This window comes from Rothia sp. HMSC065C03, from assembly GCF_001837295.1.
GTDB lineage: Bacteria > Actinomycetota > Actinomycetes > Actinomycetales > Micrococcaceae > Rothia.
In genome coordinates this window covers 308,993-366,663 of the sequence record NZ_KV832006.1, presented here as the reverse complement: position 1 = coordinate 366,663, position 57,671 = coordinate 308,993, and the positions used below count along the sequence as shown (strand labels likewise).

The window sequence follows — 57,671 nt, the reverse complement described above, 5'->3', positions numbered from 1 at the left end:
GCGCACGTATCCGCCGTCGATGAGGTAGTAGGTGAACTGCTGCGCGGCTGCCCAGTAGGCGCCTCCTTCAGCGTAGAAGCCCTGGTCTACCCAGTCGCGCAGGGTGAGGGTGACGGGGATTTCCGGTGAGGAGGTGCGGCTGTAGAGCTGGTCGAGGAATGCTTCTCGGCGGCTCTCGAAGTACTGGTATTCGGGCGAGGGTTCCTGGTATTCTGCGCCGCCTGCGTAGCCGATGTTGCCGCCGTCGTTGCCGGGTAGGCGCGGGGTACTCACTTTGCGGTTGCGCAGGTAGCTGTATAGGATCATGCCGACGAGAGCCGCGATGACCAGGGAAAAACCAAAGCTGAACATGCCGTTAAGTGTACGGGGCGAACCGCGGGGTCGGCGTATTCTGGGCGGGTTTTGCGGTTAGGGGCGAACGCGCCCGGCTCTTCTCCCCCGCCTCATGCACCCGCCTCGCACATCCACCGCTATCTCCGGTGGCGGTTAAATGGTTCAGCGCCCGGTCGGATGAGTACCCGCCGGGCGCTGTAACGCTATGAGACGCTGTGGTGCGTCGGGGTTTTATGCGTCGAAGCGTGCGATTGCTGCGAATTCGTCAGCCTGCAGGGATGCGCCGCCGACGAGCACGCCGTCCACGTCTTCCTTGCCCATGATGGAAGGTGCGGAGGAGGACTTGACGGAGCCGCCGTAGAGAACGCGGACCTTCTCTGCAACGTCTGCGGAGTAGAGCTTAGCGATTTCTGCGCGGATTGCTGCGGACATTTCCTGTGCGTCGTCTGCGGTTGCGACCTTGCCGGTGCCGATTGCCCAGACGGGCTCGTATGCGATGACGAGGGTTTCTGCCTGCTCTGCGGTCAGACCTGCGATGGAGCCGCGCAGCTGCTCGAGGGTGTACTCGACGTGGGTGCCTGCCTCGCGGACCTCGAGGGGCTCACCGACGCAGAGGACGGGGGTCAGGCCGTGCTTGTATGCTGCCTGGACCTTTGCTGCGCACAGCTCGTCGCTTTCGTGGTGGTAGGTGCGGCGCTCGGAGTGGCCGACGAGCACGAAGGTTGCGCCGAGCTTGGAGAGGAATGCGCCGGAGATTTCGCCGGTGTATGCGCCGGAGTCGTGGACGGAGAGGTCCTGGCCGCCGTAGAGGATGTCCAGCTTGTCGCCCTCGACGAGGGTCTGCACGGAGCGGATGTCGGTGAAGGGCGGGAAGACGGCTACTTCAGTTGCGGAGAAGTTGAAGTTTGCGTCGTCGAGGGTCCATGCGAGCTTCTGGACGAGGGTGACTGCCTCTGCGTGGTTGAGGTTCATCTTCCAGTTGCCTGCGATGAGGGGCTTACGCGACATAGTTCGCTCCTTAGCTTTCCCGCGCGGTATGCCGGGCGGGGTTGTTGTTCGGAATTTTCCTTTTCTATTTTAGAGGGTTGGCGGCATATTTTCACTGGTTCGGCGCGGTTTTATGCTGTGCCTTGACTATTCTCACCCCGCGTTCGCTGATTGCGCGGAACCCCGGATACGAAGTACCGGCAGGGTGGAGCTTAGGGGGCTCTACCCTGCCGGTATTCTGCCGGTGATGTTTGTCTACGGTGTGTTAGTAGCCGCCTCGGAGAAGGTACGAGGTGTAGCAGAAAAAGACAATCGTCAAAACAATCACAAGAAGCGCGGTAGCGCGCGCACTTATGGCGAGGGAACGACCCCAAGGCAGCTTTCGGGTAGCGATCTTCTCAACGATGAGCGCCGCAAGAGCACAGTAGGTGAAGCAGACACACAGCAAAACAACAAACGAAATGATGAGAGTAGCCGTTGCTACCGAGGAAGATTCCCAATAGGCGTAATACATCCAGAGGTAGGGACTATTTGCAATGAAGAAGGCCGTGAAGCCGCCGGTGGGGAGGCAGATAAGCGAGTACAGGCCCATGCGCTTAGGCTCTGCGGGCGCGGGTGCTACCGCCTCGGCAGGAGCCGCGGATGCGGCACCATCTACGGCGGGGTCTTGCGCGGGACTCTGGAGGGCGGTTGCGGTAGGTACTGCAGTAGCTTCTACCGTGGTGCTTTCTGCAGCGTTGTTCTGCACGGTGTTTTCCTGTACAGCATTGCTCTGCGCCGTATTCTCCGGCAAGGGGCTGCCCTGCACGGCGCTCCCCTGTGCGGGTGCTCCGGGGTTCTGGGGCGACTGTTCCATATGTCTCCTAGGGTGGTTGGTCTGGTGTGGTTATCGGTGATATCGTGCGACTACCGGGAAGGTGGGTTCTTACACCTCTAGCCCTTCGAGGGAGAATCCCGGAGGGTACAGCGGCGTGGCGTCCTTATCGTCTTCCACCAGCACCCAACGGCCGCGCAGGTGCTCCGCACAGAGGAAAGCGTATTCTTCCTCACCGGTCTTCAAGAACTTATCGATGGGTAGCTTCTCCCCCGTTTCGGATACGTAGAAGACAGCCTCATCGCGAATACGTCGCCTTGCTTGGTATTCGCTGATATTACGGCTGTTCTGTTGACGTCTACCGATACCGGGAATCGTGACCTGTACACGGTACACATCCTGATTAGCAATAAGCCAACCGCGGTTTTCCCGGTAGAGCCGAAGAAGCTCCGGAGAAATAATCTCTTCCGGATTGATCACTTCAGAGAGCGGTTTGGTATCTCCGGTGTAGTAGAAATAGTTCAGGGCGGCATAAAAGTACGCCTGAAAAATATAGAAACCACCGCGGTTATACTCATTCATTCCCGGCTGCAGAACGGGGTAGGGTACATTCTGGGCGGCGCGTTCTTCGGTGGCGGGCACGTACCTGCCGTTGCGCTCGTAGGCAGTGTAGACAAGCAGACCGGTTGAATCACCCTGTTTGACAAGCTCATCGAACTTCTCAGCCGGCTCAAGGGAAGCCAGTACCTTATCTCGTTTGAAAAGACGTGCTTCTTGCTTTTCCTCATTGGTGGCGAGGATACCGGTCTGTCGACCAACGAAGAGAGCACCGAGGGTGCCCACGCCTGCTATTGCGAGGGCACGACGAGAAAAACGGGGCTTTCGCGGCTCCGACTGATGAGCAAGTAGCTGACCAGAAGATACCGGATGAGCTTCCTGGGAGGAGTTCTGCTGGATGCTCGTCTCCTGTTCCTTACGTTGGGGTCCCATGGTTATACCTCCTTTTCAGGGATGAAGTGAATATCCCATCCGGGATCGAGGAAACGCGAGCGCAGGGTGCCGTGGATTGCTCCGTCGCGGAGGAGTCCACGCGTATCAAAGTCAGTGATGGGCTGTAGCTGCCCGGTGTCCTTGCGGAAGACTTTAGCTTCGGGGAGGATGTCGAATTTGACGTTCCAGTCGAAGATTTTTTGTTCTTCGTTATGGATGCGCGGCTGCGCCTCAAGGATATGCATGGTCAGGATTTGTTGGTTGGGGGTAATAACCCAGCCTTTCCCTTCTTCAAAAAGGTCTTGAATGGCGGGGAAGAATAGTTCTTCGGCGGTCATTGCATATTCGAGGCGGCGCGAATCGGATGCCAAAAGCATATAGTTTTGGCATGCGAAGTAATACTCGCAATGATATTTCAAATATTGCGATGTCATGTCTCGACTGAATGCGTTCTCATAGTCGGGTGGCGGCGCAGAATATGCAGGGTGCTGCTGGTTTGCCGGGGTATAGATTCCAATTAGATCAGTCTCACGTAATTTATATTCACGCCGATAATCCTTATCGTCGTAAAACGGCTTATTTATCTTCTCGGTCATATTTATCCCTCCTTAGATTACGGCAAACATTTCAAAATTCGTCTCTATTTCGTATATCCAGCAACAGAAGCACCCTTGGGCAATAAGAGATCACCTTGCAGATTTTCGTCAACGCTTACCCAGCGTCCATCCAAAAATTCACCGTAGAAAGAAATGCTTGGGTGGCGGTCAGTGTAGAACATATCCCGAAAATATTTCACTTCACCGGTATCGCGATACACAAAATAGGCGTCTCCATATATCGACAATTCCGTCTACATTTGTTGTGAGTTAAAATATCTAATGCACCAGCTTAAGAAGAACACTCATTGTTCAGATAACAAATGAGATCATTAAACGAATAAATACCTTTAGCGAGTAAACATCTGACTTGTCTGAGTTAGATGCTTGAGCAGCATCGTGAGAGCCCCGTCGTGAGAACCTCAGCGTACTCACCTTGAAAAGGTACAGGGACGGCATACGCCTGAAAAGTAACCATATATTTAGCTTCCGGAAGTTGAAGTTGATGTGACGGTGAACGAGCTTCCTCGCCCACACCTCAAGGTAACACACGCACACTCTGCACACGAACTCAGTAGGACGGATTCCACCTCCCTCTGCTTCCACCTCCCATAGTCAGCCGCGAAGAGCCCACCGGGAAAGCCCAGCAAGAAACCCCCGCCAGCACAGTACCGAAAGTACTGCCCGGCGGGGGTTTCTAGAAAAACTACAGCTGCCCGAATCCTTGCGGGTAGATCGGCTCGTAGGTGTTGCGGTTGCTGTAGCCGTCGCGGTCAACCACAATCACCCACTGCCCACGCAGATGCTCCACAGCCAGCGAGAAACGCCCCAGATACTTCAAATATTTGCGGATATCTTGCTTCTCCCCCGTCTCCTTAACATAAAACGCAAGGTCCTTAGCCTTAGTCGTGTACAGGGTGCTCACCAGGATTTTTCGGCTCGTATTTTTAGCCTTTTCACCGGCGATAAGATCATCAGCAACATTGGCGCTCAGCACATTCTTATCAGCCGAAATAACCCATCCGCGCTTCTCCCTGTACAGGCGAAGAATTTCGGGGTGCAGCACCTTTTCCGGGTCCGTGACCTTAGAAAGAGGCTCCGTATCGCCCGTGTGGTAGAAGTAATTCATCGACGCAAAGAAGTACGCCAAGAATGCGTACAAGCCAGCGCGGTCGTAGTTATCCATTCCGGGCTGCTGAATAGGGTACGGCACGTTCTGCGCAGCCTGCGCCTCGGTGGCAGGAATGAAGCGCCCCTTACGTTCGAATGCCGTATAAACCAGCGGCCCGGAGGAAGGCCCCAAGCTGTGGAGCTCATCGTACTTCTCCGTGGGTTCCAGGCGCACAAACTCCTGGTCACGCTTCTTATCGGCCTGGGACTCCGAGCCCGTCCCGTTGAGCAGTTTAGTGCCCCAGCCAAAACCTATCGCGACGAGGGCGGCACCGGCGAACACGCCAGCTCGTATAAACTTGGCGCGAGAAATCATAGACCTCATGAGCGCTCGTTGCTCGTTGTATCCGGGTCCGCCGTATCCGGGTCCACCAAAGTTATTCGTCATGTTGCTCTCCCCTCTCCTAGCTCAAACTATTTTCTGGGATGAATTGGACGGGCCTCCACTCATTCGTGAATTGTGTGCGTAGAGTCCCGTGTATTGCGCCGTCACGGATCAGGCCGCGCGTATCAAAATCAGTGATGGGGTACACCTGGTTTGTGTCTTTGCGGTACACCTTAACTTCGGGAAGAATATCGAACCGCACGTTCCATTCCACAATTTTTAGCGTCTCGTCGATGAGGCGCGGCTGCCCCTCCAGAAGGTTCATGGTCAGAACCTTAGAGGCAGGCGTGATGACCCAGCCTTTACCCTCTTCGTAGAGGTCCTGAATGGCGGGGAAGAACATTTCTTCGCTGATATTGTCGATCCGCAGAACTGCCGGTTCCGAGGCGAGAATCATGTAGTTTTGGCAGGCGTAGTAGTAGCCCAGGTAGGGGCGCAGGTTTGACACCTTGTAAGCATTCGGCGTGTACCTCACGCCCGGGGCGGGTGCCGAGTAGGCGGGGTGGTCCCGGTTTGCGGGTGTGTAGGGCCCGATTACGCAGTCGGCTACATACGGGTATGTTCCGGTGTAGTCTTTTTCGTCAAAGAGCGCTTGAGTGTCTATGGGCATTCTTTCCCTCCCTGGATTCAATGTTCACTAGCGACCATTTTCGCGAGCTGCCGAGGCGGTTCTGGGCTACTCGCGGGTAGCTGGGCTCCACGGCTGGGCACCTTCGCCCGCCTGTATTTGCTTGCCTGTATTTGCTTGTCGGTAGAGGTGCGTGCGTCCCCTGCTTCGCTCCCCCGCGGTAACCATATGGGTACCGTGGGGGAGCGCCGGGAACCTCTACATTTCCAGTCTATTAGAGGCACCTCTAACCCTCCCCAGCACAAGCCGCACACCCAGGGAATCCACAGCATATAGCCAGGAAACAGCCCCACCCCTGCCCGCGCAGGATTATCCGGGCATGAGCGGGCATGCAGAAACCCCCGCCGGAACGGTACCAAAATACCGCCCCAGCGGGGGTTCCTTACACTAAAACCGTGTACTAAATCTGTGCACCCAGATTAGGCGCCCAGTGCCTCCAGGCCGGGCAGGGTCTTACCCTCAATGTACTCGAGGGAAGCGCCACCACCGGTGGAGATGTGGCCGAACTGCTCATCCTTGAAGCCCAGGTTACGGACTGCAGATGCGGAGTCGCCACCACCAATGATGGAGAATGCGTCAGAGTCGACGATAGCCTGTGCAACCGCGCGGGTACCCTCAGCGAAGGGAGCAATCTCGAACACGCCAACGGGGCCGTTCCAGAAGATGGTCTTTGCGCCCTTGATCTTCTCAGCGAAAATCTCAGCGGTCTTGGGGCCAATGTCCAGACCCTCAGCCTCTGCACCAAGCTTACCGCCGGTCAGGTCCTCAATCGGGCGAATCTCGGTGTTAGCGTCAGCGGAGAATGCGTCAGCCCAGACAACATCCACTGCGGTGATGATCTCGGTGCCCTTCTCGGGAGCTTCCTTCAGGTAACGCAGAACGTTGTCGACCTGGTCCTTCTCCAGCAGCGACTGGCCAACCTCGTAGCCCTGTGCGTATGCGAAGGTGTAGCCCATGCCGCCACCAATGAGGATGGTGTCAGCCTTACCGATCAGGTTGTCAATCACGGCGAGCTTGTCGGAAACCTTAGCGCCACCCATGACCACAACGAAGGGACGCTCGGGGTCGTTCAGGGTCTTAGCCAGAACGTCAACTTCCTTCTTCACCAGGTCACCCAGGTATGCGGGCAGACGCTTAGCAACGTCGTAGACGGAAGCGTGCTTGCGGTGAACTGCACCGAATGCGTCGTTCACGTATGCGCCGTTCTCGCCGGTCAGTGCGACCAGCTCGTCAGCGAATTCGCCGCGCTCTGCGTCATCCTTGGAGGTCTCGCGTGCGTCGTAGCGGACGTTCTCAACAACCAGAACTTCGCCGTCAGCCAGGGCTGCTGCCTTAGCCTTTGCGTCCTCGCCTACCAGGTCGGTTGCAACCTTCACGGGCACGGATGCCAGCTCAGCCAGGCGTGCAGCTGCCGGTGCGATGGAGTACTGGGGGTCGACCTTGCCCTTGGGGCGGCCCAGGTGTGCGGTCACGATAACGCGTGCGCCAGCCTTGGCAAGCTTCTCAATGACGGGCAGGGATGCGCGGACGCGGCCGTCGTCGGTGACAACGCCGTCCTTCAGGGGTACGTTCAGGTCGGAACGGACGAGAACGTGGCGGCCTGCGACGCCTTCTTCGAGCAGTTCGGACAGTGCCTTAGCCATAGGATTTCCTCCTGGATAGGTGGGTTTATATACCGTTTCCATCATACCGAACATTAGGGTGTTTGACAGCCTAAAAAATAGCTTTTATAAGGTGTTTCTCCGCAGAATACCGCGGATATTCACTTTCTCTAAAACCTATTTTCTTACGGTATTTTTGACTCAAAAAGAGCCCCGGAAAATAGTATGTTTATACGTTTTTCAGTGATTTATTCAAGACCCACACACAAGAGTCTTGGTACAGCAAACCCCGACTCCCCCGCTTAATGCGGTGGTGCCGGGGTTCACTATGCGTTAGTTACGCGGGGTGACGCTTACACTCAGTGAGCGTCGTAAGCCTATTGGGGCTTAGAGGGATGCCACAACCTTGTTGGTGAACATCACGAGGCGTGCAACGTAGCCGTACTCGTTGTCGTACCAAGCGATAACCTTCACCTGGTCGCCGATGACCTTGGTCAGCGGTGCGTCGAAGACGGTGGAGATGGGCTCACCCTCGATGTCCTTGGACACGATGGGATCCTCGTTGTACTTGATGATGCCCTTCAGGGGGCCCTCAGCTGCTGCCTTGACTGCTGCGTTGACTTCCTCAACGGTGACCTCGCGCTCAGCGGTGAAGGTCAGGTCGGTGATGGAGCCGGTGATGGTGGGAACGCGGACTGCGAAGCCGTCCAGCTTACCCTTCAGCTCGGGCAGAACCAGGCCAACAGCTGCTGCTGCACCGGTGGAGGTGGGGACCATGTTCACAGCTGCTGCGCGTGCACGGCGCAGGTCGCGGTGGGGAGCATCCTGCAGACGCTGGTCAGCGGTGTATGCGTGGATGGTGGTCATCAGACCCTGCTTGATGCCGAATGCGTCGTTCAGGACCTTAGCCATCGGAGCGAGGCAGTTGGTGGTGCAGGATGCGTTGGAGACGATGTGGTGGTTAGCTGCATCGTACTGGTCGTCGTTCACACCCATGACGAAGGTGCCGTCGATGTTCTTACCGGGAGCGGAGAGGATAACCTTCTTAGCGCCAGCCTCGATGTGTGCCTTTGCCTTGCTGCCTTCGGTGAAGAAACCGGTGGACTCGAGGACTACGTCAACGCCCAGGTCCTTCCAGGGGAGGTTCTGGGGGTCACGCTCAGCGAGGATCTTGATTTCCTTGCCGTCAACAACCAGCGCGCCTTCCTTGACCTCAACCTCTGCGTTGAAGCGACCCATGATGGAGTCGTACTTGAGCAGGTGTGCCAGGGTCTCAACATCGGTGAGGTCGTTGATTGCGACGATCTCGAAGCCGACGCCCTCGGTCTGAGCTGCGCGGAAGAAGGTGCGGCCGATGCGGCCGAAGCCGTTGATTGCTACGCGTACAGTCACTGGAGTATCTCCTTGTCAGTGCGTTGGTGGCGGTGTACAAATCCGATGCCTTGTGGGCTCTGGTTTAGTCGGATTTGTCCGTGCTCTATGTTGCCCGGTGCGTTCCGCCGTTGTTGGTAATAATCCTACCCTAGTTTGTGTGTGTTTTGGTGTGTTATATCGAGAAATTTTTGTGAGTTGCGCCATAAAAACCAGCAAAAACCCGTTGTTTTCTGTTGGTTTGCGTTGTGTTCATGCTTAGAAAATGTTGCGATACGGTCACGGCAACATAAACACACATGAAACACACATTTACTAAAAACCGCGCCATATCAAGGCAAAATCTGAGGGTAAAAAATACCCTTTCACCTGCGAATGGGTTTCAATGACGCCCCATGAGCTCGCACGCAGTGCAATTTCTCACGCGAAAACAGACGAGCCCAACGTAAGACACACCACAGCCTCAAAACGGGTTAAATACGCTCCCGGCACACAGTTTTCGTGTCGTGTTTCGTGTCGCCCGCGGCGCATTATACGGGAACACCGCGCAGGAACACCGCATGAGCACATCCGCGGACACACGGCACAAGCACACAGCACAAGCACACAGCACAGGGGCAACACGGGCACGCCGGAAAGGCGGCTAGTACACAATCCTAATAAACGACCAGCGCCACAGCACCCAGCCCCGAATGAGCCGACAGCACCGGCGGCAGCGCACTCACCAAAAACTCCGGCGCCGAAGAAGCGGCGGCATCATGAACGAGGGAGCTCTCCCCCAGCATCTGCCGAACCTGCTCGTACAGCTGCACCGCCTGCGCCGCATTACCCACATGATGCACCGCAACCACCTCACCGCGCGGGGATGCGGCAAGCGAAGAACTGGCGGGGTCGGCGGTAGTAGAGCCCACTGAAGCCGAGCTGAGCGCCGCCGCATGCTGATGCTCACGGCAGGTCTGCACGGTCACCTCCACCAGGCGCTCTAGGGCGCGCGCCGCAGTGCGGGGGCGCTCCACATACGCCAGCTTACCTTCGGTAATCGTGCCAATCGGCTTAATCTGGAACATCTGACCCACCATCGCCAACGCCGGGGAAACACGGCCACCGCGGCGCAGAGCATCCAGGGTCGGGATATAAAAGTAGAGCGTGGACTGCTCGCAGACAGACTGAATGTAGTCCACCAGCTGCGCCGCAGTCGGATAGTGAGAGCTCGGGTAGTCAGGGTTCGGATCAAAATCAGAGGAGGCAGAGTTCAGCACCTCCAGGGCGCGCACCACCGCATGACCGTAGGCACCGGCGACCGTACGGCTATCCACCACGCTCACGCCCTTAGAACCCAGGCGGCTCAGGCGGGCACCGGTGCGTGCCGCCTCCACCGTTCCCGAGAGCTCACCGGACAGATGCACAGACACCACATGCGTAAAACCTCGCGACGCCAGCTCGTCATACACATCAGCAAAAACGCCCGGCGCGGGCCCGGAAGTGCTCACCGTCTGACCCATCACGTGCGCGAGCATAATCGCCTCGTCCACCTCGGCGGCGGTCAAGTCCTGCAGCTGACGATCCGGCTCACCGGGCGTGCGAATAGTCACCGGCATCGGAACCAGCACAAAATTACCGCGAGCGCTCAGGCGCTGCACGAGCTCCGGGTCGAGGGCGGCGGCGCTATCGGTTACCACGGCAATGCGGTTCTCTGCTTTGTTCTCTCGCTCCATATTCCGGCCCTTCTTCCGGTTCGTCAGTGCGTGATTCGATGACGAACCCTCTCCTAGCGTTCCCTGAACATTATGGCACTCATCACTACCGCAGTACAGCAAAGCCCCGCAGCGCCTCCGGCACGTTCCGTAGAACGAACCGAAGCCACAGCGGGGCTTGTACTTTATCTAAGAAACTTCCTTTATCTAAAAAGCTTAGATCACGATGTTCACGAGCTTAGGCGCACGCACAATCACCTTGCGGATCTCGGCGTCACCAATCGAACGCTGAACAGCGGCATCCGCCAGAGCCAGCTCCTGAAGCTCCTGCTCGGAAATATCCTTCGCAACCTCCAGGCGAGCCTTGACCTTGCCCTTAATCTGCACAATAGCGGTGACGGTGTCATCCACCAGCAGAGCCGGGTCAACCTCGGGGAAGCCCGCGGTCAGAACCGGGGTGTCGTGGCCGAGAGCGTGCCACATGTCCTCAGCGGTGTAGGGTGCGTACAGAGACAGCAGAATCGCGATGGTCTCAGCAGCCTTGCGGACAGCCGGGTCAGCCGCGCCAGCACCGGAGTCAATAGCCTTACGGGTAGCGTTCACAAGCTCCATGGTCTTAGCAACAACCACGTTGAACTTGCCGTTATCCAGCAGGCCCTGAACCTCGTGCACGGTGCGAGCAATCAGCTTCTGCAGCTCCAGGTCACCGGTGGTTGCGTCCACGCCGGGTTCGCTGGTGATGTCCTGAGCCACACGCCATGCGCGAGCCAGGAACTTCTGCGAACCAGCCGGGGAAACATCCGCCCAGTCCACGTCGTCCTCGGGCGGGGACGCGAAAATCATAGTGGTGCGGATAGCGTCCACACCGAACTTGTCGAGCTGCTCGCCCAGGTTTACGCCGTTACCCAGCGACTTGGACATTGCCTTGCCGCCGTTGAGCACCTGACCCTGGTTCATGAGCGCCTTGAACGGCTCATCGTGCTTAATCAGGCCGAGGTCGCGAACAACCTTGGTGAAGAAGCGTGCGTACAGCAGGTGCAGAATAGCGTGCTCCACACCGCCCACGTACATGTCGACGGCACCCCACTCGCTCATAGCCTGCGGGTCGAAAGGAGCCTTGTCGTAGTTCGGGGAAACGTAACGCAGGAAGTACCAGGAGGAATCCACGAAGGTGTCCATGGTGTCCGAGTCGCGACGAGCCTGCTTGCCACACTCGGGGCAAGGCACGATAGCCCAGTCATCGGCAGCGGCAAGAGGCGACTGGCCCTTAGGAGCCAGCTGCTCACCGCGCAGGTTATCGGGCAGCAGAACCGGCAGCTGATCCTCGGGGACCAGAACCTCGCCACAATCCTCACAGTGAATCACCGGAATCGGGGTACCCCAGAAGCGCTGACGGGACAGCAGCCAGTCACGCAGGCGGTAAATGACCTTGCCCTCACCGGTGCCGGCAGCCTCAACCAGCTCAATAGCCTTAGCAATTGCCTCAGCCTTCGGCAGGCCGGTCAGCTCACCCGAGTTGACGAGCACGCCGTCACCAGCTGCGGCAACACCGCTGGTTGCCGGGTCCTCAGCACCCTCAACGTCCAGAACCTTCACGATGGGCAGGTCGAACTTCAGAGCAAACTCGAGGTCGCGCTGGTCGTGCGCGGGCACAGCCATAATCGCGCCGGTACCGTAGTCAGCCAGCACGTAGTCAGAAGCCCACACGGGCAGCTTCGCGCCGGTCAGCGGGTTGATTGCGTAGCGGCCGGTGAACACGCCGGTCTTCTCACGGTCGGAGGACTGGCGGTCAATATCGCTCAGTGCCTTAATGTCTTCGCGGTACTGCTCCAGGGCAGCCTTGTGCTCGGGTGCCACAATCTGCTCGGCGAACGCCGCATCCGCAGCAACCACGATGAAGGTTGCACCGTACAGGGTGTCCGGGCGGGTGGTGAACACGGTGAAGGACTCAGCAGGCTGGTCCTCGGTCGCCTCAATCTCGAAGCGCACCTCAGCACCCTCAGAACGACCAATCCAGTTGCGCTGCATGAGCAGAACACGCTCAGGCCACTTGCCCTCCAGCTGCTCCATGTCATCCAGCAGCTGCTGTGCGTAATCAGTGATCTTGAAGTACCACTGGTTCAGGGACTTCTTAGTCACGGTAGTACCGCAACGCTCACACGCACCGTTCACAACCTGCTCGTTCGCGAGCACGGTCTGGTCCTTGGGACACCAGTTGACCATGGAGTCCTTACGGTACGCCAGGCCCTTCTTGTAGAACTGCTCGAACAGCCACTGAGTCCACTTGTAGTACTCGGGGTCCGAGGTGTGCAGGCGGCGGCTCCAGTCAGCGGCAATAGCGTAACGCTTGAAGGACTCAGCCTGAGTCTCAATGTTCTTGTACGTCCACTCCTTGGGGTGAGTGTCGTTCTTAATGGCTGCGTTCTCAGCGGGCAGGCCGAAGGAGTCCCAGCCAATCGGGTGCAGAACATCGTAGCCGCACTGCTTGAAGTAGCGGGCGTTCATATCACCAATAGCGAATGCCTCCGCGTGACCCATGTGAAGGTCACCGGAGGGGTACGGGAACATATCCAGCACATACTTGCGGCCCTTGGGGGCGTCACCGGTGGGCTGGAAAACCTTCGTTTCGTCCCAGTAGGGGCGCCACTTGGCTTCCATAGCGCGGAAGTCGTACGCATTTTCGTTGCGTTCGGTCTCTACCTGAGCAGACACAGCGATTCCTTAAATAAAGACAGGTTGATAAAAACTTAACCCTCCAAGTGTAACGCGAAACCCGCACCGAGCCAGAGTTGAGGCCGCCTCGACTACCAAATGGACGGCACCGCCCGCCCGACCACCCGCCCAGCTGACGATGCGGGGCGCAAGTTTCAGAGCCCTTTCAGGCTTCTCCCCTAGAATTAAGAACGGGACTTTGCCGTCCCAGTACCCAACCCGCGAAAGGTACCCATGACCTCCACCGTTACCCCGGACTCCCCCAACACCTCAGTTCTTGAGGGTGTGCCCGGCCCGCTCATTCCCGGCACCCGCCACGACGCCCTCATCGGTGACGGCGCGCAGGCGGTCATGACCCGCTACTGGCAGTACGGCAAAGGCATGAACGACGGAACCTTCCCCGGAGGCTCCTACCCCGTGCTGCTCGTGCACGGCTTCCGCGGCGACCACCACGGCCTGGAAATCATCGCGAACTACCTGCTGAAGCTTATCCCGAACGTCAGCATTATCAGCCCCGACCTGCCCGGCTTTGGCCGCTCCGCAGACCTGCCCGAAGGCACTCAGGGCAAAAACACTCGGGACGAAAACGCTCAGGGCGAAGACAACATCAACGCGTACGTGGCGTGGCTAAACGACTTTGTGAAGCACACCAACCCCGCCCGTGAGGATGCACAGCGCCTGCCGCTGCACGTGGTCGGCCACTCCTTCGGCTCCATCGTCACCAGCGCCTTCGCCGCCACACACCCGAACTCGCTCGCGCTCCTCTCGCTCATCAACCCCATTAGCGAGCCCGCCCTCGAAGGTAGCCAGCGCGTCGCCTCCCGCCTCGCCTCCCTCTACTACCGCGCCGGCGCGGCACTCCCCGAAAAAATCGGCTACCCGCTCCTGCGCTCGCAGCTGATTACCCGCGCCTCCAGCGAAGTCATGATGCGCACCAAAGACAAGGCAATGCGCCGATTCATCAACGGCCAGCACGCCGCCTACTTCGGCTCCTTCGGCTCCCGCCGCGGAGTGCTCAGCGCCTACGAAGCGTCCATTACGCACACCGCCGCCGAATACGCAGCCGCCATCCGGGTGCCCGTGCAGATGCTCGTCGCCGAAGACGACGACCTGGGCACCCCCGAAACCGCCCGCGCCATGTACGCGACGCTGAGCTCCCGTAACCTGCCCGCGTCTTCGTCCGGTGCCCGCGAGCGCCTGGACATGATCCCCGAAGTCGGGCACCTCATCCACTACGAAACCCCTCGCCGCGCCGCGGAACTCATCGCCGATTTCGCCGCCGGCCACTCAGGGAACGAGAAGTAAGGAACCAACATGAAACTCATGGTTGACGCCCGATACACCCGTATCGGCTTCCACGACGGCATCAGCCGCTACACCGCGTCCCTGCTGGGCGCGCTCAAAACCCTCATTGACACTGGTGATGAAGCCGCCGCCGACCTCGACCTGACCATGATTATTAGCGACGAGCGTCAGATGGACATGCTGCCCGATTTGCCGCACGTGAAGATCTGCTCGCCCACCGGCCCGCTCGAACCGACCGCCTCGCTGCAGCTGAACAAGTATGCGCCGGACGTGGTGTTCTCCCCCATGCAGACTATCGGCTCCACCGGACGCAAATTCAAGCTGATTCTCACCCTGCACGACCTGATCTACTACTCGCACCCGACCCCGCCCGGGTTCCTGCCCGCACCGGTGCGCGTGGGCTGGCGGCTCTTCCACAAGACCTACACCCCGCAGCGCTTCCTGCTCAACCACGGCGACGCGGTCGTGACGGTTTCTGAGTCGACCGCCTCGCTGATTCGTGAGCACGAGCTGACCACCAAGCCGCTGTTCGTGGTGCCCAACGCCCCGCAGCCCGGTAGCGTCGTCTCCCGCCAGACCGCGCTGGAACGCGCCACCACCCGCGAAGAGCAGCCCGTCAAGCACCTGGTGTACATGGGTTCGTTCATGCCGTACAAGAACGTAGAAACCCTGCTACTGGCGATGCGTTCCCTGCCGGATTACCGCCTGCACCTGCTGTCGAAGATGCCGCCGCAGCGCCTGGTGCAGCTCACCGACGAGCGCCTCATCGGTGAGAACGTGGAGGTGCACAACGGCGTGAGCGACGAGGAGTACCAGCAGCTGCTCCGCCAGGCGCACGCCCTGGTGACTGCCTCCCGCGAGGAGGGTTACGGCCTGCCCGTGGTCGAGGCTCAGGCTGCCGGTTGCCCCGCGGTGATTAGTGACATCCCGATTTTCCGTGAGATTGCGCCGCACGCCGTGTTCGCGCCGGTTGACGGTGCCCCGGAGGCGCACGCCGCCGACTGGGTGAAGGCTATCCGCTCGCTGGAGGACACCGCCGTTCGCGAGCGCGTGATTATTGACGGCCTGTCGGATGTGCGCCGCTACTCCTGGCGCGACTCGGCGCTCAAACTGCTAGAGGTCGTGCGCGGGCTCTAAAGCCTGCGTTGGGCAAAGAAATGCCGCCACGCTCCCCCGAAATTCGGGAGGGTGCGGCGGCATTCTCGTATTCAATTCGTGGTCGCCGGGTAGCATATGTGGCTTGCGGTAAGGGAGTGCAAGGATGGCTTGCGACAAAGGTCTACAAGCGGCGGTTCTCTACACACTTCCTCCGCGCCGACGCAGGGAACCCGCCCTCGCAGAGCTCGGGCACCCTGAGGGCGCATCCGGAAGGTGCAGCCTTACCGCATCACACCGGAGCAGAAATCCTTAGACCGTAGCAAAGCTACCGGTACGAGCCGCTTCCTTCGCAGCCAGCTCATCCGCGTGACCGTACGCGTAGAAAATCTTCGCGTCATCCAGCTCAGCAAAACGAGCCAGGTAGCGGCACACCGCGCCACGCTGAGCCTTCGTCATCGAGGACAGCAGAACGGGGTCCGGGTGAGTAATGCCGTTGTCGCGGCTCGGTGCCGAACTACCGAACTCGGGCTCGTAATCAGAGGTGATATTGGTGAAACTCATCGGTGAGTACCTTTCCTTAGGGCGTTTCTTAGGACAGCGCCGCAACAATGCAGACGCTACCGGAGGCAACACCGCGAAAAGAACCTACGGAGATCATCGGAAGTCTTTTCGCAGTAGTGGTTGTGATATCTCTAAACTACCCAAGAGCTAATCAATGTTCAAGAACCATCAGGGAACGCCCCCATAGTGGACACGTCCCCGGTTGTCAGGAAGAAATCAGGGGCATCATAGCGGCATGGGACCGCCGAGTTCCCAACCGAACTAAAACCCACCCGAAAGCCAGCGTGAAAAGCAGAAATGCTGCCGCACCCACAAAGAATGCAGCAGCATTTCTAAAAACTAATTGCGCAGGCTACGCCATAGTTGCGTAGAGACCGCGTTCAGCGTCCTTACGAGCCAGCTCGTAAGCGTGACCGTACGCGTAGAAAATCTGGGCGTCATCCAGGTCGGGGAAACGCGCCAGGTAACGGAACACTGCATTACGCTGAGCCACGGTCATGTCCGCGAGTAGTTCAACATTGGGGTGGCTAATGCGGTTAGCGCGTGCAACAGCAGAACCTCCGCCTGCTTTTTCGTAGGCGGGGGTGATCATAGTCTGAGTCACCAGTATTCATCTTTCGTTGGTGCGCACGGTTGTGAAGCGTGCGCGAAGTTGAGTGATAGATACTGCCAACACCACCTCGACAAGCGCCGAAATAGTATCCGCAGTGCTGAATATATTACCGCGGATACGGAGACTACGCTAATTAGGGGCGCCTAGCACTATCACCAACCACTAAATGCACAAAGGTGCATAAAATGGCGGATGTGCACCCACACCGAACGGGATAATCTACGCCCCGTTCGCCTGTGCCGCACTAGTCTGGGCTGCATAAGTTTGCGACGTGCCCTTCTCCCCTGCGCTCGCCAAGGCTTCATCTTCGTCACCATCAAGACCCAAAAGAGCCGTCACCATCGGCAAAGGATTGAACTCACTCAGCTGACCCGTGCGGTCTACCTTGCGCATCATGAACGCACGCTGCAAACGCCGCTGAGTCCACGGCGAAAGCACCATCATCAGCAGCGCCTCCACCACAAAAATGCCGACCAGAATCCATAGCAGCAGATCCGAAGAACCCGCCTGCTCACGCAGCTGCTGAGCATCCGCCACCAGACGGTCGAATCCCTCCGAATGCAGGCGCGACGTATCAAGCCCCGTCAACGCGGACAGGCTCACCGGCGACGCCACATTCAGCAGCACCGACAGCATCAGCAGAAGCACCGCATACAGCCCGTAATGCATGGTGCGCATCAGCTTCTTCACGCGCGCAAAACCGTGATTCAGTTCCGTGCCAATATCGGTGAAAGCCGCCGCCTTCTGCGCCTGCTCACCCTCCGGCATCATATGCGGCACCAGGCGGTGCGCAAGCATCAACGGCACCGGCGAACACGCATCAAAATACTGCATGTGACTATTCACCGACGGGCCCGGCAGGGTCACAAAGCTGACGTCTACATCGGCGGGCTGAGTAATATTCGACCTGCCAATGCTGTCACCACGAGCGGAAATCTCGCACCGGTCAGCCACATCAAGATCCTGCAACATCGGCGCGTAGGCGCGCACATACAGGTGGCAGGCGCTACGCACCGACATCATGAGCACCAGAATCAGCGCGCCCCAAAACGCCACGGAGGCGGCGGTCAGCTCAGGGACCGCGCCCTCAACACGCAGCTGAGCCAGCAACATCATGAACACCGCGTACAACATGAAAACACCGTGCACGAAAAGCAGCGGAATCAGCCACTTCACGTAGGCGCGCGTGCCGTACGGGTTGACCAGGCGCGCATCCGCCAGACGCACATCAGCCGGACTCTTTGCGGAGGGAGTTTCGGAGGCGCTGTCCCGGGCACTCTTGCGGCCAATACGCGCCCTACCCTTGAAGGTACCCGGCACACTCACAACCAGCGGCACCACGCTCAACGCTAGGGGCGCCAGCATCGTATAGTGCAGCAGTGAACGGTACGGACCAAACAGCAGGGATGCCTCCACCAGCCAGGAGAACGCCGCGACCGCGCTCACCCACAGCAGCATGGCGCGGTTACGGTAGCCGCCCGCAGCATCCAGGTGCCCCGGAGTGTCGTTACGGTCACTAGCGATAATGCTAATCGGGACCACGCCACTACCCAGACCGTAGAAGAAACGAATCGGCTTCTTACCCGCCGCCGCACGACGACGCAGAAGCTCATAGCTCAAATAGCCGCCCTGCGAATGGGCAATAATGCCCACTGCATCGCTACGGGAACTCAAATCGTCCAGCTGACGATCCAGACGCGCATAAATACGCTCCAAATCGCGCGACTCCGGGCTGGTTGCCGTCTGAATCAGCTGCGTCGGAATAGCCTTCATCAGCGCCCACAGCTCACGGGCACGACGAGCCAAAACCCAGCCCACAATACCCAGGCCGAGTGCCGCCGCCAGACCCGTAAATGCACCCTGCGGAGTACCCAGAGACGCCACAAAAGCATCACGGAACGTCATGAGCGCCATAGCCGCCAGCACCAGCCACAGTGCCACGTTCACGAACCGCGCCGTAGAACGCAGCAGGTGCCCGGCACGCTCACGCCAGGTCACGCCGGGGCGCTCATAGTAGAAGCAGAACATCAAAAACAGCGGCAAAACCGACGCCAACCAGGGCAAATGCTCCTTCAACGGGCGGTAATGTCTGGGCCGCCAGAAGCCCTCCTGAAAAAGGAGGCTACGGCGAGTGACCGTGCGAACCGGGCGCGGCTTCGGCTGAGGCAGGCGCGGAAGCTCAAGGTTCGGCAGCTCGATATTCGGGAAATCAATGTTCGGGAGCTCTACCTTGGGAAGCTCAATTTTCGGCAGCTCAATCTTAGGGAGCTCCACTTTAGGCAGTTCCACCTTGGGCAACTCCACTTTGGGCAGCTCCACCTTCGGAAGTTCAATTTTCGGCAGACTGATTTTTGTAGATTCTTTGGGCTCGGAGGCTTCGGCGGTTCTTCCTGCGCGGAGTTCTCTTCAACCTGAGGGCTTTCCTCAACCGGGTCAGCAGGGTACTCCGTGCGCTCAATCGTCAACGAATACGTCAACTCGCTGTGGTGGCTCAGCGGGTTCACCTCGGCGGCAAGCGGGAGGGTATCGCCGTCAGGAATCACCTCAACACGAACCCGCGCAGAAGCCTCTGCAGCAGGGTTCTCTTCGGAGGCGGCGACATAATCCGTGTTCAGCGCCAGCAGAGTCTGCACACTGTGCGCCACCGGCTTGCCAAAATACGCGAGCGTCTCCCCATGATTCTGGTAGCCGATACCGTGAACCAGCAGCACCGCCGCATCGTGATGCTTACCCTTACGATGCAGGGCACTCTTCGGATGCACAGAAGCATACTCAGCCAGCCGCCGCTGCTCACCATCAGGCAGCGCACTACCCTTCAGCAGATGAGGCACTTTCGACATGCCTCTCACCTCCTCGCCTCTGCGCACAGCGCACCCGCAAACCCGCGTAGCTCAACGCCCAACCCGGGGCAAAAACCGCCCCTCACTAGAACACTACAGCACGACTAGAAAATCACAGCACGTCCAAGCCGTCACAGCGAATCTGAACCGGGCGCTCCCCCACGTTCTTCTTCAACGCCGCAATCGTTGCACGCGTAGCACGCAACTCACGGGTCACCTGCTGGGCAATGCCGTACGAGAAGAACATCAGGGTACGCCAATCGCCCTGAACCGGCGCCTCCTCAGAATCCTCCTCAAGGGACTCCGACCAGGCAAAATACCCCTGATCCAGAGGAACCGGGCCCACAATACGCAACTGCTCACGCACCCGCTCCGGCAACGCAGAAGAGCCCAAGAACTCCTCCATGAAGGCGCGAACATCCGCCTCCGCACCGGTCACCGCAGCCGTACGAACCGCCGGAGGCAGACCCGTCTGAGCGCGCTCCTCCAGCTCCTGACGAGCAAACCACGCCGGATCCCAACGCACCAGCGCCTGCTCCACCGGCGACGGCGAAGCAGTCGTCACCACCGTACCCTCAAGAGCCGCAGGACGAACCAACGCCGCAGCATTCAACCAGCGACGCAACGCCGCCTCCGGGGCACGCAACGAATCAAAACGAAGCATCTTATCGGCATCCAGAAGAAGCGCCGCCGCATAGCCGCCAAAAGCCACCGGCTCAGCACCCGGAGTCGCCACCACTAGCGCAGGCTCAGGACCAACCGACGCCCGCACATGGTCACCCGCCGAAGAAATCACCGGAACATTCGGGAACGCACGGCCCAGCTCCTCAGCAGTACGAGTCGCACCCGCCGCCGAATAACGCCAATGCGTAAAACCGCATTCAGAACAACGCCACTGCTGCGCCAAATGACCGCACCACGAACACGACGGAACCGACGAACCCGAAGCCACCGACAAAGGCCCACTACACTCGCCACAACGCGCCGGCATGCGGCAACGCTCACACGAAAACGACGGAATATAACCGCTACGCGCCACCTGCACCAACACAGGACCACGCGCCAACGCCCGACGAGCATGCTCAAACGCCAAGTGCGGAATACGCGCCATCGCCGCCAACGGGTCACGCGCCAACTCAAACTCCGAACCCGTCGAAAAAATACGCGGCGAATAATCACGCACCAACGCACGCGGCGCACGCACATGAGACGCCCAGCGGGTACGCACCAGACGCGCCGCCTCACTACTCATGCTGAACCCGGCAAACAGCGCCGCAGTACCCTCAGCAGAAGCACGCAGAAGCAACACATCACGGGCATGACAATACGGGGCGCGCTGCTCCACCAGCGATGAATCACCGTCATCCCAGCACACCACCAGACCCAGGTTCGCCACCGGCGCGTAGGCCGCCGCGCGGGTACCAATCACCACCGGAACCTGCCCCAAGCGAGCCTTCACAAAACCGTGATAGCGAGTATGCGGAGTGGAATCAGAACTCAAACGCACAAACGAATCAGCCGGCAGACGCTCGGCGAGCGCCGCCTCCAGAAGATCCAGGTTCTTAGCGGTCGGAACCACCGCAATAGCGCCGCGACCACTGGCAGCAGCAGCCGCGAGTGTGGTCGCCAAAACATCTGCCCACGTGTGCTCCAGGTGGCCGGGAAGAACCGTCATCACGGCGCGGGTCGCGGCACCGGCGGCAACATCTTCAATGAACTCCGCGCCGTTCTCGTAATCGGAGAAGACGGAGGCGGCATCCGGCGCGTCCGGGTTCAGCGCCGGCGGGTCCAGCACGAAGGGTGCGAGCGCGCCGGGAGTGGCAAGCCAGGCGTACGGGTCGGCAGCGCTGGAGGCGGCGGAGACGGCATCAGGCTCAGATTCCGCACACTCAGGTTCCGCGATTTCGGGAGCGTTTTCCTGCGGCTTCTCCCCCGCGCTCGCCGGGGTGCTCTCGGAGACGTTCTCCGGGGTGCTCTCGGGGGTATTGGAAGTACTTACCGGGGCAGAATCGCCCAAATAATCCGACTCATAACCCGGCAGAAGCGGCGCGTACTTCTTATCCAGCGCGGCAATACGCGGCGGCACCGCCAGACGTAGCACGTTTGCCACCGTGGAGGCGTAACGGTCGGCAAGCGCCTCAGCAAGCGCAAAAATTTCGGGCGCAACAGACGGCACACGCGACAGCACCGACTTGATCGGCAACAGCGAGGTACGCGTCCAATCGGTCGTGGCGGCGCGCTCCTCAATGTAACCGGTCAGCTCGTGACCGTTGAACAGCACGCGCACGCGGGCGCCGGGCACCGCATCCTCACTCAGCTCGGCGGGCACACGATAATCAAACGTGCGGTCCACCTGCGGCAGGGTGCTATCCACGCGCACACGCGCCACAGGGTTCGGCACGCCGCTCGCCTCCAACTCGGCGGCAACGTTCACCGGCTCCGGGGCAGCCGGAATCAGGGCATCACGAAGAGCAGGAAATCCCTGCAACAGGTCAAGCTGTTGCAGGGATTCCTGCTGAGCACCCAACGGTGCCGAAGAGTTCGATTCAGAACTGCTCTGAGTCACCCGAATCTGCGTGCTCCTCTACCCTGACAGATATTAGGAGGAGGACACTGCCGAACGCAGTGCATCCACGCGGTTCAGGCGCTCCCAGGTGAATTCCGGCTCGGTACGACCGAAGTGGCCGTGAGCTGCGGTCTTCTTGTAAATCGGGCGGCGCAAATCCAGTTCGTTAATGATTGCCAGCGGGCGCAGGTCGAAGACCTCACGCACAGCCTTCTCAATCTTGATCGGGTTGACCTTCTCGGTGCCGAAGGTTTCAACATACAGACCGACCGGCGCTGCCTGGCCGATAGCGTACGCAACCTGAACCTCGGCGCGGTCAGCCAGACCGGCACCCACAATGTTCTTCGCAACCCAACGCATCGCGTACGCTGCGGAACGGTCCACCTTCGACGGGTCCTTACCGGAGAACGCGCCACCACCGTGACGAGCCGAACCGCCGTAGGTGTCCACAATGATCTTGCGGCCGGTCAGGCCCGCGTCACCCACGGGGCCACCCTGAACGAAGCGGCCAGCGGGGTTCACAATGAACTTGGCGTTGGAGGAATCCAGCTCGACGCTACCCAGAACCGGCGCGATAACGTGCTTCTCAATGTCTGCACGCAGGTCAGCCAGGTCGTAGCTTGCGGTGTGCTGGCTCGAAACAACCACGGTATCCACGGAGACAGGCACGTTGTTCGAATCGTAGCCGAGGGTCACCTGAGTCTTGCCGTCGGGGCGCAGCTCGGTCAGCAGGCCGTCCTTACGGACCTTGGTCAGACGCTCAGAGAGGCGGTGCGCCAGCCAAATCGGGGCGGGCATCAGCACGTTGGTCTCGTTGGATGCGTAACCGAACATGATGCCCTGGTCGCCCGCACCCTGGCGGTCGTACTCGTCAGCAGCAATGCCCTGACGAACCTCGAGGGACTCGTACACGCCGGCGTTAATGTCCGGGGACTGCTCGCCAATGGACACGGACACGCCGCAGAACTCACCGTCGAAGCCGCGGGTAGAGGAATCGTAGCCGATACCCAGAATGGTCTCGCGCACGATGGAGGGGATTTCGACGTAGCTGGAGGTGGTCACCTCACCAGCAACATGCACCTGACCGGTGGTTACCATGGTCTCCACAGCAACGTTCGCTGCGGGATCCTGGGCAATAATGCCGTCAAGGATGGCGTCAGAAATCTGGTCACAAATCTTATCGGGGTGGCCTTCAGTCACCGACTCGCTGGTGAATAGGCGCAGATGGTTATTACTCACGGTTTCCACTCTACTGGTTGAGGGCGCGCGAAGATAGCGCGCTCGTAATGATGACGGTTTCCTTCAATTATGACACGTTTGTTAAGCGCCATTACGAGGCGGGGTGCTGCGTTCACACCCCGGGCGGGCCTTCACTCAGCGCCAGCCAGAGGATTAGGTCAGCGCCGCCAGAATCTTCTGAGCCAACGCCGGACCAATACCCGGCACCGCCGTCAGCTCCTCGGCGCTCGCCTGCTTAATCTGAGCCACCGACCCGAAGTGCTTAATCAGCGCGGCACGCTTCACCTCGCCCAAACCGGGCACCTCATCCAGGGCGGAGGCGACCATCGCCTTACCGCGCTTGGAACGGTGGAAGGTGATAGCGAAACGGTGCGCCTCATCGCGGATGCGCTGCACCAGGTACAGCGCCTGCGAAGTACGCGGTAGTACGACCGGGTAGTCGTCGTCCGGTAGCCACAGTTCCTCCAGGCGCTTAGCGATGCCGGCAACGTACACATCCGTAATGCCCAAATCGCTCAACGCGGCGGAGGCGGCAGCCACCTGAGGCGGGCCGCCGTCCACGAGCACCAGGTTCGGCGGGTAGGCGAACTTCGCCGGCTCGGGCGTGGAGGCGTCAATCTCGCCGGAGTGCACGGGGGCTGCTTCGCGCTCCGCCTGCTGCGCCAGATGCCTCTTGAATCGGCGGGTGATGACGTCGTACATACTGGCGGTATCGTCACGCGCGGCGTCGCCGGTAATGCTGTAGGTGCGGTAGGCGTTCTTTGCGGGCATGCCGTCCTCAAAGACAACCATGGAGGCGACCACGTTCGTGCCCTGCACATGCGAAATGTCGTAGCACTCGATGCGCAGCAGCGGGTCCGGTAGTTCCAGCGCTTCCTGCAGCTCCACGAGGGAGGCGCTGCGGGTGGTCAAATCGCCGGCACGGCGGCTCTTGTGCAGGGTCAGCGACTGGCGCGCGTTCTCGGCGACCGTCTTCATGAGCTCTGCCTTGTCGCCGCGCTGCGGGACGCTAATCTCCACGGGGCCGCCGCGCACCTCCGCCAGCCAAGACGCCAGTTGCTCCTTATTCTCGGGCTCCACCGGCACGAGCACGGAACGCGGAATATCGTAGCTGTTCAGGCTCTTCTCGGCGTCCTTCTGGGAGGCGAGGCTCGCCGCAATATCGCTGTACACCTGCGCAATCAGCTGCTCAATGAGCTGCGCGTCGGTGCTGTCGTTGACCTTCTCCACGATCCAGCCGCGCTGGCCGCGGATCCTGCCGCCGCGCACGAAGAACACCTGAACGGATGCCTCCAGGTCGTCCTCGGCGTAGGCGAACAGGTCGGCATCCACGGTCGCGCCGAGCACCACGGCGTTACGCTCAAACGCCTTAGTCAGCGCGGCAATATCGTCGCGAAGAATCGCGGCGCGCTCAAAGTCCATATCAGCGGCGGCGGCTTTCATTTCCGCGGTCAACTGGGCGATATGCTTCTCAGCGCCACCACCCATAAATCGGGTCAGACCGCGCGCCAACTCGCGGTGCTCCTCGGCGCTAATCTTGCCCACGCACGGCGCTGCGCACTTATCGATATAGCCGAGCAGGCAGGGTCGACCGCTATTCTTCGCGCGGTTAAACACGCCGTTCGTGCAGGTGCGCACCGGGAACACGCGCAGTAGCGCATCCAGGGTTTCACGAATCGCCCACGCCTGCGAATACGGACCAAAATAGCGCACGCCCTTACGGCGCTCGCCGCGAGTGACCATGGCGCGCGGGTACACGTCATTGACCGTAATCGCCAGGTACGGGTACGACTTATCGTCGCGGAACGCAATGTTGAAGCGCGGCGAAAACTCCTTAATCCAGGTGTATTCGAGCTGCAGCGATTCCATCTCGCTCGCCACCACGGTCCACTCCACGCTCGCCGCCGTATGCACCATTGCGTAGGTCTTCGGGGTCAGCGTCTGCGGGGACGCAAAATAGCTGTTGAGGCGGTTGCGCAGGTTCTTCGCCTTGCCCACGTAGATGACGCGGCCGTCGGCATCGCGGAAACGGTAAACGCCCGGGTCGGTGGGGATTTCGCCGGGGGCGGGGCGGTAGCTGGAAGGCTCTGCCATGGGTACTTTCTCCTCGCTCTACTGGGCTTTCTGCGGGGTTGCCGCTGCTGGGCTACCGGGGTCATCCCAGGCTCACACATACGACAAACCGCGCATCCTACACCCATCTCCCCCAAAGCGCGGGGGCCGGTGCGTGAATGCGCGGTTTAAGTCTACGCGGTATATGCGGCGAGTGCCCTAGCCTGCGTCACGTGCGGCTGAGGGCGAAACGTTGTATTCGTTCTTGCGCGCCTGACCGGACAGCTGAGCAATCTCATTCATGATCGTGTCGGTGGTGACGCGGCGCTGCTTGCCGGTCATCTTCTCGCCGATCTTCTCAAAGTAGAGCGGCTTACCCACACGAATCGTGAAGCGGCGCGGGTAAATCATGTTCGAGCCGGGCTTCTGCAGGCGGTCGGTACCAATCAGACCGACCGGAACCACGGGCGCGCCGGTCATGTGCGCCAGCCACGCCACACCAATCTTGCCGCGGTACAGGTAGCCGTCGCGGGAGCGGGTGCCCTCGGGGTAAATGCCGAAGACCTTACCCTCCTGCAGCTTCTCCAGGGCAATGTCGAGCGCCTTGAGCGATTCGGAACGGTCGGAGCGGTTCACGGGAATGATGTCCACGGCTTCGAAGAATGCCTTCATCATCTTGCCGCGCGGGCCGGGGGTGTTCACGTACTCAGCCTTCGCGAGGAACGCCACGCGGCGCGGCATCATGGCAGAAATAATGATGGAGTCCAGGAAAGACAGGTGGTTGGAGGCGACAATCACCGGGCCGTTGGCGGGGAAGTTTTCGAGTCCGGTCACGCGGGCGCGGAAGACGGTGCGCAGGATTCCGGTGATTGCTTTCTGGGTGGATTTGTAGAGAAGCACGTGAACTCTCCTGAGGTGCCGATAGATTGCGGGCTGTGGCGGCGGTCCGCCGTGGATGCGGGGTGAGTGACCCCTTCTGAATATACGCCGCCAAAGAGCACAAAATCTGTACTGCGGTAACCTGTGCCGCAAAAAATTTGTACTGTGTTTAGTAGCGTCGGATTTTATTATTCCACACCCGAGTGTAGGCACGTGAGGGGTGCCGCGCTCCCCTTCCACATGCTGGGATGCGCCTCCCACCCAGGTTCCTGCGAGTGCCCCGGTTGAGGGCGCCTGCACAACTTCCACCCCGGCGCATCCTCCCCCGTTACAGGCGGGGAAGTGGCACGGAAGCTAAGGGTTCAACCTCAACGTAATATTTCAGGTTTTCCGCCTGATTATTACTGATTTCCCCACCAAATAGCCGTGTCACATTATGACGCTACGTCAGCAAAGTTTCGTAAATGCGCATTTAATATGCAAAAATGAGAGCAGGGTGGGCTGTCGCACCTCCCTCAAGGACGATTCACCCTGAACATAGTGAGCCGCCCCTCCAGCGGATGTGCGTCGGGACCACTCCACCTACAAATTCCACGCACACTGGAGACATACACTATGGCTACAAAACCCGTCTCGCGTGCGCAGGCAGCAAAGATTGCCCGCCGCTCAGACACGGTCGGTGCCTATGCCGGAAAAGGCTGGGTACAGGCTGTTGCGTTTGTGATGCTCCTGGGCTTCACCATCATGGCAGTCCTTGCAATGCGCACCTACGCACTCTCCATGCCGCTCCCCGATAAAATCGTCGGCAACGACGGCAAAACTATCGCAACCCAAGAACAGATCCTGCACGGTCAGGAACTGTTCCAGGGACGCGGCCTGCAGCAGTACGGATCCGTCCTCGGCCACGGTGCCTACCTCGGCCCCGACTACACTGCAGAATACCTGCGCCTGACCACCGATGCTGCCGTCAAGGAGTACCGTGAACAGGGCAAGCAGGACCCCCGCGAACTCGTCAAGAACGAGTGGCGCAAGGAGAACAAGTACGACGAGCAGACTAAGACCATCACCTGGTCCGCTGGTGAGACCAAGGGCTACCAGCTCATGCTCAAGCACTACCGCGAAACCCTCATGAAGGGTGACACCTCGCAGGGCCTGTTCCCCAACGCCATTAAGAACGACGAAGAACTGCACGACATCGTCGCATTCTTCGGCTGGACCGCATGGGCATCGGCGGCAGACCGCCCCGACCAGCCCTACTCCTACACCAACAACTGGCCCTCCGAACCCAACGTGGACAACAAGCCCACCGCGGATCTGATGGTCTGGTCGGCACTCTCCCTGATTGCCCTCATCGGTGGTACCGGTCTGATGTTCGCCATCTACGGCCGCTGGTCCCGCGCTATCGGCTGGCACGCGGAAGAGGCACCCGTCCTCGACTTCCGTCAGCCCGACGAAGTTCGCCTGACCCCCTCGCAGAAGGCAGCCTGCCTGCTCTTCGCAACGATCCTGGTGCTGTTCCTGCTGCAGGCTCTGGTGGGTGCGCTCACCGAGCACTACCGTGAAGAGCTCACCGGATTCTTCGGTATCGATATGGGCCAGTTGCTGCCCTACACGGTATCCCGAACCTGGCACCTTCAGCTCTCCCTCTTCTGGACCGCAGGCGCGTTCCTGGCGGGCGGTATCTTCATCGCCCCGCTGATTACCCGCCGCGAACCCAAGAAGCAGGGTCTGCTCACCTACGTTCTCATCGGCGCCGTGGTCTTCGTGGTCCTCGGCTCGCTGCTGAACGAATGGTTCTCTCAGAAGGGCCTCATCCCCAAGGAATTCACCGGCTTCTTCTCGCAGCAGTGGGAGTTCCTGGACCTGCCGCGATTCTTCCAGATCCTGCTCACCGCGGGTATGTTCATCTGGATTGTCATCGTCTGGCGTACCCTCTCCGCTCGCCTGAAGGGCTCGAAGAAGACCTCCCTGCCGTGGCTGTTCCTCTTCTCCGGCCTCGCCATCCCCATGTTCTACGCGGTCGGCCTGCTCGCAGGTCAGCGTACTCACGTGACCGTCGCCGAATTCTGGCGATTCTGGGTGGTTCACCTCTGGGTGGAGGACTTCCTCGAACTGTTCACCACCGTTATGGTGGCGTACATCTTCGTGCTGCTCGGCGTGGTCCGCGAGCGCATCGCAATCGCCATCATCATGATGGACGCTGTGCTCTACTCCGTCGGTGGTGTGATCGGTACTCTGCACCACACCTACTTCGTCGGTACCCCCTCCGAACAGATGGCATTCGGTGCGTTCTTCTCGGCTGCTGAGGTTATCCCGCTGACCTTCCTGACCGTTGAGGCGTGGGGCTTCATGCAGCTGGGTGCTCGCCAGTACTCCAACCGCACCAAGCCTTTCCCGCACCGTTGGGCTGTTATGTTCCTGATTGCTGTGGGCTTCTGGAACTTCCTCGGCGCAGGTGTGTTCGGCTTCCTCATCAACCTGCCGATCGTGTCCTACTTCGAGATTGGTACGGCACTGACCGCAAACCACGCACACGCCTCCATGATGGGTGTGTACGGTATGCTCGCGATTGCGTTCGCGGTGTTTGGTCTGCGCTACCTGCTCCCGGAGAACAAGTGGCCGGAGAAGGGTCTGAAGTTCTCCTTCTGGACTCTGAACATTGGTCTGCTGTGGATGTCCTTCATCTCGCTGCTGCCGCTGGGTATTGCTCAGCTGTACAAGTCCGTGGGTGAGGGCTACTACGAGGCTCGTTCCTTCGCGTTCATTCACGACGGTGCTTCCGCCGTGATGGGTTGGATGCGTATGCCCGGTGACGTGATCTTCCTGGTCGGCATCATCCCGCTGATTAAGCTGGCGCTGCTGGGTATCAAGGAGATTTTCTCCAAGAACGCTAAGGAAACCGTCCTGGAGCTGCCCGAACCGCCGCTGTACGAGGTGGTTGAGGACGCTCGCATCGCAGAGTTCGCCGGCGCTAAGGCTGCCGAGGAGCTGCCCGAGCAGACCAGCCCCTACCGTAGCGATCGTCGAGGCTAACCATGCCTGAGCAGATTGCTGGAGTTTCTTTCCTCGTGTGGCTGGCCTGCGTGTACGCGCTCGGCCTGGTCGCCGTGGGTTGGGGCTTCGATATTCTCGCCAAGCGCACCAGCCAGCGCATGGTGGCGGCGCGAACCTTCGGGTTCACCTACCACCAAGAGAGCGACGCGTGGCTCTGCCCCGAAGACCAGTGGCTGTGGGCGACCGCATTCGACTCGGATAACCGAGTGATGCGTTACCGCGCCAAGCCCAGCGTGTGCAACACCTGCCCGATTAAGGACAGCTGCACCGTCTCGGCGAACGGCCGCGAGCTCACCCGTGAAGTGGACGAATGGCCCTACTCCGAGTCGGGTCGTTTCCACCGCGGGCTGGCGGTTGCTGTCTCGCTGCTGGGTGTGGTCATCCTGATTGGTGCCGCCATCGTCTGGCACTCCCCGCTGGAGCTTCTGGTGGAGGGTGCCGCCGCGGTGGTCTGTCTGTCGCTGACCTACCCGCTGGCTGTGAAGCTCATGCGTTCCCCCGCGAACTTCGAGAACGATCCGAAGCATATTCACGCATCCACCGCTGACGAATCGGTGAACGTGAAGATGGACCGTTTCGCGGCGAAGTGGGGTGGCGTGTCGAATGAGCGTAAGCGCCGTACCGAGCAGACCCGCAAGCAGATGATTGCGGATGCAACCCTGCCGGTTCGTACCTCTGTCCTCGACCCGGACCGCCCCGCATGGAGCGGTACCGGCACCTCGGTTAAGCGACTGCACAAGACCACGAATGAGGTCCTGCAGGAGCAGAACCTGGCTGAGGTTGAGGCTGCCGAAAAGCTGGCAGAGCAGATGGCGAAGAAGTAGCGCTGCACAAGTTTTTCCGTTCCGGCGGCTGACCGGTCGATTGGTCCCGTCTGTTAGCTTCGGCGGCCACCCTGCATGGAATTCTCTTTTATTCCTCTTTTGAGTTTTCCATGCGGGGTGCCGCTAAAGCACCGACCGCCGCGATATACGCCGGGACGGAAAATTCCCCTCCCTAAACTCCCCCACACACAGCCCGGTTACCGGGCACCCCCTACTACCTGCACCGTACGAGGCGCGGGCAGGTGGGCACACATACCGTCCTCCCCCAATATTTGTGAAGGAAAACCATGGATCCCGTCACTCTGGCAACTATCCTCATCCCAGTTGCCGTCATTGTTCTTTTTATTCTGATTCGTATGTTCCGCGTCATCCCCGAATACGAGCGTGGCATCTCTTTCCGCTTCGGCCACCTGCGTTCGGAGCTGAAGCCCGGCCTGAACGTCGTCTTCCCCCTCGTTGACTCCCTGCAGCGCGTTGATATGCGTGTTATCACCCTGACCATTCCCCCGCAGGAAGTCATCACCAAGGACAACGTTCCCGCCCGCGTGAACGCCGTGGTCCTCTTCCGCGTGACCAACGCCAAGAACGCGGTGCTTGAGGTTGAGAACTACCCGATTGCCACCAGCCAGATCGCGCAGACCACCCTGCGTTCCCTGCTCGGCCGCGTTGACTTGGACACCCTGCTCGCACACCGCGAGGACCTGAACGAGGACCTGCGTTCCATCATCGGTTCGCGCACCGAGCCGTGGGGTATTCAGGTGGAGCTCGTCGAAATTAAGGACGTTGAGATTCCCGAGGCTATGCAGCGCGCCATGGCTCGCGAGGCTGAGGCTGAGCGTGAGCGCCGCGCAAAGATCATTTCGGCACGCGGTGAGCTGGAGGCCTCCAGCGAGCTGAAGGAAGCATCCGACATTCTGAGCCAGTCCCCCGCTTCCCTGCAGCTGCGTTACCTGCAGACCCTGCTGGAGCTGGGTGCCGACCAGAACTCGACCGTGGTCTTCCCGCTGCCCATGGACGTGATTGGTCCGCTCGTGGGTGCACTCAAGGGCGAGAGCAAGTAGGCGCTTCTCCCCTAGCCTGACGCACTAGCCGCGGCGGCTGATTCGCAGCGGTTAGACATATAGAAATATCCCGTGCAGATGAGAGTATCTGCACGGGATATTTCTATGCCGAACATTCTTCGCGAAAGCTAGAAGGAAGGCGTTTGGCCCGCCGCGGGGGTTGGATGAGGTGGTTGCGACGGGCCAAACTGGTCGGTTACACGCCGTAGAGGTGCGGGCGCGGCAGGTACATCAGCCAGTTGGGTGAGGGCCGGAATCCTGCCGCAAACGGTTTTCACCGACGCCTTAAGCATAACCGGCACAACCACCGAACCGTCGGTAGCTTGAGTGAAGCATCAATCACCCATCTCACGCCATGCCGGGGCGGTATTCAGCCCAAAAATCGGCGCCTATCATCTAGCGCAGCGCCCGGCAAACTAACGCAATGCTCGGTGCGCCTGGTCAAAGAACTCACGCTCGTACACGCACGCCGACAGGTACGCCTGCGCCGCACGCACACGCTGAGCCGGTGAAGCCGCCTCAAACGCACGCTCCACCTCCGCGAGGCTACGTGCCACATCCGCGGCGAACTCTTCGCCACCGTACATGCTCAACCACTCCGCGTACGGGTGGTCCGCGTGATTCTGCGAGGAGAGCACAGCGCCCACCTCTTCGTACAGCCAGTAGCAGGGCAGAATCGCCGCGGCACCGACCACATAATCCTCACCAGCTGCGGAGGCACGCAGGAAGTTCGTGTACCCCATCGTAATCGGCGAGGGGCCGCCCAGACGCGCACGGTTCGCCAGCCAGCCCTCGTGCAGCTGCGATTCGGCGGCAATCGCCTCGTGCGCACCAGCTGCCCAGTGCACCTGCGCCTCAGCGGTATCAGCACGCGCCGAGAGAGTCGCGAGCGCACGCGAATAATCGCGCAGGTAGAGGGCGTCCTGGTCCAGGTAGAAGGCGAACAGGTCCTCGTCGAGGGTGCCGTCACCGAGGGCGCGTACGAAAGGCAGGTCCAGAATCTGGTGCCAGGTTTCGCCACCGGCTGCCCAGAGGGCGGCGGTCCACGGACCGGCGGGCTTTACAACGGCTTCACCGGCGGGCACGGGGCTGACCGGCAGCAGACGCTCCGGGCTGGTGCCGTCAAGAGTATTGCCCTCAGAGTCGGTGGTGGCGAGTAGGTGGTGCCACGGGTACGCGGAGGCGGCAGCCTCCAGGCGGCGAGCACGGGCGGCGTGATCCACCGGGCCGTGGCCCTCACCGGAGCCGACCTGCAATCCGGCACCTGCGGCGATGGATTCGTGGAGCCAGCGGGTGCTCCACTGCAGGGCGCGGTGGGTATCGTCGCTGGTCAGAGTGTTCTTCTCGCCCGCAGAAGATTCTGCGGCTTCGGTGTGCTGCAGCAGCTCCACGCCCAGGCGGGTTGCCAGCGAGGAGGACAGGGAGCATCCGGTGCCGTGCGTATTGCGGCTGTCCAGACGCGGGGTGCGCACGTGCGCGCAGGTGCCGTCCGGGAAGACCGCGGTGTTACCGGCGTCCTGACCGCACAGGTGGCCGCCCTTCACAATCACGGTGGTTCCGGTCGCCGCCGCAAGGTTTGCCGCCTGCTCATGCGCCTCATCGAAAGTCTGGGCGGGCTCCTTCTGGCAGAGCACGGCGAGCTCCGGAATGTTCGGGGTAATCACATTCACGAGCGGCACGAGGTCGCGCAGCGTCTGCTCCGCTTCCGCCTGCAACAGACGGTCACCGCTTGAAGCAATCATGACCGGGTCGAGCACGACCACGGGCACGGGGTGCTCGCTCAGCCAGGTGCGGACGGTACGGATCGTGTCCGCGTCGCCGAGCATGCCGATTTTCACGGCGTCAACCGTGACGTCATCAAAAACGGCGGCAAGCTGCGCGGTCAAAAATTCCAGGGGCGGGGTGAATACTTCACGAACCCCGCACGTGTTTTGGGCGACCAGTGAGGTGGTCACGCACATGCCGTAACCGCCGGATGCGGCAATGGACTTGAGGTCCGCCTGAATACCTGCACCGCCGGAGGGGTCGGTTCCAGCAATGGAGAGAACCCTCGGCACCCGAGCTGCCTGAGGTACCTGAGCTGTCTGGGGTGCCCGGGAGGTTCCGGAGGCGCTCGCGCCGGGTACAGGGTTGGTGGTGGGTGCGCACGCGGGCGCGGTAGGCTGCTCTGCCATTATCGATAATCCCTTCGCTAGTTCGAACTAGAGCAGGTTCAATGGGTGATTCTCTCAGCCTTGAGTGTTCTTACACCGTTTCGTGCGTCCGCTGTGCCGTAGTTCTTCGCTGTGCCGTAGCCCTTCGTTGGGCGGTCAGTTGGGCGGGTTAGCGGGTCGCGGGCGTCTCAAGGCACCCCATATCGCTCTGCCAGGTTATCACAACGATTCTCAGTAGCTGAAAGTTTTGCGGGTGACAAGTGAATCTCTCCGAAATTTTCGTTTGAGCCTTGCGTTGCTGCAAGGGCTCCCCGCCGCCGATTTCAGCGCACCTTTGTACGGAAACCAGCCGTTAAACACGTAGTGCCCGGCACCGCTTCACGCAGTGCCGGGCACTATCAGCCGGGTTTAGGTCAGGGCGAAAATCTCTGCCGGTGAACCCTCCGCAATGATCCTACCCTCGTGCAGCAGGACCGCGCGGTCAGCCAGCGAGGCGATACGCGCATCGTGCGAAATGATCAGCACCGCACGGTTCGCCAGCACGGCGCTCAGGGACTCGGTTGCGTCCGCGAGCTCCAGCTGGGTGGTGGACTCGTCCAGAATCACGGCGTGCGGGTCAGCAAGCACAATACGTGCCAGCGCCAGCTGCTGAATCTGGTCACGAGTCAGAGGCGAATCCGCGCCGCTCACGACAGTATCCATGCCCTGCGGCAGGTCGCGCCACCAGCGGGCACCGATAGCGTCCAGTGCCTCGCGCATCTGCTCGACGGTTGCATCCGGCACGACCACCGTAAAGTTATCGGCGAGGGTGCCGAAGAAGACGTGCGCTTCCTGGGTGCAGACCAGCAGGCGCGGGCGGCCATCGGCGGCGGCATCGGTCGGGAAGTCGCCGTGACCGACCGGGCGACCCATCACGGTGATGGTGCCTTCCAGGGCGGTCAGCGAACCACCAATCAGACGAGCCAGGGTGGTCTTACCCGAGCCGGAACGGCCCACCAGGGCGAGCGCCTCACCGCGGCGAATCTTCAGGTTGATGCCTTCCAGAACGAGAGCGTCCGGCGAGTAGCCGTAGGAGACGTCGGTACACTCAATGGCGTACTCCGGGTTCTTCACGGCTTCATCCGAGACGGCGGCGAACGCTTCGGCGCGGTGCTGTGCACGCTCCTCACGCTGCTTCTTCGCCAGGGACACCACACCGAACACGCGGCCCATGTTCACGAGCATGATGCGCAGGCTGCTCACGTGGTGGTTCAGCATGTCGGCGAGGGTTCGCAGACTGAAAACCATGACCGAGGCGGTCGCCACGGCGCCCCAGCTTGCCCAGCCGAGAGCCACGCAGGCGGCGCCCCAGAGCATACACAGAACCGTGGGAATCCATGCGTTGATGGCGTCCACGGTGAAGTACAGCTGGCGGATGCGCACCATGCCCAGCTGCGCGGCGAACTGGCGCTTGTTCTCACCGGCGAAGGCGTCTTCGCGGGCGGTATGAACGCCCAGCTCACGGATCGTGGAGGTGCCGCGGATATTCTCGGTCAGCACGCTGTTGAGGTCACTCACACGCTCCTGGGCGGTCTGGTTGCGTGCCGCCATGAGCGGCAGCATCTTCGACATGATGAGGGCAAGACCGGCAATCATGGGCAGCATGATCAGGCCCATTGCCGGGCTCACAACCGCTAGCGAGATGGTGGAGATCAGGAAGTACAGCACCACGTAAATCGCGCCGAGCAGGTCCTCACTGACGGACTTCGCCGCCGAGGAGAGGTCGTCGGTCACGCGGGTGAGCAGGTCACCGCTACCGGCTTCTTCCACGGTGCGTGCGTCCAGGTCGAGGGTGCCGTCGAGGGTGTCCTGGTTGGCGTCACGGGTGACGAGCGCACCCAGTCGCGCCGCACTGTACGAGGAGACCATGAGGGTTATCGCCTGCACGATGAATGCCGCCAGGATAATCAGAATCGGCTGCCACGGGTAGCTGGAGAACTTGCCCGCCACCACGTCGTCCACGGTGGCACCAATCTGCAGAGGCACCACTGCACCCATGAGGGTGCTGACCATGTAGATGACGAAGGTGTAGAGGGCCCGCCCCTTATGCGCTGCGAGGTAGTTCCACATGCGGCGTGCCACGTAGGCGGGGCTTTCGATGGGGAGCTGCTTTGCCATGCTAGTTCACCTCCTGATTCTGAGTGGTTGCGGGGGTTTCTGCCTGAGCGACGGGGTAGCCGTCGCGTTCCATGCGGCGGGTCGTCTCCGCGGTCGTGGAGACAACGTAGACCTGCTCCAGATCCTGCAGCAGGCCGGGGTAGCCGACGGGCAGGCGGTCGCTACCGACCTGGGTTTCCATCGCATCGTAGATGTAGCGCTGGCTGGGTTCGTCCACGGAGTTCAGCGGCTCGGTCAGAATGAGCACCTGCGCATCCTGTGCGAGTGCGCGGGCGAGTGCCAGACGCTGACGCTGACCACCCGAGAGGTTCGCTCCTTCGCTGGTGATGCGGGCGGCGAAGTAGTCTTCGGGGTTGCGTCCGCCCAGTCGGTAGGCGATTTCGCGGGAGTCGGTAATCTTCAGCAGTTCCTCATCCTTCGCCTGTGCCAGCTCCTCGTCGGGATTCGGCACGGTGCCCAGGCGCAGGTGCTCCTGCAGGGTTCCAGCGAAAATCATGGGGTTGGGTTCGCTCAGCAGCACGCGGCGGCCGGAGGCGTCCTTGAGGTCCTCTCCCCCGCGTCGCAGGGTGCGGGCGAGCGCCTCGGCGTAGTCCTGCGCGGTGAGGTTGTAGTCGCGCGGGTTGACGTACACGATGCGCGGGTTGCTGGCACCGGCGGGGGCGACGGGTACGGGCACCTCCAGGGTGCTTGCTTCGACTGTCTGTTCGACGCGTGCCAGCTGCGCCATTTCTTCGTCGGTGCGCGGGCTCTTCAGCACGCCCTGGCGTACGCCAGCGTGACCTTCGAGGCGGGCAACCTTGGCGAGCGCAATCTTGGCGTAGCGCCATGCGGTGAGGAAGTTCTGGGTAATCCAGATGGGGCCGCCCATCATCGCGATAATGGAGGCGACGGTCACCAGGGACGCGGCGGGCGTATCGGAGACCCAGCGGCCGTTTTCGACGTGGCCGGTGAGGGCGAAGCCGATGCCGAGCAGGGTCACGGCACCGCCGAGTAGCGCGCGGATGAGGTACATCCAGCGGTGCGTCTTTTCGTAGCGCATGTAGCTGTCGAAGACTTCGTCGGTACCGCGGTGGTAGCGTTCACGCATCTGTTCTTCGGCGCCGAGGCCGGCGATGGTGCGCAGGCCGGTGGCGATATCGGAGGCGCGTGAGGAGGCTTCACCGTCCTTTTCGCGGTATTCGCCAATCTTCGATTCGAGGAAGGTCGAGTACCAGGCGATAACGCTAACCACGATAATCGTGCCGATGAGGGTGACAATCGCTGTGACGGGGTTGATCAGCCAAAGCTGCACGGCACCGAGGGTCGCGATGATCATGGCGTTGACGAATAGCGGCAACGAGAAGTAGACGTCCGTAATGCGGCGTACGTCTTTGTTCATGACGGTGACCGCTTCGCCGGAGTCTACGCCAGCGCGGGTGCGCCCCATGAGCCGGTTGATGTAGATGCGCCAGTCGCGGCTAAGTTCCGCGCTGAGGGTCATGGAGGTACCCCAGCCGAAGAACTCGTTGATCACGATGAAGGTGATGGCTGCGACGACTACCCAGAACATGGGCCAGGCGTCGGGGGCTTTGCCGGCGATGTGCTGGTTGATGAATTGACCCACCATGACGGGGATAAGAATCGCACCGGTACCCGCGGTGGTTTCACCCACGACGGGGATTGCCCAGCGGTGCCAGGGGTATTTGTATCCGGGTGCGGTGACTCGCAGGGCGAGGCGCTTTTTGAGGGCTTCCTCTTCGGCCTTGCGCTGTTCGCTACCGGTTACTTCCTGTGCAGCTTTTTTCTGCGCAGTTTTCTTCTGAGCGGCTTTTTCCTGCGTGGTTTTGTTATGCATGGATTCTTCATGCGTAGCTTCTTCACGCGCGGCGTTTTCTTGTGCCTTGTCAGCGTTGTATTCAGTCATTCAACGTCTCTCCTTTCTCTTACCCTATTCCTTTATCAATGTGGCACGCAACACTATTTGCACCATAGATGGGCGTGTCGTCATTTATGCAACGTATTTTGGAGTTTGTATCAGCCGCTCAACATGCACCGACATCAATCGGCGGATTCTGCATCTACGCGGTAATCTATGCGGCATGGAGGCCTACGTTTTCGACCTTCTGAGCACCAGGTTTTTGCACCACTGCACTTTTAGTGCTTTGTTCTACACTACACGAATTTGGGGAATTCCCGCGTTAGCGCGGCACCGCGCCTCCCGAACGCCCTATATACGCCCCGCGAAGGAACCGCGAACCACCCCGCAAAGATACAGCGAACACCCCGCAAACACTCCGTGAGTACCCGTTTGTTCCCTCGTAACGATAACGCCCCCGCGCCCGCGCTATTCCCGATAGACTGGAATCCTCATGAGTATTTTGAATTTTCTTTCTCCCGGGCTGGGCGAGAACCCCGGCGACTACAATCGACGCGATTTTAAGAGCAACCCCCTCACCGCCGAAGAAATCTATGAATCCTTCACCGAGTGGATTTCGACCCGCGGTATGACCCTGTACCCCGCCCAGGACGAGGCCGTTCTGAGCATTGCCGCCGGACATAACGTGGTGCTGGCAACCCCGACCGGTTCCGGTAAGTCCACGGTGGCTGTTGCCGCGCATTTTACGGGCCTGGCGACCGGTCAGCGTTCCTACTACACCGCCCCCATTAAGGCGCTGGTATCTGAGAAGTTCTTTGACCTGATCAATATTTTTGGTGCCGAGAACGTGGGCATGATTACCGGCGACTCCGCCATTAATACGGAGGCACCCATTATCTGCTGCACCGCGGAAATTCTCGCCAATATTGCCCTGCGCGAGGGTAAGGATGCGGACCTCTGCCAGGTCATCATGGACGAGTTCCACTTCTACTCTGACCCGCAACGCGGCTGGGCGTGGCAGCTTCCCCTGCTGGAGCTTCCGCAGGCGCAGTTCCTGCTGATGAGCGCGACCCTGGGCGATACGACTCGCTTCCAGGAGGAGATGACGGCGCTGACCGGCCGCGAGAGTGACCTGGTGGCGCATTCTGAGCGTCCCATTCCGCTGCATTTCTACTACTCCACCACCCCGGTTCAGGAGACGGTGCAGGAGCTCGTGCAGACCAAGCAGACTCCGGTCTACATTGTGCACTTCTCGCAGAAGGCGGCGCTGGAGCAGGCGAATGCGCTGCTGTCGGTGGCTATCGCCTCGAAGGAAGATAAGGAACGCATCGCGGAGCTGATTGCGAAGTTCCGTTTCGGTCCGGGCTTCGGTAAGGCACTGAATAAGCTGGTGCGTGCCGGCATCGGTATTCACCACGCGGGCATGCTGCCCAAGTACCGCCGCCTCGTGGAGCAGCTGGCTCAGGAGGGTCTGCTCAAGGTGATTTGCGGTACCGACACCCTGGGCGTGGGTATTAACGTGCCCATCCGTACCGTGCTGATTACGGCGCTGTCGAAGTTTGACGGTGCCCGTAGCCGCCGTCTGCGTGCCCGCGAGTTCCACCAGATCGCTGGACGCGCCGGCCGCGCCGGTTTTGATACCGCCGGCACCGTGGTGGTTCAGGCACCCGAGCACGATATTGAGAACGCTCGCCTGCTGGCTAAGGCTCAGGCGAAGTTCGGTGACGACACCAAGCGCATTAACCAGTCGCTGTCCTCCAAGCGTAAGAAGGCGCCGGAAGGGTTCGTTGGCTGGTCCGAGAAGACCTTCAAGCAACTGGTAGAAGCCGCCCCGGAGCCGCTGACCTCCTCCTTCGACATCACCCATTCGATGCTACTGAACCTGATGCACCGCCCGGAGAACCCGGTCATTGCCGCGTACCGCATCATTCAGGAGAACCACGAGAGCCCCGCGCGCCGCCGCGAGCTGCTGCGCAAGGCAATCGGCATCTACAAGGAGCTGCTGACCGGCGGCGTGATTGAGCGAACCAACACCCCGGACGAGCACGGCTCCTACCTGCGCCTGACCGAGGACCTGCAGGATAACTTTGCCCTGAACCAGCCACTGTCCGCTTTTGCGGTCGCCGCGCTGGAACTGCTCGACCCCGAATCCCCCAGCTACGCACTGGACGCGCTCTCCCTCATTGAGGCGACCCTGGATTCGCCGAACCAGGTGCTGTACGCGCAGGAACGCAAGGCGAAGAACGAACTGTCGGCACAGCTGAAGGCGGACGGTGTGGACTACACCGAACGCATGAACGAGCTGGACAAGGTCACCTACCCGCAGCCCCTGGCGGAGCTCATCGATCAGGCGTACACGACCTACAAGCAGTCCGCACCCTGGGTGGCTCGTTTTGAACCGCGCCCCAAGTCGATTGTGCGTGACATGTACGAACGCGCAATGGGCTTCAACGACTTCGTGCAGTTCTACTCGCTGGAACGCGCCGAGGGCGTGCTTCTGCGCTACCTTTCCGACGCGTACAAGGCACTGCGACACACCATCCCCGATTCTGCCGTGACTGACGAGCTCGACGACATCATCGAGTGGCTCGGCGAGCTGGTACGCCAGACCGACTCCTCCCTGGTGGACGAATGGGAGAAGCTGGCTGCCGGCGAAGACACCGCAACCATTGCGGCCGAGCACGCCTCCATCGAGGAGGAAGAGCCTCCCGCCGTGACGAAGAACCTGCGCGCTTTCCGCGTGATGGTGCGCAACGCCCTCTTCCGCCGTGTGGAGCTCTTCGCTGACGAGCGTGACCGCGCCCTGGGCGCCCTGGACGAGTGGTGCGGCTGGGATGCCGACCGCTGGGCGGACGCCATGGACGACTACTTCGACACCTACGACGACATCTACACGGACGCCGACGCGCGCTCGCCTCGCCTGGTCAGCATGGATGAGGACACCGCCGCGCATCCTGGCGTGTGGAAGGTTCAGCAGAGCTTCGCCGACCCCGAAGACAACTTCGACTTCGGTATTCGTGCCGAGGTTGATTTGGCGGCATCCGATGAGGCGGGTTACCCGGTGCTGAAGATTCTGAGCGTGGGCGAGTTCTAAGGCTCCGCCAGAGGCTCTGATTGAGACTCCGCCCGAGGCTCTGCCACGATGTTGCCCATAGTGGGCTAGAATACAGAGTATCTATCTATTTGAATGAAAGAAGGTTCACCGTTGACCGTTTCTTCGCTTCCCAAGGTTGAGTACCGCAAGGGTTCGGTCGTCAAGCACGACGGCTACGAGATTACCGACCACTGGTTCCAGGTTCCCCTGACCCACGGTCTGATTTTCTCCAAGGGCAAGGATGCCGCTCTCTCCTCCCGTTTCGCAGACCAGACCATCACCGTGTTCGCCCGCGAGGTTGTAAGCACCAACGAGACTCTGACCGTTTCGGCTGATAAGCGTCCTTACATTGTGTACCTGCAGGGCGGCCCCGGTTTCGGTTCGCCGAAGACCGGCTCCATTGGCGGCTGGATTGCTGAGCTGGCGAAGACTCACCGCGTGGTTCTTCTGGATCAGCGCGGTACCGGCATGTCTTCCCCGCTGTCTGCCCGCAACATCACCGCTGTGGGTGACGCGCAGGTTCAGGCTGAGTACACTGAGCTGTTCCGTGCGGACTCCATCATCGCTGACGCGGAGGCTGTCCGCGAGGTGCTGCTGGCTGACCGTGCCGACAAGCGCTGGTCCACCATTGGTCAGTCCTTCGGTGGCTTCCTGACCCTGTCCTACCTGTCGTTCGCACCGCAGTCGCTGCGTGACTGCCGCATCACCGCGGGCCTGGCGCCGATTCGCACCTCCGTGGACAACGTCTACCAGCACACCTTCGACCGCATGAAGGAACGTAACGAGGAGTACTACAGCTGGTTCCCCGAGGACGCTGAGCTCGCTACCCGCATTGCTGAGCACCTGCGCACCCACAAGGAGTACCTGCCCACCGGTGAGCGTCTGACCGATCACCGCTTCCAGATGGCCGGCCATTTCCTGGGTGGCCGCTGGCGCGAGCGCGGTCTGCACTACTTCCTGGAGACCGCTTTCGCTGAGGGTAACGACCACCTGTCCGATCAGTTCCTGACCGCTATGGGTGCCGAGGTGACCTTCCAGGCGAACCCGCTGTACGCCCTGATGCACGAGACCATTTACGCTGACGGCCCCGCCGACGGCGTTCTGCCCGGCATCCCCGGCTACGAACTGTCCCCCTCCCCCGCGCCGACCAACTGGTCTGCTGCTCGCGTGGCGGCTTCCCGCCCCGAGTTCGCACCGGATGCGGACCGTCTGCTCTTCACCGGCGAGCACATCTTCCCCTGGTACTACGAGGAGGATCCCTCGCTGCGTCCGCTGGCTGAGGTTGCAAACCTGCTGGCTGAGAAGAAGGACTGGGGCCGCCTGTACGACCACGCACAGCTGCACAAGAACGAGGTTCCCGTGGTGGCTGCGGCGTACAACCCGGACGTGTACGTGGACTTTGAGCACTCCATGGAGACCGCTCGCTGGGTCGGCAACACCCACGTGTGGACCTCGAAGACCCACCACCACGACGGTTTCGGTTCTGACTCGCTGACCATTCTGGGTCACCTGAAGAACATGCTGGCTGAGGTTCACAACCAGTAATTCTTCTGAAATATCTCTGATATAGCTAAAGCCCCTCACTCCGGTTGATCCGGTGTGAGGGGCCTTAGTGTTAGCGCTTAGCCTGGTGAGGCCGCAAGCTCAGTAGCTCAAACTACTACTTCGAGGAGGAAGCGTGCGCATCCTGTGCGGTGCGGGCACGCATCACGAGGGCGTGGTATTCGTCTTCCTTCTCGATCAGCTCGTCACGCAGCTTCTGCGGAATAGTCTTGAGCTTCTCGGTTTCCTGCTGCCAGCGGGCGGTGATGTCCGCACGCTCGGCGGCGGGTGCGTCCTCGGGCAGTGCCAGGTACTTCTCGGAGAGCGCCTGAACACGCTGGATGGTCTGCAGTGCGCGGCCCTTGGGGCTGAGCAGCGAGGCAAGCACGGTAATGATCAGGACGCCCACGATGACCATCAGCGACATTTCGGTGCTGATTTCGACCACGTGCACGGGCTCGCCGTGGTTGATGAACGGCAGGTTGTTCTCGTGCATTGCGTGCAGGATGAGCTTCACACCGATGAACGCGAGTATGGTCGCCAGGCCGTAGGAGAGGTAGACGAGGCGGTCCAGCAGGCCGTCAATGAGGAAGTACAGCTGACGCAGACCCATGAGGGAGAACGCGGTCGCGGTGAACACAATGTAGACGGACTGGGTGAGGCCGAAGATCGCGGGGATCGAGTCGAGTGCGAAGAGCAGATCGGAACCGGCGATAGCGACCATGACGAGCATCATGGGGGTCATGACGCGCTTGCCGTTTTCGATGGTGAAGAGCTTGTCGCCGTCGAAGTGGTCGCTGGTCTTCAGGTACTTCTTGGCGAGGCGGACCATGATGTTGTCCGCTTCGTCGTCACCGTCGCCTTCGGTGATTTCGTCCTTGAGCAGGTTACCTGCGGTCATGAGCAGGACCAGGCCGAAGATGTAGAACACCCAGGCGAAGGAGTTGATGATCGCCGCGCCGGCGAAGATGAAGGTACCGCGCGCCAGGATCGCGAAGACGATACCGAAGAGCAGGACCTTCTGCTGATTCTCACGGGCAACACGGAAGGTACCCATAATGATCATGAAGACGAAGAGGTTATCGACCGAGAGAGCTTCTTCGGTGATGTAGCCTGCATAGAATTCGGTAGCGGCGGAGGGGCCGTTCGTCACGAAAATGTACAGACCGAACAGCAGCGCGATGCCGATGTAAATACTCGACCAGATGGCCGCTTCCTTGACGGAGGGTTCGTGCGCCTTACGAACGTGGAACACGAAGTCGAAGGCCAACAGACCCGCGATGATGAGAATAGTAACCAACCATTGCAACCCGGTAACTTCCATGGGGAGCCTTTCTTGTGGTGTGCGTACAGGACCACAAGTCTCTCCCGCCGATCTGAATGGAGGTCGGCTCGATTCACCGGTTAGGCGCCTTCGGCTAACGTGCTGACGATGAGTCGATTGGTGGGATACTCCCTTGCTCGGTGAACGATTATACAGCAGGTTGAGGTTTTCGCACAGGAGCCCCTCCCGGAGGGTTCTCAAGAGCAGCAGGCGCGCAAACGCCGCATCCGGCGGGGTTAATCCGTCGGATGCGGCGTTCCGGGTAATGAAGATGCACTGGCTAGTTGGCACAGACTAGTTGGCACTGATTAGTTAGCGACAGTGAAGCGGCGGCCCGCGTGCTTGGGCTCTTCCGCCTCGTCAATCAGGGCGACGGCGAAGTCCTCGGCGCTAATGGAAGCACCTGCGGGGGTGTCCAGTGCGGTGTTGTACGTGCGGGTGCGCTCGCCCGGTGCGATTTCGAACGCCGGGGAGAGCATGGTCCAGTTCAGGCCCTCGGATGCGCGGTACTCGTCGAGAATCTGGGAGAATGCCTGCGCCTCGGGCTTGTACTCTTCCGGGAAACCTTCACCGTCAACGAAACGGTTGCCGTTGCCGTCCTCGAGGGAGCCGGCGCCACCGACGACCAGCAGACGACCGGTAGGTGCCGCCGCGATCAGTGCGCGGTGCGCGTCGATGACCGGCTGCGCGGAGGTGCCGCGGCCTGCCGAGACGGCGACGATGGTGACGTCGTGGTTGTTGACGACATCGACCAGTGCCGCGGTGTCTGCCAGGTCGATGCTGTGGGCGGTAGCGCCTTCGGGTGCCTTGCCGGAGCGGGTGTAGGCGTCGACCCGATGGCCGCGGGAGATTGCTTCTGCTGCGGTGCGTGCGCCGACCATGCCGGTTGCGCCGATGATTGCGATGTTCATGAGGGGTTCCTTTCGGAGTGGTTTCTGCTGTTTTTCTTGCGGTGTTCCGCTTGATGGTTTTATAGTATCTATTAGAAACTGGGTACCTCAAGGTAACTATTAGGGTCTTCGAAAAAATATTTAAAAATATTTTTCGCCCCCCCTCACCACCCCCATAAAACAGCAAAACAGCCCCTCAACGGACAGAGAAGACAGCAGCTATGACCACCACGCTCACCTCCCCCGCACGCGAAACCGCAGAAACCACCCGCACCCCGCAGGACGACCTACCCGCCAATATTCTCGCCAGCGTCTGTCCCTCCCGCACCGTCATGCGCCACCTCACCGACCGGTGGACCCCGTTCATTGTTGCGGCACTCTCCGAGCAGCCCATCGCCCGCTTCGGTGAGCTCAAGGCAATGATTCAGGGCGTCTCCCCCAAGGTCCTCACCCAGACCCTGCGCTCCATGGAACGCGACGGCCTGGTGGAGCGCCGGGTCACCGCATCCATCCCGCCGCGCGTGGACTACGAACTGACCGCACTCGGTACGACCCTCATTGAGCCGATGACCGCCCTGCGCCACTGGGCACAGGACAATATGCACGCGGTACTCGAAGCCCGCGAGCGCTACGATGCTGCCGAACTAAAGAACGGCGAACTAGAGAACAGCGAGATGTAGCGCTCCGCTCCCACCCCAACAAAAGTAGCCCTCCCCGTGAACTATTCACCGGGGAGGGCTACTTCTTTATTCAGTTAAGACAGCTGTTTAGGAAACCATGTTGAAGGTCGGCGGGGTAAACGCAATCGCGTTCACCTGCTTGCTCGTATCCAGCTTGCCGTTCTCACGAATCGTCGGCACGGTAATGACCACCTCGAACTGGTACATGCCTTCCATGAGCTTATCGCCGCGCAGGGCAAAACGCGCAGAGATGCCGGTCGCCCGGTCATTCACACTCGACGCAAACGGAATAACCTGACCCTGAACGGTCTGAGTCTTACCGTTACGGGTCATGACGGTTGCCACGCCGGTCGGGTCAGTCGTGAAAACCTGACGGTCAATGATTTTACCCTCGGGCGAGAAGAGGTAAATGTCCATGGACGGGTGCAGGTGCGTGGTGCCGGTCGTCGCCTCCAGTGCGGAGACGTTGTAGGTCATCACGAACTCGCCACAGTTCAGGTTGAGGTCACCCTCGGGGCCGTGAGTCGCCTCGTACACGGACATGAGGCGGATCGTCGCGGGGTTCGGGGAGGTTGCATTCTCCATGGACCACCACGCCTGACCGGTCTCCGGCGCAGTCACGGGCTTGTTCTTAGTGCGCGACTGCAGGGCGCCACTGGCGGGGTTGGTGATCATCCAGCCGCCGACCTGGGTGAAGTCCGGGCCGTGTACTGTCTTGCAATCATCAGCCGAAGCAGCGAATGCGGGCACCGTCGTGGAGGCGGCAATAGCGGGCACAGCCCAAAGCGCGCCGCGGGTGAGGTTGCGGCGGGTAACGGAACGAGCTCCCGTGGTGTGTGCGTCTGAAGAGTTATTAGAAACAGTCACAGATTTTTCTTTATCGTTCGGAAGCATCAAGGTTTTATTTGACACGTAAAACACCTTGATAGTGTACAGCATGTATCTGCACTCAGTAGAACTTCATGAACAATGAGTTACCTCATGGCGAAAAACCCACGTCGGCCCCTAAACGCCGGGCTTAGAACACCGGGTTTAGGCGTGACCCGCCTCCTTCATCAGGCGTAGCTCCTTCTTCAAATCGGCAAGCTCATCACGCAGACGCGCCGCCAACTCAAATTGCAGGTTCTCCGCCGCCACGCGCATCTGCTCGTTCATCTGCTCAATCAAATCCAGCAGGTCCTCGGCGGGTGCCGCCGCCAGGCCGTCGGCACGAACGCGCGCCTCCGCACGGGCGAGAAGCTCCTCCGACTCCGGGGTGCTCGTGGCAATCTTCGACGAGGTCGCAGAACCGGTCTTCGCACCCGCGCTCACCGTGCGGGCACCCTTCTTACCGCTCTTACGCTGCTGCAGAAGCTCGCGGGTGTCCTCTTCCTCGCGGGCGAGCACATCCGTAATATCGGCAATCTTCTTCCGCAGAGGCTGCGGGTCAATGCCGTGCTCACGGTTGTACGCCTGCTGAATCTCGCGGCGGCGGTTCGTCTCATCAATCGCCACGCGCATAGAATCCGTAATCTTATCGGCGTACATGTGCACCTGACCGGACACGTTACGCGCCGCACGACCAATCGTCTGAATCAGCGAAGTGGTCGAACGCAGGAAGCCTTCCTTATCGGCATCCAGAATCGCAACCAGGGACACCTCGGGCAGATCCAGGCCCTCACGCAGCAGGTTAATACCAACCAGCACATCAAAGGTGCCCAGGCGCAGCTCACGCAAAAGCTCCACACGGCGCAGGGTATCAACGTCAGAGTGCAGGTACTGCACCTTCACACCGTGCTGCAACAGGTACTCAGTCAAATCCTCCGCCATGCGCTTGGTGAGGGTCGTGACCAGCACACGCTCATCACGCTCAACGCGCACGCGAATCTCCTCAAGCAAATCATCAATCTGACCCTTGGTCGGCTTGACCACGATTTCCGGGTCAATCAGGCCGGTGGGTCGAATGATCTGCTCCACGTAACCATCAGCCTGCGACAGCTCATACTTACCGGGGGTCGCCGAAAGGTAAATCGTCTGGCCAATACGCTCCAGGAACTCCTCCCACTTCAGCGGGCGGTTATCCATCGCCGACGGCAGGCGGAAACCGTGCTCAACCAGGGTGCGCTTACGGGACATATCACCCTCATACATGGCGCCAACCTGCGGGACCGTCACGTGCGACTCATCAATAATCAGCAGGAAGTCATCCGGGAAATAATCCAGCAGACAGTTCGGGGCGCTGCCGGGGGCACGACCATCAATATGGCGCGAGTAGTTCTCAATGCCATTGCAGAAGCCCATCTGCTCCATCATTTCCAGGTCGTAGGTGGTGCGCATACGCAGACGCTGCGCCTCCAGCAACTTGCCCTGGGACTCGAGGGTCTGCAGGCGCTCGCGCAGCTCATCCTCAATGGAGGTAATAGCCTTCGCCATGCGCTCCGGGCCGGCAACGTAGTGGCTTGCGGGGAAGACATACATTTCTTCTTCCTCGCGAATCACCTCGCCGGTCAGCGGGTGCAGGGTGTAAATCGCCTCAATCTCATCACCGAAGAACTCGATGCGGATCGCGTTCTCCTCGTACATGGGGATGATTTCGACGGTATCGCCGCGCACACGGAACGTGCCGCGGTGAAAGTCCATATCGTTACGCGCGTACTGCATCGCCACGAACTGGCGCAGCAGCTCGTCGCGGTCAATCTCCTCACCGCGACGCAGAGTCACCATCTGCTCAATGTACTCCTCGGGCGTGCCCAGACCGTAAATGCAGGACACGGTCGCAACCACCACCACGTCGCGGCGAGTCAGCAGGGAGTTCGTCGCCGAGTGGCGCAGACGCTCCACCTCCTCATTGATGGAGGAGTCCTTCTCAATGAACGTATCGGTCTGCGGCACGTACGCCTCAGGCTGGTAGTAGTCGTAGTAGGAGACGAAGTACTCCACCGCGTTATTCGGCAGCAGCTCACGCAGCTCATTCGCCAGCTGCGCCGCCAGAGTCTTGTTCTGCACGAGCACCAGAGTCGGACGCTGCACCGCCTCAATCAGCCAGGCTGCGGTCGCGGACTTACCGGTACCGGTAGCGCCCATCAGCACAATGTCTTTCTCGCCGTTCTGCACGCGCTCGGTGAGCTCGGCGATCGCCTTCGGCTGGTCGCCGGCAGGCTGGAAGGGGCTGACCACTTCAAAGGGGGCAACAACACGGTTGATCTGGGGTGCGTAACTCATGTATCCATCCTAGGGGAAAGCCGTCGGATGCGCCCTAAGATTGGTCGCCCTTTTCTGCTGGCGCAATAGTCCGGCGTAATTGCTGGCGCAGCTACCGACGCAATAGTCCGGCGCGAAAGTGCCCAAGTTCATAAAAGATGGGGTGCAAAAGATAAGGGGCGTTCGAGCGGTTTATGTGCGCCGCAGGGCAGGAATCGAACAGGAGCGTTTTCCCGTGCAATTCCCGCACAATAACGGCGTGCTTACGAGGGTGCCCACTCCCCCGCCCGCATCGCGGCGCAGGCACGCCAAGTCACAAAAGATAAGGGATAAAACATAAAGACTTATGACGAGTATTCCGCACCCTTATCCTTTGCCTCTTTGACGCGGCTCACATATGTTTAGAGCGCACACACGCAGACAGAACGGACCATAAGAGCGCACGGAAGGACTCCATGAGCACGACCACGGAGACAGCTTCAAAAGCCGCCCCGACAGAACCCGCGGAGGCGAACCCCACCGGCACACCGGTCGCCACCTTAGCTGCCAAGAACGAACGCCGCCGCTCGCTCTTCACCTCCTCCTACCCGGTCATTATGCTCATCGCCCTCGCCATTCTGCTGGGCGTCACCTATCTCTCACTCATCACCGGCAGGTACCCGGTCGAACTGGACGAGCTCTTCCGTATCCTCGGCAAGAACTGGTTCGGCATGGACCTGAAGGTCTACAAGCCCGCCGAAAACATGCTGCTGACCGTGCGCATTCCGCGCCTACTCGCCGCCGGGCTCATCGGTGCCGCCCTCGCCGTTGCGGGCGCTACCTTCCAGGCGGTTTTCCGTAACCCGCTGGTCTCCCCCTATCTGCTGGGTGTTTCGCAGGGTGCGTCGGTGGGTGCCGCCTCCGCCATTCTGCTGGGTGTGGGCACGAGCCTCGCGATTCAGGGTTCCGCACTCGCCGGTGGCCTTGCCGCCGTGCTGCTGACCGTGAGTATTCCTCGCCTGTTGAAGAATCAGTCCACGCTCATGCTGGTGCTCTCCGGCGTGATTGTGGGTGGCTTCGGCACCGCCGCACTGGGTGCGTTGAAGTTCATTGCGAACCCCGAAACTCAGCTGGCGCAGATCGTGTTCTGGCAGATGGGCTCCCTACAGGACGTACGCGCGGAGGCACTCACCCAGTTCGCGCTGGTGGCGGTGCCCTGCATCCTGCTTCTGCTGGCGATGCGCTGGCGCATTAACATCCTCTCGCTCGGCGACGACGAGGCGCGCACCCTCGGCATCAACCTGACCCGCACCCGCGGCGTCACCATCCTGCTGGCAACCCTGGTGACCGCGACCAGCGTGTGCATTGGCGGCCCGATTTCTTGGGTTGGTCTGGTCATTCCGCACCTGTGCCGCCTGCTGGTCGGTAGCGACACGACCAAGCTCATGCCGTTGTCCATTCTGATGGGTGCCTCGTTCATGATGTTTGTCGACACCCTGGCGCGTAGCCTTACCAGCGCGGAGGTTCCGCTGAGCGTTCTGACCGGTTTCATTGGCACGCCGCTGTACGTGGCGTTGCTGCTGCTCGGAAAGGTTCGGGTGAAGTAATGTCTTCTTCCATTTCCGATACTCGGCACGCCGCGGATGCGAGCGCAGAGGTTCTGCTACGCCTGGACGATGCGGGGTTCCGCTACGGCCACCGGGGCGAGCGCATCAAGCACACCCGCGCGGGCCGCCGTTCGGACCGCTGGATTTTCCGCAACGTGAACCTGACGGTGCGGCGCGGTGAGGTCCTCGCCATTCTGGGTCGCAACGGCGTGGGTAAATCCACCCTGCTGAACTCCCTGATTGGTTTGCATTCGCTCACCGAGGGCACCGTCCATCTGGGTGGCGAGCCGCTGGATTCGCTGACCGCGACCGAGCGTGCCCGCCGCATCGCCTACCTTCCGCAGATGGAGGGTAGCGGTATCTCTTACACGGTCACCGAGTACCTGCTGATGGGTCGCGCACCCTATATCGGGTTGTTCTCTTCGCCCTCACGCCGTGACCGTGAGCAGGTGCAAACCGTGATGGAGGAGCTCGACCTGCTGGATCTGGCGCGCTCCCCGCTGGATCAGCTCTCGGGCGGTCAGCGGCAACAGGTGGGTATTGCCCGAACCCTGGTTCAGGACGCCCCACTCCTCGTTTTGGACGAGCCAACCAGCGCCCTGGATGTGGCGAATCAGGCGAAGGTTCTGCGGAAGATTCGGCAGCTGCGCGACGCCGGGTACGGGGTCATCTTCACGACCCACAACCCGGATCACGCCCTCATGCTGGATGCGACCGTTGCCCTGCTCGGCGCGCACGACGAACCTGACGCACAGGCTTCGAAGGATTCATCAGTTTCGGGGGATGCGCCGGCTCAGCTTTTGACAGGCCGCGCCTCGGAGGTGCTCACGAGCGAGGTTCTCTCGCGCACCTTCAACACCGACCTGACGGTGACCTACTCCCCCGAGCTGGGTCGCTCCAGTGTGCACATGACGAGCCTCGATACCTGAGAATCCGCAACCCTAGTCTTCCGGTGGTGGTTCGGATTGGACACAAAAGATGCGGTAGAGGTGCCGCATCCGCTGTGGCGGCGCGTCCCTAGAGCGCCCCCGAACCGCCTCCGGGTTATTCACCCACCGTCTCGACACAGAAAGACACATCATGAAGATCACGAAGTTCCACACCGGCGTTGCCCTGACCACTTCCCTGCTGCTGGCTGCCCTGACCGGTTGCGGTGCCGCGAACACCGCCTCCTCCTCGGGTTCGGCTTCGAGCTCAACCTCAGTCTCGGCTTCGAGCAATTCCGCGAAGAAGCACACCAGCTTCTTCGTGAAGGATAACGGCGACGGCACCAAGGTCATTAAGGACATTGACGGCAAGGAAGTTACCGTCCCCACCAACCCGGAGCGCATCGCTGACCTGTGGCACGCAAACAACCAGGTGGTTCTGCTGCTGGGCGGTGCCGAGAAGCTGGTGTCCACCACAACGAACGTGAAGTCCCTGGCGTGGTTCAAGCAGGTGTACCCCGGTATTGAAAAGGTTGATGCGCCGGTGAAGGGCACCGACGTGAACATGGAACAGCTGCTTGCCGATAAGCCGGAGGTGCTGCTCGCCTCGTCGAAGGATCAGATTGCGAAGGCAACTGAGGCGGGTATCCCGGCGGTGCACGTGGAGTTCCAGAACTTCGCGGACCTGAAGCGCACCGTTGAGCTGACCGCTGAGGTTATTGGCACCGATGAGGCGATTGAGCGTGCCGAGAAGTACCTGGCGTACCTGGAGAAGAACGAGAACCTCATCAAGGAGCGCCTGAAGGACGTCACTGACGCCCCGAAGGTTCTGCACATTGCGGGCGGTTCTGACCTGACGAAGGTGGACGGCTCAAACTCCCTGATTGGTGAGTGGATGAAGCTTTCGGGCGCGAAGAACTCCCTGGACGGCGTGGAGAATTTGAAGAATATTTCTCTGGAGCAGATTATTGCCTCGCAGCCGGAGTACATCATCATTGGTGGCGCGGATGCACAGAAGGGTGTCGACGCTATCAAGGCTGACGCGGCGTGGGCTGACGTTCCGGCGGTGAAGAACGGCAAAATTATTAAGAACCCGGTCGGCACCTTCAACTGGGACCGCTACTCAGCTGAGGAGGCGCTGCAGATTCTGTGGGCGGCGAAGCTGTTCCACCCCGAGAAGTTCTCCGATGTTGACCTGGTGAAGGAGACCCGCGAGTTCTACTCGACCTTCTACGGCTACAACCTGACCGAGGATGAGGCTCAGCGCATCATCAACGGCCAGGGCCCCGCAAAGTAGTCCCCGTGGCTCGCTAGTTCGCTAGTTTTGTAGCTACCCCCGCCGGTTCTGCTGAGGCTCTTCTACCGAGGCTCTACGTCTGGAGCTCTTGTGGAGCCTCTGGATTCTCAGCGGAGCTGGCGGGGCTCCAAGTTTTTCACTCTTCTTCTCTCTATTCCTGTGTGCACATACCGCCCGGAACCGTGCTCACAGCACGATTCCGGGCGGTATTTTATTGGTTCGCAGTGGTCACCAGAGTGTTAGTTCGCCGCAGCGTTAGCGCACCTCCACGGTGGCTCCGGCGAGGCTCATCAGCGCCCGGTTCGTCAGCGGAAGGTACCCGTTCAGGGCGCTCAAAATCAGCTGCATGGTGCGCTCTTCATCCTCCACGCTCAGCCCGCGCGGAATACCCACGCCCGGCACGCAGATACGCTGCTTGTACAGGTCAATGACCGCGCACACGGTACGGTTCGGCACACCCAACACCGGCAGCATGCCGCGGTGGTTGACGGTGCGCAGGCCCTTGCCAACCACGGCGGCGGTGCGGATATCCGGGCAGGCACTCCCCGCGAACCGGGAGGCACCCGCACCATTCGCAAAAGCGGCAGGGTCGGGAATACTATTCGGCACCGCGCTCTTCTCGTTCAGCGCCGCCAGCAGCGGCTCGCCCACGGCGGCGGTAACCGCCACGTAGCGCACCTGCCGGTCCATGGCGTTGAGGAAGTCCAGTTCCGCGTACTCCTCTACGCGGTAGTTCTCGACCAGACCGGCTTCGCCCAACCCGGTTTCTTCCACGGTGCGGGTGATGACTTCTTCATCGTAGAAGCTTGCCACGCATACCTGCGGGGCGCCGCGCTCAATGCGGGCGCGGCACTGGTAGTCGTCGTCGAGCAGCCAGAGGGACAGCTCGTAGCCATCGGGCACATCGCGCACACCGGTCGCGAGCAGCACTTCGCTGCCGTCCAGGGAGAACGGCTCCCAGCCTGCCGGTTCAAAAGCGTTGAGGGCACCGTCCAGGGCGGGGTTGCAGGAGCCGAGGCTTGGCGCCTGATCAGCCGGGGTGAATGCCTCGGTGGCGGGCATGGCGATGGTGAGCCCGCGCATCCTGCCGGCGAGGCAGAGTTCAACCGCCATAAGCAGGTGACCCGCACCTTCACGGCTCAGTGCTGGGCTCTGAACCAGGTGCGCCACGCCGGAGTTGTCCAGGCTGAGGTGTTCGCCAACTCCGCGGGCGGCGTTGGAATAGCGGTTGTGCAAGCGCACCAGCTCGTCAATGGGCAGGGCGCGGCCCACGGCGCCAAACGCCTGGGCGATAGCGTGAACGTGTTCGGGGAAGACGCGGCAGAGCCTGCCGAGCTGACGGGCAAACTCTGCCGGACGCTGCGTGAGCACGCTCAGAAGGGTGCCGAGGTTCTGCTGGCGGTAGGCGTTGAGTAGCTGGGCGACGGTGGCGGGTTCAAGCTGCTCGACAGTGCCCATCTTGGGGAGGCGCGCTCCCTGGCGGTTGAGGGTCGCGGTGCCGCCGCGGCTGCCCGCGGACTGCTCTGATGAGTTTTTGCCTGCTTGTTCGTCTACTTGTTGATAGTAGGTTCCCGACTGCGTCACGTTTTCACGACCTTGAGCTCTTCAGAGCGTTCGTTAGCTGATTCTTCGTAAGGTGACGGGCGGGGCTCAGCGCCTACCGGCAGATGGTTCGTGCACACACTACCGTCTGCCGGATCGTATAGTACCGGCATACAGCTGTGCCTCGTTCCTTGAGCAACTAAGCTATAGCTTCAAGACGTCAGCATCAGGACCTCAGCGCTGAGATAGTACCCAGTTCTCGGCGCTGAGATGTCAGCGTTGAGCCCTGCCCGTCGGTGCGGGCGCACGCGTTGCCTCGTGGAGGCGCCGGGCTGGGTTACCGCTGGTGACGAACCCGTTGCCCGTGCCGTGGAGGGGCGTGTGCGTTCCGCAACGCTTTTTAGGCTATCAGCTTTAGCGGGCAATTACTAGGGTTAGAGTAACTATTAACTAAGGTTGGACTATCTTTTGGGTTTTGGGGGCTTTAGGCAGGCGCTCTAGCCCGAAAATCTGGGACCGGAAATCTAAGACCGAGAATATAGGGAGCGGTAACCTAGACCGGCAAATCCACCCACTGCGTGTCCCCCCAGGTCACACTCGCCGCACCGGAACTCAGGCTCACCACCAGCTCCTCGGCACGCGCCAGCTCCTCCGAGCGGTCAAACACGCCCAAGGAAATCGTGGCACCCTCCGCACCGTACTCGGTACCCAGCACATTCAGACCGGCGGCACGAATCTCGTTCTCCAGGCGGCCAGCATCCGCATGCGAACTGGGCACCTGACCCACACGCAGACGCTCACGCGAATCGAATAGCGCACCATCCAGGGTCTGCACCACCGAATCAGTGTAGGCGCGCACCAAACCGCCCGCGCCAAGCTTAATGCCACCGAAATAGCGCACGACCACCGCAACCACATCCGACAGGTCGGTGGTGCCGTCCTCGCGGGTCTGACGCGCCAGCAGCGCCTGCATCATCGGCACACCGGCGGTACCGGCGGGCTCACCATCATCGGAGGAACGCTGAATATCGCGGTCAGCACCAATAATGAACGCCGAACACACGTGGCGGGCATCGTGGTAGGTCTTGCGCACCGACTCAATGTAGGCGCGCGCCTCCTCAACGGTACTCACGCGCTTGATGTGACCGATAAATTCGCTACGCTTAATTTCGAGGAGGCTCTCATAGGGCTCATCGCCGCGCGGCACAAGGTATCGGTTGGCGCGAGTTTCTTCCTGCATGTGTCCTCCTCTAATCAGTACCTATCTATTGTGGCACAGCCCGTCAGGAGCACCGTCCATGTCCCAGCCTTCTTCCCCCGCCTCCACTGCCCTGCGCCGTTACGCCCTCACCGGCGGTATCGGCAGCGGCAAGAGCACCATCGCCTCCCTCTTCGTTGAGCAGGGCGCGTTCCTGGTGGATGCGGACGCTATCTCCCGCTCCCTCATGGAGCCCGGCGAGGCGGTGCTCGCCCGCACGGTCGCGGAGTTCGGTGAGCATCTGCTCGATGAGGACGGCCGCCTCAACCGCCCCGCCCTGGCGCGTATCGTGTTCAATGATGAGCAGGCGCGCCTGCGTCTGAACGCAATTGTGCATCCCGCTATTCGTGAGCGTGCCGCACAGCTGGTGGAGCAGGCGCAGTCCGAACCCGGTTTTAGCGGCGTGGTGCTGGAGGATATTCCTCTGCTCGTGGAGACCGGCGACCCGTCCGCTTTTGAGGGCGTGGTCGTGGTGCGCACTCCCCTGGCGACTCGCCTGCAGCGCCTCGTATCTTCACGCGGCATGAGTGAGGAGGATGCGCGCGCCCGCATCGCCGCGCAGGCAACCGACGAGCAGCGTGAGGCGGTCGCAACCTGGATTATCGATAATGGCGGCTCGCTGGAGGAAACCGCCGAGCAGGTGCGCGCCGTCTGGGAGCAGATGACCGCCGCCTAAAATCCTCCCCAGCAACACGGGGCGCAGCAATACAGAGCACAGCAACACCGGGCACGTACCCCGGCTCCCAACGTCCCCCAACCCCGACTCACCCGGCCCCCAATAACGCAAAGAACCCCCTCACCTCCCAAACGGGAGATGAGGGGGTTCCTCTGCTCTAAGCGACCCCGCGGGGCTACCTATCGGCTATTACGCCTGATGAGTGCTCATCTGAGCGGCAGATTAGTTGCCGGTCAGCTTCTTGCGGAGCTCAGCCAGTGCCTCATCCGATGCGAGGGTACCTGCGGAAGCGGGCTCCTCGGAGGAGTAGGAGGTCGGTGCGGGCTCAGCTGCTGCGGGAGCTGCTGCTGCAGCCTCTGCGTCAGCCTCGAGAGCCTTAGCAACCTGAACCTTGTGAGCCTCGAAGCGAGCCTGTGCCTCTGCGTACTGTGCTTCCCAAGCCTCGCGCTGTGCGTCGAAGCCTTCCAGCCACTCGTTAGCCTCGGGGTCGAAGCCCTCGGGGTACTTGTAGTTGCCAGCCTCGTCGTACTCTGCAGCCATACCGTACAGAGCGGGGTCAAACTCGGTAGCGTTGGGGTCAACGCCCTCGTTTGCCTGCTTGAGGGACAGGGAGATGCGGCGGCGGTCCATGTCGATGTCGATGATCTTAACGAAGACCTCTTCACCAACGGAGACGACCTGCTCAGCCAGGTCAACGTGGCGGGTTGCCAGCTCGGAGATGTGGACGAGGCCCTCGATGCCGTCCTCAACGCGCACGAATGCACCGAAGGGAACGAGCTTGGTGACCTTGCCGGGAACAATCTGGCCCAGAGCGTGGGTGCGAGCAAATGCCTGCCACGGATCTTCCTGGGTAGCCTTGAGGGACAGGGACACGCGCTCGCGGTCCAGGTCCACCTCGAGAACCTCGACGGTAACGGGCTGGCCAACCTCGACAACCTCGGACGGGTGGTCGATGTGCTTCCAGGACAGCTCGGAAACGTGAACCAGACCGTCCACGCCACCCAGGTCCACGAATGCACCGAAGTTGACGATGGAGGAGACAACGCCCTCGCGGACCTGACCCTTCTCCAGCTCGTTGAGGAAGGAGGAGCGAACAGCAGACTGAGTCTCTTCCAGGTATGCACGGCGGGACAGAACAACGTTGTTGCGGTTCTTGTCCAGCTCGATGATCTTAGCTTCGATCTGCTGACCGATGTAAGGTGCGAGGTCGCGGACGCGGCGCATCTCAACGAGGGATGCGGGCAGGAAGCCACGCAGACCAATGTCGAGGATGAGGCCACCCTTGACAACCTCGATAACGGTACCGGTAACGACGCCGTCGTTTTCCTTGACCTTCTCGATGTCGCCCCATGCACGCTCGTACTGTGCGCGCTTCTTGGAGAGGATCAGGCGACCTTCCTTGTCCTCCTTGGTGAGGACGAGTGCCTCAACCTCGGAGCCGAGCTCGACAACCTCAGAGGGGTCGATGTCGTGCTTGATGGACAGCTCGCGGGAGGGGATGACGCCTTCGGTCTTGTAACCGATGTCGAGCAGAACCTCATCGTGGTCGATCTTAACGACCTGGCCGGAGACGAGATCGCCGTCGTTGAAGACCTTGATAGTCTTCTCGACTGCCTCGAGGAATGCCTGCTCGTCGCCGATGTCGTTGATTGCGACCTGAGGGATGTTGGTGCTCATGTAGTGAGGGCTCCAATTGGATTTCTAATAGGTCGACGCTGCCGGTTCACCGCTCAACACCCCCGGGTGGAGGCGCCGACCGGCTCACTTTTTCACCCCGGCGCGCACGGCATAGGGCCGCTAACGCCTTTGAACGGGGTGAGGAAACGTCGAGCTGACGGATACTTACAATGTGTACCGCCCACCGGAAGCAGATGCTCTCAGCAGGGTGCACGAGCGGTCTGTGCCCGTTTTCTCCCCGTTTTCTTAAGGAGAACTTAAGGAGAAAAAGAGCATAGAAAACCCGTACGTTGGTACACGCGATTAATAGTGTACGGGAATCCCGGGCGTGTCGTCAATGGTTACGCGCCCGGTTTTGCTCCCCTATTTTGCAGGTAGGACGGAGACGACTCGCGGGACGGTGCTCGTCCTCGTTCCTCTCAACCTGGGAAGGGCGGGGCGCCGCATATTTCCTCCGCGCC

The 57,671-nt window shown here is 60.6% G+C and carries 42 protein-coding genes and 1 riboswitch (1 of these 43 cut by a window edge); of the genes, 12 read left to right on the top strand and 30 right to left on the bottom strand.

Annotated features, from left to right (window positions below):
• From HMPREF2605_RS07150 to leuS, 12 genes are all read right to left on the bottom strand, one after another.
• On the bottom strand, positions 1-351 hold the 5' portion of the coding sequence (locus tag HMPREF2605_RS07150) for a hypothetical protein (RefSeq protein ID WP_049354610.1). Its footprint begins 114 nt before the window's first position; only the first 351 of its 465 coding nucleotides appear in the window; its start codon is at positions 349-351; its stop codon lies beyond the left edge, outside the window.
• 213 nt (positions 352-564) lie between these two features.
• Positions 565-1,341, bottom strand: a complete 777-nt coding sequence (tpiA, locus tag HMPREF2605_RS07145; protein WP_049353119.1) for a triose-phosphate isomerase — start codon at positions 1,339-1,341, stop codon at positions 565-567.
• Between the two features lie 244 nt (positions 1,342-1,585).
• Entirely contained in the window at positions 1,586-2,176 is a 591-nt protein-coding gene (locus HMPREF2605_RS07140; protein ID WP_049345376.1) for a hypothetical protein, read from the bottom strand.
• 69 nt (positions 2,177-2,245) lie between these two features.
• Positions 2,246-3,124, bottom strand: coding sequence for a DUF6318 family protein (locus tag HMPREF2605_RS07135; RefSeq protein ID WP_070847579.1), 879 nt, complete (start codon positions 3,122-3,124; stop codon positions 2,246-2,248).
• Positions 3,125-3,126: 2 nt separating this feature from the next.
• Positions 3,127-3,720: a DUF6318 family protein gene (locus HMPREF2605_RS07130; protein WP_070847576.1), complete on the bottom strand. Its 594-nt coding sequence runs from the start codon at positions 3,718-3,720 to the stop codon at positions 3,127-3,129.
• Positions 3,721-3,764: 44 nt separating this feature from the next.
• Positions 3,765-3,941: a hypothetical protein gene (locus tag HMPREF2605_RS09550; protein WP_168167595.1), complete on the bottom strand. Its 177-nt coding sequence runs from the start codon at positions 3,939-3,941 to the stop codon at positions 3,765-3,767.
• A 485-nt stretch (positions 3,942-4,426) separates the two neighbouring features.
• Positions 4,427-5,215 carry a DUF6318 family protein gene (locus HMPREF2605_RS07125; protein WP_246828185.1) on the bottom strand — a complete coding sequence of 263 codons (789 nt, stop codon included), beginning with the start codon at positions 5,213-5,215 and terminating at the stop codon, positions 4,427-4,429.
• Positions 5,216-5,294: 79 nt separating this feature from the next.
• Entirely contained in the window at positions 5,295-5,885 is a 591-nt protein-coding gene (locus tag HMPREF2605_RS07120) for a DUF6318 family protein (RefSeq protein WP_070847572.1), read from the bottom strand.
• 437 nt (positions 5,886-6,322) lie between these two features.
• The gene (gene pgk / locus HMPREF2605_RS07115) at positions 6,323-7,546 is read right to left on the bottom strand and encodes a phosphoglycerate kinase (protein WP_070830725.1); all 1,224 of its coding nucleotides are present in this window, start codon (positions 7,544-7,546) and stop codon (positions 6,323-6,325) included.
• A 345-nt stretch (positions 7,547-7,891) separates the two neighbouring features.
• The gene (gene gap, locus HMPREF2605_RS07110) at positions 7,892-8,896 is read right to left on the bottom strand and encodes a type I glyceraldehyde-3-phosphate dehydrogenase (protein WP_049327141.1); all 1,005 of its coding nucleotides are present in this window, start codon (positions 8,894-8,896) and stop codon (positions 7,892-7,894) included.
• A gap of 635 nt (positions 8,897-9,531) precedes the next feature.
• Positions 9,532-10,590, bottom strand: a complete 1,059-nt coding sequence (locus tag HMPREF2605_RS07105) for a DegV family protein (RefSeq protein ID WP_070847570.1) — start codon at positions 10,588-10,590, stop codon at positions 9,532-9,534.
• 195 nt (positions 10,591-10,785) lie between these two features.
• Entirely contained in the window at positions 10,786-13,227 is a 2,442-nt protein-coding gene (gene leuS, locus HMPREF2605_RS07100) for a leucine--tRNA ligase (RefSeq protein ID WP_210401049.1), read from the bottom strand.
• Positions 13,228-13,515: 288 nt separating this feature from the next.
• Here leuS and HMPREF2605_RS07095 point away from each other — a divergent pair, with 288 nt between their 5' ends.
• Both HMPREF2605_RS07095 and HMPREF2605_RS07090 read left to right on the top strand, forming a co-directional pair.
• Positions 13,516-14,586: an alpha/beta fold hydrolase gene (locus HMPREF2605_RS07095; RefSeq protein ID WP_070847566.1), complete on the top strand. Its 1,071-nt coding sequence runs from the start codon at positions 13,516-13,518 to the stop codon at positions 14,584-14,586.
• A gap of 9 nt (positions 14,587-14,595) precedes the next feature.
• Positions 14,596-15,723: a glycosyltransferase family 4 protein gene (locus HMPREF2605_RS07090; RefSeq protein ID WP_070847563.1), complete on the top strand. Its 1,128-nt coding sequence runs from the start codon at positions 14,596-14,598 to the stop codon at positions 15,721-15,723.
• 270 nt (positions 15,724-15,993) lie between these two features.
• Here HMPREF2605_RS07090 and HMPREF2605_RS07085 read toward each other — a convergent pair whose 3' ends face one another.
• The 8 genes from HMPREF2605_RS07085 to HMPREF2605_RS07050 form a co-directional block, all read right to left on the bottom strand.
• Positions 15,994-16,245, bottom strand: a complete 252-nt coding sequence (locus HMPREF2605_RS07085) for a hypothetical protein (RefSeq protein ID WP_049346313.1) — start codon at positions 16,243-16,245, stop codon at positions 15,994-15,996.
• Positions 16,246-16,597: 352 nt separating this feature from the next.
• The gene (locus HMPREF2605_RS07080; protein WP_070847561.1) at positions 16,598-16,849 is read right to left on the bottom strand and encodes a DNA mismatch repair protein; all 252 of its coding nucleotides are present in this window, start codon (positions 16,847-16,849) and stop codon (positions 16,598-16,600) included.
• A gap of 228 nt (positions 16,850-17,077) precedes the next feature.
• Positions 17,078-19,132 carry an aconitase gene (locus HMPREF2605_RS07075; RefSeq protein ID WP_246828184.1) on the bottom strand — a complete coding sequence of 685 codons (2,055 nt, stop codon included), beginning with the start codon at positions 19,130-19,132 and terminating at the stop codon, positions 17,078-17,080.
• Positions 19,084-19,698, bottom strand: coding sequence for a hypothetical protein (locus HMPREF2605_RS09410; protein WP_141762287.1), 615 nt, complete (start codon positions 19,696-19,698; stop codon positions 19,084-19,086). Before HMPREF2605_RS09410 ends, HMPREF2605_RS07075 begins: the two co-directional genes overlap by 49 nt.
• Positions 19,699-19,810: 112 nt before the next feature.
• Positions 19,811-22,264: a primosomal protein N' family DNA-binding protein gene (locus HMPREF2605_RS07065; protein ID WP_070847557.1), complete on the bottom strand. Its 2,454-nt coding sequence runs from the start codon at positions 22,262-22,264 to the stop codon at positions 19,811-19,813.
• A 33-nt stretch (positions 22,265-22,297) separates the two neighbouring features.
• On the bottom strand, positions 22,298-23,503 hold the full coding sequence (gene metK / locus HMPREF2605_RS07060; RefSeq protein ID WP_070506421.1) for a methionine adenosyltransferase: 1,206 nt from the start codon (positions 23,501-23,503) through the stop codon (positions 22,298-22,300).
• A 153-nt stretch (positions 23,504-23,656) separates the two neighbouring features.
• Positions 23,657-25,597 (bottom strand): excinuclease ABC subunit UvrC, encoded by a 1,941-nt coding sequence (gene uvrC / locus HMPREF2605_RS07055; RefSeq protein WP_070634100.1) that lies wholly within the window; start codon positions 25,595-25,597, stop codon positions 23,657-23,659.
• Positions 25,598-25,774: 177 nt separating this feature from the next.
• A complete protein-coding gene (locus tag HMPREF2605_RS07050) occupies positions 25,775-26,455 on the bottom strand; it encodes a lysophospholipid acyltransferase family protein (protein ID WP_070847555.1) in 681 nt (226 codons plus the stop codon).
• Positions 26,456-27,049: 594 nt separating this feature from the next.
• Between HMPREF2605_RS07050 and HMPREF2605_RS07045 the strand changes: the two genes are divergently transcribed.
• The 3 genes from HMPREF2605_RS07045 to HMPREF2605_RS07035 all read left to right on the top strand — a co-directional run bounded on the left by HMPREF2605_RS07045 (position 27,050) and on the right by HMPREF2605_RS07035 (position 31,373).
• Entirely contained in the window at positions 27,050-29,467 is a 2,418-nt protein-coding gene (locus tag HMPREF2605_RS07045; RefSeq protein ID WP_070847553.1) for a nitric-oxide reductase large subunit, read from the top strand.
• Positions 29,468-29,469: 2 nt separating this feature from the next.
• Complete coding sequence (locus HMPREF2605_RS07040; protein ID WP_070847551.1) at positions 29,470-30,312, top strand: transposase; 843 nt, start codon at positions 29,470-29,472, stop codon at positions 30,310-30,312.
• A 287-nt stretch (positions 30,313-30,599) separates the two neighbouring features.
• Positions 30,600-31,373, top strand: a complete 774-nt coding sequence (locus tag HMPREF2605_RS07035; protein WP_005506196.1) for a slipin family protein — start codon at positions 30,600-30,602, stop codon at positions 31,371-31,373.
• Between the two features lie 416 nt (positions 31,374-31,789).
• Here the strand turns inward: HMPREF2605_RS07035 and HMPREF2605_RS07030 are convergent, their stop codons facing one another.
• From HMPREF2605_RS07030 to HMPREF2605_RS07020, 3 genes are all read right to left on the bottom strand, one after another.
• A complete protein-coding gene (locus tag HMPREF2605_RS07030; protein ID WP_246828183.1) occupies positions 31,790-33,547 on the bottom strand; it encodes a bifunctional hydroxymethylpyrimidine kinase/phosphomethylpyrimidine kinase in 1,758 nt (585 codons plus the stop codon).
• A riboswitch (TPP riboswitch) is annotated at positions 33,539-33,737 on the bottom strand. It overlaps the preceding gene by 9 nt.
• Positions 33,738-33,934: 197 nt before the next feature.
• A complete protein-coding gene (locus HMPREF2605_RS07025) occupies positions 33,935-35,683 on the bottom strand; it encodes an ABC transporter ATP-binding protein (protein WP_070847549.1) in 1,749 nt (582 codons plus the stop codon).
• A gap of 1 nt (position 35,684) precedes the next feature.
• Complete coding sequence (locus HMPREF2605_RS07020) at positions 35,685-37,586, bottom strand: ABC transporter transmembrane domain-containing protein (RefSeq protein ID WP_070847547.1); 1,902 nt, start codon at positions 37,584-37,586, stop codon at positions 35,685-35,687.
• A 445-nt stretch (positions 37,587-38,031) separates the two neighbouring features.
• On the opposite strand from HMPREF2605_RS07020, the gene HMPREF2605_RS07015 reads away from it, so the two are divergent.
• Together HMPREF2605_RS07015 and HMPREF2605_RS07010 are read left to right on the top strand one after the other, a co-directional pair.
• A complete protein-coding gene (locus tag HMPREF2605_RS07015) occupies positions 38,032-40,632 on the top strand; it encodes a DEAD/DEAH box helicase (protein ID WP_070847545.1) in 2,601 nt (866 codons plus the stop codon).
• A 93-nt stretch (positions 40,633-40,725) separates the two neighbouring features.
• Entirely contained in the window at positions 40,726-42,177 is a 1,452-nt protein-coding gene (locus tag HMPREF2605_RS07010; RefSeq protein WP_070830701.1) for an alpha/beta fold hydrolase, read from the top strand.
• A gap of 115 nt (positions 42,178-42,292) precedes the next feature.
• Here the strand turns inward: HMPREF2605_RS07010 and HMPREF2605_RS07005 are convergent, their stop codons facing one another.
• Both HMPREF2605_RS07005 and HMPREF2605_RS07000 read right to left on the bottom strand, forming a co-directional pair.
• Positions 42,293-43,498 (bottom strand): TerC family protein, encoded by a 1,206-nt coding sequence (locus HMPREF2605_RS07005; protein ID WP_070616309.1) that lies wholly within the window; start codon positions 43,496-43,498, stop codon positions 42,293-42,295.
• A gap of 308 nt (positions 43,499-43,806) precedes the next feature.
• Positions 43,807-44,409: an NAD(P)-dependent oxidoreductase gene (locus tag HMPREF2605_RS07000; RefSeq protein ID WP_070830697.1), complete on the bottom strand. Its 603-nt coding sequence runs from the start codon at positions 44,407-44,409 to the stop codon at positions 43,807-43,809.
• A gap of 200 nt (positions 44,410-44,609) precedes the next feature.
• Between HMPREF2605_RS07000 and HMPREF2605_RS06995 the strand changes: the two genes are divergently transcribed.
• Positions 44,610-45,068 carry a winged helix-turn-helix transcriptional regulator gene (locus HMPREF2605_RS06995; protein WP_070847543.1) on the top strand — a complete coding sequence of 153 codons (459 nt, stop codon included), beginning with the start codon at positions 44,610-44,612 and terminating at the stop codon, positions 45,066-45,068.
• 87 nt (positions 45,069-45,155) lie between these two features.
• On the opposite strand, the gene HMPREF2605_RS06990 is transcribed toward HMPREF2605_RS06995, so the two are convergent.
• Together HMPREF2605_RS06990 and uvrB are read right to left on the bottom strand one after the other, a co-directional pair.
• Positions 45,156-45,935: an ornithinee aminotransferase gene (locus tag HMPREF2605_RS06990; protein ID WP_246828182.1), complete on the bottom strand. Its 780-nt coding sequence runs from the start codon at positions 45,933-45,935 to the stop codon at positions 45,156-45,158.
• A gap of 165 nt (positions 45,936-46,100) precedes the next feature.
• A complete protein-coding gene (gene uvrB, locus HMPREF2605_RS06985) occupies positions 46,101-48,269 on the bottom strand; it encodes an excinuclease ABC subunit UvrB (protein ID WP_070847539.1) in 2,169 nt (722 codons plus the stop codon).
• A 434-nt stretch (positions 48,270-48,703) separates the two neighbouring features.
• Between uvrB and HMPREF2605_RS06980 the strand changes: the two genes are divergently transcribed.
• The 3 genes from HMPREF2605_RS06980 to HMPREF2605_RS06970 all read left to right on the top strand — a co-directional run bounded on the left by HMPREF2605_RS06980 (position 48,704) and on the right by HMPREF2605_RS06970 (position 52,057).
• Positions 48,704-49,834 (top strand): FecCD family ABC transporter permease, encoded by a 1,131-nt coding sequence (locus HMPREF2605_RS06980; RefSeq protein WP_083324863.1) that lies wholly within the window; start codon positions 48,704-48,706, stop codon positions 49,832-49,834.
• The gene (locus HMPREF2605_RS06975; protein WP_083324862.1) at positions 49,834-50,763 is read left to right on the top strand and encodes an ABC transporter ATP-binding protein; all 930 of its coding nucleotides are present in this window, start codon (positions 49,834-49,836) and stop codon (positions 50,761-50,763) included. The genes HMPREF2605_RS06980 and HMPREF2605_RS06975 overlap by 1 nt, the downstream gene beginning before the upstream one ends.
• A 151-nt stretch (positions 50,764-50,914) precedes the next feature.
• Positions 50,915-52,057 carry an ABC transporter substrate-binding protein gene (locus tag HMPREF2605_RS06970; RefSeq protein WP_246828181.1) on the top strand — a complete coding sequence of 381 codons (1,143 nt, stop codon included), beginning with the start codon at positions 50,915-50,917 and terminating at the stop codon, positions 52,055-52,057.
• 255 nt (positions 52,058-52,312) lie between these two features.
• Here HMPREF2605_RS06970 and HMPREF2605_RS06965 read toward each other — a convergent pair whose 3' ends face one another.
• Together HMPREF2605_RS06965 and HMPREF2605_RS06960 are read right to left on the bottom strand one after the other, a co-directional pair.
• The gene (locus HMPREF2605_RS06965; protein WP_070847537.1) at positions 52,313-53,641 is read right to left on the bottom strand and encodes a 2-oxoglutarate dehydrogenase; all 1,329 of its coding nucleotides are present in this window, start codon (positions 53,639-53,641) and stop codon (positions 52,313-52,315) included.
• A gap of 511 nt (positions 53,642-54,152) precedes the next feature.
• Positions 54,153-54,839 carry an IMPACT family protein gene (locus HMPREF2605_RS06960; RefSeq protein WP_049353142.1) on the bottom strand — a complete coding sequence of 229 codons (687 nt, stop codon included), beginning with the start codon at positions 54,837-54,839 and terminating at the stop codon, positions 54,153-54,155.
• A gap of 58 nt (positions 54,840-54,897) precedes the next feature.
• On the opposite strand from HMPREF2605_RS06960, the gene coaE reads away from it, so the two are divergent.
• Entirely contained in the window at positions 54,898-55,533 is a 636-nt protein-coding gene (gene coaE, locus HMPREF2605_RS06955; RefSeq protein WP_049353143.1) for a dephospho-CoA kinase, read from the top strand.
• A gap of 222 nt (positions 55,534-55,755) precedes the next feature.
• On the opposite strand, the gene rpsA is transcribed toward coaE, so the two are convergent.
• On the bottom strand, positions 55,756-57,210 hold the full coding sequence (gene rpsA / locus HMPREF2605_RS06950) for a 30S ribosomal protein S1 (RefSeq protein WP_005506223.1): 1,455 nt from the start codon (positions 57,208-57,210) through the stop codon (positions 55,756-55,758).
• Between the last annotated feature and the right edge of the window lie 461 nt (positions 57,211-57,671).

Coding starts and splice junctions, on each gene's coding strand:
- HMPREF2605_RS07010 (WP_070830701.1), top strand. CDS start 40,726: ATGAAAGAAGGTTCACCGTTGACCGTTTCTTCGCTTCCCAAGGTTGAG.
- HMPREF2605_RS07040 (WP_070847551.1), top strand. CDS start 29,470: ATGCCTGAGCAGATTGCTGGAGTTTCTTTCCTCGTGTGGCTGGCCTGC.
- HMPREF2605_RS07005 (WP_070616309.1), bottom strand. CDS start 43,498: ATGGAAGTTACCGGGTTGCAATGGTTGGTTACTATTCTCATCATCGCG.
- HMPREF2605_RS07025 (WP_070847549.1), bottom strand. CDS start 35,683: ATGGCAAAGCAGCTCCCCATCGAAAGCCCCGCCTACGTGGCACGCCGC.
- uvrB (WP_070847539.1), bottom strand. CDS start 48,269: ATGAGTTACGCACCCCAGATCAACCGTGTTGTTGCCCCCTTTGAAGTG.
- HMPREF2605_RS07035 (WP_005506196.1), top strand. CDS start 30,600: ATGGATCCCGTCACTCTGGCAACTATCCTCATCCCAGTTGCCGTCATT.
- HMPREF2605_RS07095 (WP_070847566.1), top strand. CDS start 13,516: ATGACCTCCACCGTTACCCCGGACTCCCCCAACACCTCAGTTCTTGAG.
- rpsA (WP_005506223.1), bottom strand. CDS start 57,210: ATGAGCACCAACATCCCTCAGGTCGCAATCAACGACATCGGCGACGAG.
- HMPREF2605_RS07020 (WP_070847547.1), bottom strand. CDS start 37,586: ATGACTGAATACAACGCTGACAAGGCACAAGAAAACGCCGCGCGTGAA.
- tpiA (WP_049353119.1), bottom strand. CDS start 1,341: ATGTCGCGTAAGCCCCTCATCGCAGGCAACTGGAAGATGAACCTCAAC.
- HMPREF2605_RS07130 (WP_070847576.1), bottom strand. CDS start 3,720: ATGACCGAGAAGATAAATAAGCCGTTTTACGACGATAAGGATTATCGG.
- HMPREF2605_RS06960 (WP_049353142.1), bottom strand. CDS start 54,839: ATGCAGGAAGAAACTCGCGCCAACCGATACCTTGTGCCGCGCGGCGAT.
- HMPREF2605_RS07045 (WP_070847553.1), top strand. CDS start 27,050: ATGGCTACAAAACCCGTCTCGCGTGCGCAGGCAGCAAAGATTGCCCGC.
- leuS (WP_210401049.1), bottom strand. CDS start 13,227: ATGGAAGCCAAGTGGCGCCCCTACTGGGACGAAACGAAGGTTTTCCAG.
- pgk (WP_070830725.1), bottom strand. CDS start 7,546: ATGGCTAAGGCACTGTCCGAACTGCTCGAAGAAGGCGTCGCAGGCCGC.
- HMPREF2605_RS07030 (WP_246828183.1), bottom strand. CDS start 33,547: ATGGCAGAGCAGCCTACCGCGCCCGCGTGCGCACCCACCACCAACCCT.
- HMPREF2605_RS07105 (WP_070847570.1), bottom strand. CDS start 10,590: ATGGAGCGAGAGAACAAAGCAGAGAACCGCATTGCCGTGGTAACCGAT.
- HMPREF2605_RS07140 (WP_049345376.1), bottom strand. CDS start 2,176: ATGGAACAGTCGCCCCAGAACCCCGGAGCACCCGCACAGGGGAGCGCC.
- uvrC (WP_070634100.1), bottom strand. CDS start 25,597: ATGGCAGAGCCTTCCAGCTACCGCCCCGCCCCCGGCGAAATCCCCACC.
- HMPREF2605_RS07125 (WP_246828185.1), bottom strand. CDS start 5,215: ATGAGGTCTATGATTTCTCGCGCCAAGTTTATACGAGCTGGCGTGTTC.
- HMPREF2605_RS09410 (WP_141762287.1), bottom strand. CDS start 19,698: ATGTCGAAAGTGCCTCATCTGCTGAAGGGTAGTGCGCTGCCTGATGGT.
- HMPREF2605_RS07085 (WP_049346313.1), bottom strand. CDS start 16,245: ATGAGTTTCACCAATATCACCTCTGATTACGAGCCCGAGTTCGGTAGT.
- HMPREF2605_RS07090 (WP_070847563.1), top strand. CDS start 14,596: ATGAAACTCATGGTTGACGCCCGATACACCCGTATCGGCTTCCACGAC.
- HMPREF2605_RS06970 (WP_246828181.1), top strand. CDS start 50,915: ATGAAGATCACGAAGTTCCACACCGGCGTTGCCCTGACCACTTCCCTG.
- HMPREF2605_RS07135 (WP_070847579.1), bottom strand. CDS start 3,124: ATGGGACCCCAACGTAAGGAACAGGAGACGAGCATCCAGCAGAACTCC.
- HMPREF2605_RS07000 (WP_070830697.1), bottom strand. CDS start 44,409: ATGAACATCGCAATCATCGGCGCAACCGGCATGGTCGGCGCACGCACC.
- HMPREF2605_RS07015 (WP_070847545.1), top strand. CDS start 38,032: ATGAGTATTTTGAATTTTCTTTCTCCCGGGCTGGGCGAGAACCCCGGC.
- coaE (WP_049353143.1), top strand. CDS start 54,898: ATGTCCCAGCCTTCTTCCCCCGCCTCCACTGCCCTGCGCCGTTACGCC.
- HMPREF2605_RS06995 (WP_070847543.1), top strand. CDS start 44,610: ATGACCACCACGCTCACCTCCCCCGCACGCGAAACCGCAGAAACCACC.
- HMPREF2605_RS06975 (WP_083324862.1), top strand. CDS start 49,834: ATGTCTTCTTCCATTTCCGATACTCGGCACGCCGCGGATGCGAGCGCA.
- HMPREF2605_RS06980 (WP_083324863.1), top strand. CDS start 48,704: ATGAGCACGACCACGGAGACAGCTTCAAAAGCCGCCCCGACAGAACCC.
- HMPREF2605_RS07120 (WP_070847572.1), bottom strand. CDS start 5,885: ATGCCCATAGACACTCAAGCGCTCTTTGACGAAAAAGACTACACCGGA.